The sequence below is a fragment of the Nitrosomonas sp. TNE100 genome, assembly GCF_055387135.1.
In genome coordinates, this window is sequence record NZ_AP040997.1 from 295,252 (window position 1) to 352,922 (window position 57,671).

The window sequence follows — 57,671 nt, forward strand, 5'->3', positions numbered from 1 at the left end:
AGCGCGGTGTAGATGCCGGTGATGAGCAAGGAGTGGTTGGTATTGCCCGGAGTCTGGATGTGTCTTTTGCAGATTCATCAATCCGGCTGGACGGAATAGATGTAAGTGATGAGATCCGCGCAGAAGCATGCGGAGAGTATGCTTCTAAAATCGCACAATATTCTGCGCTCAGAGTGGAGCTGCTGGAGCGTCAGCGAGGTTTCCGTAAACTACCGGGTCTGGTAGCTGACGGACGCGACATGGGATCAGTCATTTTTCCTGACGCCACTTTGAAAATTTATCTTACTGCCAATGAAGAAGAGCGCGCGCGTCGGCGCCATAAGCAGTTGATGGAGAAGGGAATAAATGCTAGTATCGCGAATCTTGTCCTGGCTCTTCGCGAGCGTGATGAGCGTGACAGCAAGCGTGTTGCATCGCCACTGCAACAGTGTGAAGATACACGTTTGCTGGATACAACTGGCCTCAATATAGATCAGGTTGTCGGCAAGGTATTGGGTATGTATGCTGACTCCGGTAGTAGGTAGTATTGAGTGACTTTGGAATTTAAGTTTTTCAGTTGTTATTTTTATTAACCAACCAACCTGTCCCCTTTTGTTTTTTAGAGGGGAATTGTTTACGATCGGGTATTTTTTAAATGACTATTGCAACCAGTGTAGCGGATTCTACAGAAAGCTTTGCCGAACTTTTCAATGAGAGCCTTTCGCATAAGGAAATGCGTGTGGGTGAAGTAATTACTGCTGAAATTATTCGTGTTGATTACAACTTTGTTGTGGTTAATGCAGGGCTTAAATCCGAGAGCTATATCCCGATTGAAGAATTCAAGAATGACAGGGGCGAGGTTGAGGCTCATGAGGGCGACTTTGTCAGTGTTGCTATTGAAGCGCTTGAAAATGGTTACGGTGAAAGCCGATTGTCGAGAGATAAGGCAAAGCGCCTGAATGCTTGGTATGAGCTGGAAGATGCCATGGAAAAAGGCACAATTGTTACCGGCATGGTTAACGGAAAAGTAAAAGGCGGGTTAACAGCCACAATCAATGGTATTCGTGCTTTTCTGCCAGGTTCCTTGGTGGATATCCGTCCGGTTAAAGACATGACACCTTATGAAAACAAGGAAATGGAATTCAAGGTGATCAAGCTTGATCGCAAGCGTAATAACGTGGTTGTATCCAGGCGTGCGGTGCTGGAAGAGACTCAAGGAGCAGACCGGGATGAGTTGCTGGCCAGTTTGCAGGAGGGGGCGGTTGTCCAAGGGATTGTCAAGAACATTACGGACTACGGTGCATTTGTCGATCTGGGTGGTATTGATGGATTGTTGCACATTACCGATCTTGCCTGGCGCCGTGTCAAACATCCAACTGAAGTTATCAATGTTGGTGATGAAGTTTCTGCCAAAATCCTGAAATTTGATCAGGAAAAAAATCGTGTGTCCCTGGGACTGAAGCAGCTCACGGAGGATCCGTGGATTGGCCTTTCCAGGCGCTATCCTCAAGGTACGCGCATGTTCGGCAAAGTTACCAATATGACTGATTATGGTGCCTTTGTTGAAATTGAACAGGGTATCGAAGGCTTGGTGCATGTCTCGGAAATGGACTGGACCAACAAGAATGTTTATCCGTCCAAAATTGTGCAGTTGGGTGACGAAGTCGAAGTCATGATTCTTGAGATTGATGAAGATCGTCGGCGTATTTCACTGGGCATGAAACAGTGTAAACCCAATCCTTGGGAAGAATTTTCACTGAGTCATGAAAAAGGCAACAAAGTTACTGGTCAAATTAAATCTATTACAGATTTCGGTTTATTCATCGGCTTGCCAGGGAATATTGATGGTTTAGTACATCTGTCCGATCTTTCCTGGATTCAGACAGGTGAAAAAGCAATCAGTGAATTTAGAAAAGGTGATGAGGTGGAAGCTGTAGTGTTGTCCATCGATGTAGAAAAAGAACGTATTTCTTTGGGTATCAAACAGTTGGAAGGTGATCCCTTTAATATTTATGTCGCTTCGCATGATAAAGGCAGCCTTGTCAAGGGTACCGTGAAATCTGTAGATGCCAAGGGTGCCGTTATTGCACTGACGGATGATGTAGAGGGTTATTTACGTGCTTCTGAATTTTCTCGTGACAAGATCGAAGATATTCGTACTCGTGTTAACGAAGGGGATGAGCTTGAGGCCGCGATTATTAATATTGATCGTAAGAGCCGAAGTATCAGTTTGTCAGTTAAAGCTAGGATCCAGGAGGAAGAAGATAAAGCGATCAGATCGCTGGCTCCATCTCCAGCCAGTGCGGGTACTACTAATCTGGGTGCATTACTTAAAGCCAAGATTGATAGTAAATCTTCAGAAGAATAAAAGCTGGTCATGACGAAATCCGAACTGATTTCCAAGCTGGCGGAACGCTTTCCTCAGCTGCTGGCAAAGGATGCAGAATTAGTCGTCAAGATTATTCTGGATGCGATGGCGAAAAGCCTTGCCAGAGGGGAACGTATCGAGATTCGTGGATTTGGCAGTTTCGATCTAAATTACAGGCCTTCACGTGTCGGGCGCAACCCTAAATCAGGTGAAAAGGTTCATGTGCCGGAGAAATATGTTCCTCACTTCAAGGCAGGTAAAAAAATGCGAGAACTGATTGATTCCAGCCATAAACAGCATAACCTGCTTGATCAGGCTACAGGCTAGAAATCCGTGTCTCTTGAAAATAACGTTGCACCAGAAGAAAGCGTGTCTCATTTCTTTCCGATTTTTTGTTGCGTAAATCTACAATATGCTCGGAAATCGTGAATTACTGATCACGCTTTCCTGCGTGATTACTTGGAATAGGCAGGTGTTCCGAGTATGTTGCAATCAGATAAATAAGTGAGAGAGCGGCTTAAGGTTGATTTTATGGGTATTTCCGGGAACACTAATCGGAGTTGCTACAGGGTCTTTATGACCTCGTGTCTCCCTTTGTTTTACTTTTCTGAGTTGAATCAGAAGAAATGCACATATTTATGACCCTTGTACGCCTGATTGTCTTTTTGTTTCTACTCAGTGTTGCTGTTAAGAATTCCGAGATGGTGACAATACACTATTATCTTGGAATGGAATGGGAAGTCCCTGTAGTAGTCGTGCTTTTCCTCTGTTTCGCAGCAGGTGCCCTATTCGGGTATTTATCCTGTCTCATTAAAAAAATCCGTAGGAAACCCTGATATTACTGGCTGTATGAATGATTCGCGTATTATCGTCGCACTGGATTTTTCTGACCAAGGCACGGCGTTGAATTTTGCAGCCACGCTGGATAGCAGACTTTGTCGGATTAAGGTTGGGAAAGAACTTTTTACCCTGGCAGGTCCACAGCTGATCGAGAAATTGATGCGACTGGGCTTTGATGTTTTTCTTGATTTGAAATTTCACGATATTCCGAACACTGTTGCGGCGGCCTGTAGTGTTGCGTCTAGTTTGGGTGTATGGATGATCAATGTACATGCGCTGGGAGGAAGCAAAATGTTGCTTGCTGCCCGGCAGGCGTTGGATGGAAAGAGAACCAGACTCATCGCTGTAACCTTGCTTACCAGTATGAATCATGATGACTTAAGTGAGCTAGGCATATCTGGCTCGCCGGAAATTATCGTGCAGCGACTGGCTCTGCTTGCACAGCGCTGTGGTTTGGATGGTGTGGTTTGCTCGGCGCTGGAAGCAGCCAGTCTGAGAGAGAAGGCAGGTAAGGATTTCTGGCTGATAACTCCCGGTATTCGATCATCAAATGATAATAGGGATGATCAGGCAAGGATTGCGACGCCGACTATGGCAATACGGAACGGGGCTAGCTACCTTGTTATAGGCAGGCCGATTACCCGGTCACCAGATCCGCTTAAAGCGCTTCAGCGATTTAATGACGAGATTGTTTCGGCTTTATAATTCAGTAATTTGTACTTCCGGCAGCTTTCTGGAAGATATTGAAAAAACCTTTCTAAGTGCCCAATCCTGACTGGCCAGAAGGCTGGTGATTAAAACGGTTGCTTTGACGCTCCTGCGAGAAATTTTTACCTGTACCCCAGCAGTAAAATTACGCTTGTTATTAATTTTATTTAAAGTAAGTACAGCCATACCTATTGCCCACAGACAGAAGCGGCGTATCCCTGTTTCATGCGATGGGATCAGGCGGGTGTAGATCATCGCGTTGTGCAGATGTGATTTTGCAATACCAATCAGGGTACCCAGTCCATCATGAAAACCTTGCGCGCAACGGCCTGGTTGTAAATTATCGAGATCAAACCCTTCTTCCAGAAAAATATCTCTTGGTAACCAGCATGCCCCTCGTTTTCTGTCTTCCCAGATATCTTTCAGAATATTGGTCATCTGTAATCCCTGACCAAAAGATACAGCCAGTTTCATCAGGGTCGATTTATGTTGATTGATTTCTGGGGAGTAATCACAGAATAATTCAGTCAGCATTTCACCAACCACACCGGCAACGTGGTAGCAATAAAGATCCATCTCGGCCAGGTTTTCAAGGCCTGCCAAAGATTCTTTTTCCTGATATGCGGCCATTCCTTGCCCCATGATACGAATACAGCGTTCCAGCGCCTGGCGCTGCACAGAATTGAAGCTGTGTGTCATTCGTATGACGGCAGGGGTATTCTTGATGAGATCATGCTCTGCTGGAATAGTGTGTTCTGAAAGTAGAGGGTACAGGGCTTGTGCAAAAATTTCAGCTTCGATGCTACCGCTGACGACCTCGGTGAACATTCCAGCCAGTTCGCGTGTTTGCTCCAATGTGAGGGCGCTATCATCCTCAACTGTATCGACAATGCGACATAACAGATAGGCATTTCCTATCACTGCACGCAATGCTGGCGGCAATTGAGGAATAGTGAGCGCGAAAGTGCGTGATACGCCTTGTAGAATGAATTCCTGGTAGCGCGCATCGTCGAGTGTGGTGATATCCGACATAATTGGAGTTATGTGCGGGTTTCAGGTTGGTATCTTTTCCAGAGCATATAGATCTTCTATTGTTTCACGTGCACGAATGAGATGTACTGAGCTGCCGTCCACCATGACTTCAACTGCACGTGGGCGGGTATTGTAATTTGAGCTCATACTCATACCATACGCGCCTGCAGACATAACGGCCAATAAATCATTACTTTCCAGAGTCAGGTTACGGTCATGGCCGAGAAAATCGCCTGTCTCGCAAACAGGTCCGACGATCTGGTAAATTTTTGTCTCTCCTGTACGCTTGGCGATTGGTAATATTGAATGATAGGCCTGATACAGAGCTGGCCTCAACATGTCGTTCATTGCAGCATCAACAATTGCGAAATTGCGGTGTGGTGCGTGTTTGAGATAATGCACTCGGGTCAGCAGTAGTCCGGCGTTCCCTACCATTGAACGTCCGGGCTCGATAAGCAATTGCTGCGGATAATTTTCTGTAGCCGCGCATAATGCCTTGACATACTCCTCTATCGTGGGAGGGATTTCCAGATCATAACGAACTCCTAGTCCTCCACCAAGATCCAGGTGCTCAATGGAAATACCTGTTGCTTGTAATCGTGCCAGCAAATCCAGCATTTTATGGGCTGCTTCAATGAATGGCGCAATTTCAGTCAATTGCGAGCCAATATGACAATCTAGCCCTGAGACACGGATGTAGGGGAGCTGTTGCGCTATTGCGTATATCCGTTCAGCCTCTGCAGCCGGGATACCAAACTTGTTTTCCTTCATTCCTGTGGAAATGTAAGGGTGAGTGTTAGCATCCACATCCGGGTTGACGCGCAGACTGACTGGCGCGATCTTTCCCATTTGTCCGGCAATTTCATTCAATGCGATCAGTTCCATTTCTGATTCAACATTGAAACAGAAAATATTGGCCGCCAGTGCTATACGAATTTCCTCAAATGTTTTGCCTACTCCAGAGAAAACCGTTTTTTGCAGATCGCCTCCTGCTTTCAATACTCGCTGCAATTCCCCGCCAGAGACGATATCAAAGCCGCTGCCCAAGCGGGCAAGCAGGTTCAATACAGCAAGATTTGAATTGGCTTTTACTGCGTAGCAGATCAGATGGTTTCTCTGACCGAAGGCGCGATCAAAGCTTTGGTAAGCCGTGCGGATTGCCGCACTTGAGTAAACATAGCAAGGGGTGCCAAACTCAGCTGCAATTGCTGTCAGTGGAATTTCTTCTGCAAAAAGCTGGTGGTTTCGATAATTAAATGAGCTGAAATGGCTCATGACTTTTCCTGCTTATTGTTTTTAACGGGTTGATCCTGTGGGAGATAAAGTGAACTTTTATAGCCACAGGCAGACAGGAGCAACTGTAATAAAAGAATCAGACCAAGTATGCGCATCATTGATTAGCCAAAGATACTGTATTCATTATTGACGAATGTCGGATAACCACTGTACCAGCTCATTCAACAAGTTGTCACTTACCTGAATAAAGGCTGTAACTGCACCCGCTGCATCCGCTGTTTGAGTTTCTTGCCTTCCCAGAAAGTGCTGGTGTGCAATTGGCAAGCGTGAGGTTGGTTCATACAGAGAAGCACGTAGTTGAACAACAACCTGGCTATTACCCGGTGTATTAAAAATCTGGGTGAACTCACCCAGATCAATTTTTAACAGATAGTTTACAGGCGTATCGTCTTTATGGTGTCTATCAATGTTTCCAGTCGCAAAATACTGCCTGAAGCGCTCGGTCAACAGTTCTGCTGGTGGTGCATTCCAGCGACTGTCAGCATAGGTATAGATGCGGGCAGGATCATGGTAGGCAAGCCGGTAATGGATTGATTGAGTATCCAGCCAGACGGGTGCGGCGATATCTATAATCTGAATAGTCGCTTGAGAGGACAGGGAAGATCCGAGTGTGATAGCAGATGGCGGGCCAAGATCGTAAACTGAGACGGAGGATGGTGCTTTGGGTGTCAAGGTACACCCTGTCAACAAAATAGCCAGAAGGGCAATAGAAACTTTCGTCATCATTTTATCGGCTGTGGTGGCGTGAATCCTGGTTCGCCAGGGCCAGGCAAGGCGGGTGGTTTGCCAAATACCAGGCTTTGTGGATGTGCTTCCAGCAAATTTAGTAATTGATTCAGTTTGCGCGTACTTTGCGTGACAGCCTGGCCAGTTTCATTCAGGCTATCCAGGGTGTGAGCCATCTCCAGCGATCCTTGGGTCAGGTTGTCTATTAATCCTTGCTGCTGATTCAGTTTTTGTAGTACCTGGCTGGTATTTTCCATGACCTGACGAGTTTGCCTGAATGTCGACGTGAATTCGCCAGTCAACTGCGGCAAAGCTTGCAAACCATTCTGGAGCTCTTCTGTCAATTTGTCATAATGCTGAACTGTCTGTTCCAAGTGGCTTAAAATCTTGCCAATATGCGCCTGATTTTTTTTATTAAGCAGATTGTTTATCTGCTTAATTACTGTGTTTGAATTCTTGAGGATTTCTTCCAGAGAGTCGGAAAGGGTTTTGATAAGTGAAGATCTCAGGAAAATATGTGCCTCGTTTTCCAGATAACCGGCTCCTGCTTCAGAGACATCATCATTCAGTTCGACGTAAGTCAATCCGGTGATACCCTGGCTGGCCAGCTGTGCGTAGATATTTTTGGGAAGCGTAACGTGACTGCTGACAGCGATACGGACGATGATGTTGCGTATATTTTCCTTATCAAAGTAAATTTCTTCGACTTTCCCAATATTTACTCCACGGTAACGAACGGATGCTTCCGGATTCAATCCGGATACAGAGCCACCAGCAGAAATCAGAAAATAATGATTGTGATTAATATTGTCACGACTAAGCCATTTGACCGCCATGACCGCCGCTACTCCCAGGAGGAGTACGAACAGACCGGCAGCAAATGCGTGTGCTCGGTTCTCCATCAGGTTCTCCTGTGATTAACTCAAATTACTTGGGCAACTCGCGGTTCTCGGCAAGAAGCTGTTCGGTCAGATGGGGGGTGATAATTTGCAGAAGCTGGGAGAAGATTTTGGGATTGCCTGCAACGATCTGCCCACTTTGCATGTAATGTCCGTTCCCTTCCAAATCACCAACCATACCTCCTGCTTCGAGAATAAGCAGACATCCGGCTGCAATGTCCCACGGCGCCAACCCGGTTTCCCAGAAGCCATCGTAACGTCCGGCGGCAACGTAAGCGAGATCCAGTGCCGCAGAGCCCGGGCGGCGAATGCCGGCTGTTTTGGGAATCATGTCTCTGAACATGGCCAGATAGGCATCCATATGTGTGAAATCTCTAAACGGGAATCCAGTGCCGATCAGGCATTCGCCTAACTGTGCTCGTTTGCCAACACGAATACGATGATCATTGAGAAAGGCACCGCTGCCGCGCGTGGCAGTAAATAATTCATCGCTTACCGGATCGTAGATGACAGCTTGTGACAAAATTCCACGGTGTAACAACGCGATCGAGACGCAGTATTTTGGAAATCCGTGCAGGAAATTGGTGGTGCCGTCCAATGGATCAATTATCCACTGATATTCCGATTTGTTTGCATTCCCGCTGGCACCGCTTTCTTCTGCTAGAATCGAATGATCAGGGTATGCATCCAGCAATATTTTGATAATGGCATCTTCAGCAGCTTTGTCCACTTCGCTGACAAAATCGCTGTGAGCTTTGCGCGAAACAGTCAGCCGATCCAAATCCATTGAGGCACGATTGATGATGTTGCCGGCCCGGCGAGCTGCCTTAACTGCGATGGTAAGCGTGGGATGCATGGTAAAAAATTTACTTTAGAAACAAATGACTGGAAAACCGCTATTCTAATATGAATCCTGCCTCGCCGCTCGATAATGTCCGGATTGTGTTGAGCCATACCAGCCATCCGGGCAATATCGGTGCAACGGCCCGTGCCATGAAAACCATGGGGCTGAACAAGCTTTACCTGATCAACCCGAAATCCTTTCCGGATAGTGAGGCGGATGCCCGCGCCTCCAATGCACGCGACATACTTGAAACGGCGCACGTCTGCAGTAACCTGGAGGAGGCGCTGGGGGATACTTTTCTGGCTGCTGCCCTGACTGCTCGCCGGCGTGATTTGCCGCACCCGACCTGTAATGCCAGGCAGGCAGCCATTGAGCTGATCCGGCATGCACAGCATCATCCGGTAGCGTTGCTGTTTGGCCGGGAAAGTGCCGGATTGACCGCAGCGGAAATCAGTCATTGCCAGGTAACGGTGCAGATTCCGGCTAACCCTGATTGTTCTTCGCTTAACCTGGCAGCTGCGGTACAAGTTATGGCTTATGAGCTGCGCATGGTACTTGAAGAAGATGCTGCTGCGCATTATTTTGCATCCCGATTGCCGGATGCCGCCAGCCTGCATGAAATTGAAGGATTACACTATCACCTGGAACGGGTCATGATCCACAGTGGATTTATGGATCCTGACCAACCCAAACACCTCATGCGCCGGATACGTCGTTTGTTTGCACGTACCCGGCTGGAAAAGGAAGAGGTGAATCTTTTGCGTGGTCTGCTGACTGCGGTCGATCCGCATAATTCATCCAAAAGCTGATTTTCTCCGGGCGCTCAGCCTATTCTGGCTGATGTTCCTAAAGCCACGCTGTTTCCTGGCTCTGTTTTTGGTGATTCGGTTGATTAATTCGGAGCAACGGTTGTTTTAAATGATTGACGTTCTGCCAGTTTATTAGCCAACCGAACGAGATTGGGGTAAGTATCACGCCATTTGATCTCGGCGAAACGAGCATCCAGATAACCGAATGCACAGCCGAGTGCGATGTCAGCCAAGGTCATGGATGCTCCTTCGCACCATGCTTGATCACCCAGATCCGATGAAGCTGCCTGCAGCCCCTGGTCAATTTTCTTTTGCTGACGTTCTATCCATTCCTGGCTTTGCTGTGATTCAGGGCGTTTCCGTTCAAGATAAATTGCCACGCAGGCGTCGATGATCCCGTCAGCAAGCACTTCCCAGCGCTTGACGCGCAGTCGTTCAGGTCCGGAAGCCGGAATCAGCCGGGTGGAACTGGCGCTGTCCTGGTCATCCAGATATTCAACAATCACACGTGAATCAAACAGGATAAAGCCGTCATCCATAATCAGAGCCGGTACCTTACCCAGCGGATTAACCTGGGCAACCTTGGTGTCAGGGCTGAACGGAGGATCATTGGTAAATTCATAGTCGATGCTTTTTTCAACAAGCATGATGCGTACCTTGCGTACATACGGGCTGGTCAGTGATCCAATAAGCTGCATTTCATTGTCCTTTTTGTTTTTGGAATATTGATTATGTCATTTTATCCCAGCCGGAGAGATGATGGCGAGCTGTGATAAAATGCGCGCTCCCGCACCGTGAATGACCGAATTCAAACAATCATTTAAGTATTAATTGATGGATATCCCGACACTTCTCTCACTTTCTCCATTAGATGGCCGATACCAGCAGAAGGTGGCAGCCTTGCGTCCCTTCTTCAGCGAATATGCATTAATCCGCCACCGGATTCATGTGGAAATTGAGTGGTTTAAAGCAGTAGCGAATATCCCGGTCTTGACCGGTGTTTCATCGCTGTCAGCTAGCGTAATTGCACAGTTGAATCAGCTTTCGGAGAATTTTTCCATTGCCGATGCAGAAGCTGTCAAAGCTATCGAAGCGCGCACCAATCATGATGTAAAGGCGGTAGAGTACTGGCTGAAGGAAAAACTGGCTGGAGATCAGGAAATTGTGGCGCTCTCCGAGTTTATTCATTTTGCCTGCACTTCAGAAGATATCAACAACCTGTCACACGGTCTGATGCTCAAACATAGTCGGGATCAGGTCATGCTCCCCGCGCTTGATGACATCATTAAACAACTCACAACGCTTGCCAGGGAATTGGCTGATGTTCCCATGCTTGCCCGTACGCATGGACAGGCAGCCACGCCGACTACCATGGGTAAGGAAATGGCCAATTTTGTCTACCGGTTGCGTCAGGGGCGTGAGTGTCTTGCCGCTATCACCATTTCCGGTAAAATCAATGGAGCGGTGGGTAATTACAATGCCCACATGATTGCCCTTCCAGAATTCGACTGGGAAACGTTTGCTCGTTCCTTTGTCGAGAAGCTCGGCATCACCTTTAATCCCTATACGATCCAAATCGAACCGCATGACACCATGGCCGAGCTGTTCGATGCCTACGCTCGCATCAATACGATCCTGCTTGATCTGAACCGTGACATCTGGGGCTACGTTTCACTGGGTTACTTTCGGCAGAAAACCAAAGCAGATGAGGTTGGCTCTTCCACCATGCCGCATAAGGTCAACCCAATTGATTTTGAAAATTCGGAAGGCAATCTGGGTATCGCCAATGCCTTGCTCAGGCATTTGAGTGAAAAATTACCGATCTCACGCTGGCAGCGTGATCTTACCGACTCGACCGTGCTGCGCAATATGGGGGTGGCGCTTGGTCATACGTTACTGGCCTATGACTCATGTCTTAAGGGGCTTGGAAAGCTGCAAGCAGATCCAATGCGTTTATCGGAGGATTTGCAGCATGCCTGGGAAGTTCTGGCCGAACCGATTCAAACCGTGATGCGTCGTTATGGAATAGTCAACCCGTATGAACAGCTCAAGGCTTTAACGCGCGGGAAAACGGGAATCGACCGCAGCACACTTCAACAGTTTATCGAACAACTTGATATTCCCGTGGCTGAAAGAGAACGCCTACTGCAGCTTACTCCTGCAAGTTACATTGGTCTGGCAGCGCACCTGGCAAAAAATATTAGCAACTGATCCCAGGAAGCTGATCTTCCCCGCCGCCAATCTTTACCCATTGAAACCGAGTACAGCTCCAATGATTTTTTTGTGATTTGGGGTTGAAAAGGGAAATATTGACCCCAATATCACCGGCACCGTTATAGGAGGAATCTATGCAAGAGCCACATAACCAGGAACCTATCGAAGAACAGAAACTGTCGGAAATGGAGGATACTCTGGAAAAACAGCATTCCGGTGCATCAACGGAAAATACAGAAAGAGCCGAGGAGGGTGTTGTTATTCCAGATCTTGAGCAACAGCTGAAAGAAGCAGAGATAAGAGCAGCCGAGCATCATGATGCCTGGTTGCGTGCCAAGGCAGAAACCGAGAATATCCGCAAACGCGCGCAAACAGATATTGCCAATGCACATAAGTATGCTATTGATAATTTTGCCACCCAGTTGCTGGCCGTGATGGATAGTCTGGATGCTGCGCTGGCTGTGGAAAATTCCACCATTGAGAGTTTGAAAGATGGTGTGGAGCTTACGCGCAAGCAGCTTGCAGCAGTCTTTGAAAAATTCAACATTCATACCATCAATCCACAAGGAGAAAAGTTCGACCCACACCAGCATGAAGCCATGTGCACAGTGGAATCGGATATACCTCCCAACACAGTTACACAAGTCATGCAAAAGGGGTATGTATTACATGAGCGGGTAATCCGGCCTGCCATGGTTGCTGTTTCCAAGGCAAAGAGCACTTGAGATTTTCAGGAAGACCCTTATTTCATGTTGGTAGGATAAATTTCAACTTTTAAAGGACATACTATGGCAAAAATAATTGGCATTGATCTTGGAACGACCAACTCATGCGTTGCCGTCATGGAAAACAACAAACCTAAGGTCATCGAGAATGCTGAAGGTACAAGAACGACTCCGTCGATTGTGGCTTATGCAGAAGACAATGAAGTTCTGGTGGGCGCATCGGCCAAACGTCAGGCGGTTACTAATCCGGAAAATACTCTGTTTGCCATCAAGCGACTGATTGGCCGCAAGTTCGATGAAGAAGTAGTGCAAAAGGATATCAGTGTTACACCATACAAGATTGTGCGCGCTGATAACAACGATGCGTGGATAGAAGTGCGCGGCAGGAAAATTGCTCCACCAGAGGTTTCTGCACAAGTGTTGATGAAGATGAAAAAAACAGCCGAGGATTATCTGGGTGAATCGGTTACGGAGGCGGTTATCACTGTTCCGGCATATTTCAATGATTCTCAGCGGCAGGCCACCAAGGATGCAGGGCGTATTGCGGGACTGGAAGTCAAGCGAATCATTAATGAGCCAACTGCAGCAGCGCTTGCATTCGGGATGGACAAGAAGGAAGGTGATCGCAAAATTGCGGTATATGATCTGGGAGGGGGTACGTTTGATATTTCAATCATTGAAATCGCAGAAATAGAAGGTGAACATCAGTTTGAAGTACTGGCGACCAATGGCGATACTTTTTTGGGAGGAGAGGACTTTGACTCCAGTGTGATCAGTTATCTGGTAGAAGAGTTCAGGAAAGAGAGTGGAATTGATCTGAAAAAAGACATGCTGGCACTGCAGCGGCTCAAGGATGCGGCAGAAAAAGCTAAGATCGAGTTGTCTTCCAGTCAGCAGACGGAAGTAAATCTGCCATACATTACAGCAGATGCTTCGGGTCCCAAACATCTGGCAGTCAAGATTACACGAGCCAAACTGGAAAGTCTGGTTGAAGAGCTGATCGAACGCACCGCAGGTCCTTGCCGGACTGCGCTTAAAGATGCGGGGTTGTCTGTGTCTGACATTGATGACGTGATTCTGGTTGGCGGTCAGACTCGCATGCCGAAAGTTCAGGATAAGGTTAAGGAAATTTTTGGAAAAGAGCCGCGTAAGGACGTCAATCCTGACGAGGCGGTTGCAATTGGCGCCGCGATTCAAGGCGGAGTATTGCAGGGAGACGTCAAGGATGTGCTGCTGTTGGATGTTACGCCGCTATCATTAGGAATCGAGACACTGGGTGGTGTCATGACCAAGCTGATCCAGAAAAACACCACTATTCCGACCAAGGCCCAGCAAATATTTTCAACAGCGGAGGATAGCCAGACAGCGGTTACCATCCATGTGCTTCAGGGTGAACGGGAAATGGCATCTGGCAATAAAAGTCTGGGTCAGTTTAACCTGACTGATATTCCGCCGGCACAGCGCGGAATGCCGCAGATTGAGGTGACTTTTGATATTGATGCCAATGGAATCTTGCATGTCTCGGCCAAAGATAAGGCAACTGGCAAAGAGAACAAGATCAAGATCCAGGCAAGCTCCGGGTTATCCGAGGATGAAATCCAGAAAATGGTAAAAGACGCCGAGACACATGCGGAAGAGGACAAGAAGGCGTTGGAGCTGGTTAACAGCCGTAATCAGTGTGACGCCATGATTCATTCAGTTAAAAAATCATTGACTGAATATGGCGACAAGCTGGAGGCGGATGAAAAATCCAAAATTGAGGCAGCCTTGAAAGATGCCGAGGAAGCGCTCAAGTCTGGGGACAAAGAGGCAATTGATGCGAAAACACAGGTATTGACCGAAGCCTCACACAAGCTGGCCGAAAAAATGTATGCCCAGGAACAGGCACAAGCCGGTCAGCAGGCAGGTCCGGGTGCCGGATCAGCCTCTGCTGGTCAATCCGGAGAAAAGCCGGTTGAAGGCGAGGTTGTTGATGCTGAGTTCGAGGAAGTCAAGGATAAAAAATGATTTTCCGCAGGGCTGATGCAAAGTTCACATAGCAGTAACTCGTACTGAAAATATACGCAGAGAAAAGAGGAAATGACTATTTTCTCTGACCTCTGCGTTTTATATCCCTTATTACAATGGACCTTTTATCAAATTGCTGGAGTAATCGGCACAACGATGTCTGGATGATTTCTACCAGCAGGAATTTTTTATGAGTCAACGTGATTATTATGAAGTACTCGGTGTCGGCCGGGATGCGGATGAGAGCGAGCTGAAGAAGGTATATCGGAAGCTGGCAATGAAATACCATCCTGACCGGAATGCGGGTGATGCGAAGGCGGAAGAACGATTCAAGGAAATCAAGGAAGCCTATGAGGTGCTGTCTGATTCCAACAAACGTGCTGCTTACGATCAGTTTGGTCATGCCGGCCTGAATGGCGGAGTGGGCGGAGCGGGAGCGCAGGGATTCAGTGACGCTTTCAGTGATATTTTCAGTGATCTGTTTGGCATGCGCGGAGGTGGACGCTCTAGTGTCCATCGTGGCGCTGATCTGCGCTATAACCTGGAGATTACACTGGAACAGGCGGCGCGTGGTACAGAAACCAAAATACGTATTCCCAGGCAGGAAGCCTGTGATACCTGCCATGGCAGCGGTGCAAAACCGGGGACATCTCCCAAAACCTGCCCAACTTGTAACGGACATGGCCAGGTTCGTATGCAACAGGGTTTTTTTTCGATTCAGCAAACCTGCTCACATTGTCATGGCAGCGGCAAGATTGTTTCCGATCCTTGCACGGATTGCCAGGGAGCAGGGCGAGTCAAGCGTCATAAAACCCTGTCTGTCAGAATTCCGGCTGGTGTAGATGAGGGCGACAGTATACGCTTGACTGGGGAAGGAGAGGCTGGTGCAAGCGGCGGGTTGGCAGGTGATCTGTATGTGGTCATTCATCTGGCCAGCCACCCTGTTTTTCAGAGAGAGGGAAACCACTTGCATTGCGAGATACCAATCAGTTTTACCGTGGCGGCATTGGGGGGGGAAATCGAAGTGCCCACGCTTGATGGTCATGCTCGCATCAAGGTACCAACTGGAACCCAGACCGGTAAGATTTTCCGTTTGCGCAGCAAGGGAATTACCGGTGTACGTAATCAGTCAACAGGCGATCTGCTGTGCCATGTTGCAGTGGAAACACCAGTTAATCTGACTCCGCGCCAGAAGGAATTGCTCGAAGAATTCGAGTCTATCAGCCAGAAAGATGGCTCATTGCATCATCCACGTGCAAAATCCTGGATGGAGAAAGCACGCGAGTTCTTCACTGAGTGAAGCCAACTTAACGATAATCAGCGGTGGATATTTCCGTAAACCTTAATCTGCCGCTGATTACCAAGTTACCTGAAGGGCGTCTCTGAAAATCCAGTAGCTATTCTGTCTTTTTCGCTTGATCGATGGCTGCCTTTTCTGTGCTTTCTGGTTGCAAATGTACATCCATCTGCGGGAATGCAATTTCGATTCCTTCTTCTGAGAAATGTTGGTTGATTAACACATGCAGCTCATGCATCAATTTCATTCTGTCTGACAATTGTCCGGCAAATACCCACAATTCAAAGTTCAGAGAACTAGCACCAAATCCCAAGAGTAATGCGGCCGGTTCTGGATCGCGTAATACCAACGGATGATCATGTGCAATTTTCAGTAACAGTGCACGCGCCTTATCACAATCCGAGCGGTAGGCAATCCCTACCGGAATTATTATGCGCGTAGTCGGATCACTCAACGTCCAGTTAGTGAACTGTTGCGTGATGAATATCTTGTTGGGCACGATGACTTCTTTGCGATCACCGTCGATCAAGGTTGTTGCACGAATGTGAATCTTGCTGACAGTACCGCTGATATTGTTTAATGTAATCACATCTCCGATTCTGATGGGGCGTTCAAACAACAGAATCAGACCGGAAACAAAATTGGCAAATACTTCCTGCAGGCCGAAGCCCAATCCGACGCTCAGTGCAGCGACCAGCCACTGAATGTTTGACCACTGCATCCCCAGTTTCTGAAGAGTTACCATCAACCCAATGATCACGATTGTGTATCGGAGCAAGGTGGTCATGGCATATCCCGTACCACGGTCGAGCGATAAATGTCGCAACACCAACAGTTCAAGTGTGCCGGGCAGGTTATGCGCAGCAATCATGACAAGGCTCAGAATAACGATTGCAGCCAGTAATGTTTTTAATGTAATGGGTTGTAGAATAACTTCACTATCGATTTCCACCGATGTACGCCAGATCGTGATCTTCTCCAAAAAACTGAGTGCGGGCAGTACATCGATCCAGATAAAGCCAAGTCCGGTAATCAGCAATGCCCAAATGCTGATTTTCAGCACAGTGGCGGACTGCTTGCTGATCGTTTTGACATCAATGTAGTTGTCATCGAGTATATCCGCTTCACTTTTGCCTGATGCTGAACGTTGGGCCTGTATCTCCTCCCGTTTCTCGATTGCACGTTCGAATGCGATTCTGCGCTGGATGATTAACAGGCTGCGAAAACTTACAAAAAAGGTCAACGTGCAGAATATGATCCAGCTGATCGACTGGAATATGAGCAGGTATTGATAAATGGCAGCAAAATAGTAACCAATGGCTGCCATGATGATCATGCCGATTTGTAACACGAACAGGAGCGTCATCCAGAATCTGGGGTTGAGCATCAGATAGAATGATTCACCCTGATAAAGCGCCTTGCCGGAACGTGTGACGGCTATCCATCCCGAAGCAAACACTGCGAGTACCAGGCACAGCAGGATGAAAGTCAGCCGGCCAAAGCCATTGCGGACGAGATCATCGTCTAGCGCGTCGGTGAAGGCGATGATGATGCACAATAACGCTATGACAGGTGCAAAGCGTCTGGTATCCCGGTGCATTTTATCGACCAATTTTTCGGAACATCTGAATTGACCGATCAGTAAGCCTTCCGGGTGAAACAGCAACAATATGAACGACCAGATAAAAGCGGCAATTGCTGCTACATGTAGGCTTACCGAGAATGCATGGCCGATTTCTGTATTGGTACCATGATGCAGAATCACCGATGACAACTGGAAAGGCAGGTAAGCCAACCCCGATATCAGCAATGTAGCCAATAGCATCCCTACGGGATATAACAGCCTGTCTTGATTGACCTTTCCCCGCAAACTGTTTCCGATACGTGCCCAGGAAAGGTAAACAGGCCAGTATGTGTACCGGAAGATGGTAATTATCAGCGCAAATATCGCATAAACGATCAGGATATTTTTCCATGTTGCATTGATTACTTTCTCGGTTGCTGCCTGTGTTTTACTTGAGGTTAACCAAGTGATGGCATCCTGAATATCCTGTACGACATCTAGAGAAATGGGTTCTGCACTGCGTGTCACCAGCAGGTTCTCTTTCAGTAACAGCTTGTGCTGACCAATTTTCTCGATAAGCTGTTGTTGAATGGTAAGAAGGAGTTGCAGTTCCTTGATATAACCGTGCAGTACCTGGGAAAACTGGTCGATTATCTGCTCGCGGGATTGTTTCAGTTCATGAAACGCATCAGTGAGCTGCTGGTAAGCAGGGGTGTTGTCTGCCGGTATTTCTTCCCCGTTCATAATCTGCTTGAAATAGCCATGCTCGTTCAGCATTTGCAATTTTTCCTGCTCGAGCTGGAATAGCTCCAACCTGGCACTGTTCAAGTCTTTTTCGGTTTGTGTGATAGCCGGCTCGACCATGATTTCCTTGAATTGCTTTCTGACTTCCGTTCCGAGAGCAGTATCCTCCACCTTGAGTTCGAGCCGTTGTTGTAGTGCCGCATAACTTCGTGTGATGAGAGTAAGACGCTTTTCACTACCAGTTTTCTGGTTGATCAACCGGGTTGAAAGTTCGGCGTAGCTGCTGAGCTTTTTGGCCAGTGACTGATTATCCAAGGCATATTTCTCTAGTCCCGGATACTGCCACGTTTTTTCGACCAGCAATTGCTGGGATTTTTCGACCACTTGTTCAGTTTCAGCACGCTTTTTCCGATTGATTTCTTCAGCGAGTAACTCGGTTTTCTGCTCTAACGCCTGAATTTTGGGCTGCAGGGAGAGTTTTTCCTGAAGCGTGGTGATTTCTATGGCATTGGGCAATACCAGCGCTTCCAATTCCAGCATGCGCGTTTTGTCAGTCAGCGCCTGTAATTGTGCTTCACGATAGTTTTCCAGCGCAGTAAGTATCTTTTTGTCTGTTGTTTTGTGGGTTTCAGAAGAATCTTCTGTCAGTTCTGCCCGTAAAGTGTTGATGGATGCCAGCTCTTCCCGTATGGTGACTGCACGTTGTCGCAGTTTGGAGATCTCAGCCATCAGCTTCTGTTGCTGGTTTTGCAGATCGGATAAGTCAGCCTGTGCTGCAATATGGCGTTGCTCTAGTTCTTCCGGCGGCAATTTGGCCAGCTTGTCCGGCGTGGTGATAGCGATTCCTGGCGGTACCTGGCTCTTTTTTAGATTCTCCAGCTGTTTTGGATACTGTTCCAGTTGCCGGGAATAATTGGCAGTCTTTTTCAGATATTCCTGATGATCAAGCAATACCTGTTGATGGTTATTATAAATTTCGTGCAACCGCTTCTTTTGTGGCGTTTCCTCACCATTGCCCGATACGCTGAGTTTTGCTTGAATCGCCTGGAGTTCTTCATCCAGCTCGCTGGCATGGACGTATCCAATACCTGTCATGATCAGTAATAAGAAAACCGTAATGTGAAGCAATCTGTTCATGTATTAATCGTAATGAAGGAAATCTGTCGAACCGATTTTTATCGGCCGCTGAGGTCTGTGCTGGTTCTTTATCAGCCAGGATGAATGACTTATGCTACCAGTTTTTTTCTGGCGTGGAATTCCGGATATCTCATAACGACAGTTATCAGTCCGGGAAAATATCAAGCTGGCCCAGAGAGTCGCAGGATAATTTTCCAGGCTCCTGAATACGCGCTTCCTGCGAAATGATGCCTGATAGATAGCTTTCAGCAGGAATTAATTGATAAGCCTTCCGGGTAGGTTTCCGCCGCTTCCCCGCGTATTGATATGAAGCTGCATGCCGATCAGTACAACACTTGTCACCACGACAGGAGCAATGAAGAGGCGTTTAATGTTGATAGATAAGTTTTCCCAGATTGTGATCATTCTTTCCCTCCTTATCCTCGGATTTACGTGGTTGCCAAGAAATCAAAAAAACATGAATTTATTTGGAGCTGCGTAAAATATCGGCAGCGGCCAGCTTGCCGACATGTGCAATCTCGCCATTACCGGTAACCATGGCCGCTACAATTGTCCCGTCGATCAACAAATTCAGCTTTTCCGTGACCATTTCAGGATCACGTGCACCGCTTTCTGCCACTATTGCTACGAGTCTGGCAGTAATTTTTTCTCTGTGATCGTTGGCGATTTCCTGTATCCAGTTGTTACATTTTTCATGCTCGGCGACGGCGTTGATAAATACACAGCCGTAAAAAATTTCACTATCGAACCAGTCCTGCATTAAATCGAACAAGGCCAGAACGCGCTCATCTGGTGGACAGGTCATTTGCGGGAGATCGCAGTCGAACCAGTGGAACCATATACTGGCCTCCGCCTCAAATACGGCCTTGAGCAGATTCTCCTTCGATCCATAGTGGGTATAGAGGCTACGCCGGGATACACCGGATTCTTCGATAATCCTGGCAATCCCCGTTGCGTGAATACCCACCTGGCAGAACAGACGTCGTGCTGTCTGCAGGATTCTTTCCTCGACAGAGATTTTTTTGGGCATTGTTTTTAGATTAACCAGTGCTTTATCAGGTAGCAGGGAAAGGCGGAAAAATTCCTGTTAATTTTCCTGCCTTGTACCGAGTTGTTGACTGAGTTTTCGGGCAATTTTGTCGGCCTCCAGCCGGATTTCATTTAACTGGCCGCTGAGTGGATTGACCTGCCCGATAAAATACAGGCGTGGTGCATCCGGAAACTCCTGATCACCTGCAATTTTGGCTCGGCCTTTTTCATCAGTAATGCCAGGTATTTGAATGAGCTCAGGGAAGCCGGTGCGGAATCCGGTCCCTGCAACGATGATATCCGGCTGCAGAGTCGTAGTACCCGGATTGGTATTTTGTGCTGCTGGAATGGCGCTTAGAACTTCTACTGTTCCACCCGATATTTTCTGAATCGGCCCGACAATTTTGATACGACCGGCACGGATATCGTCCACGAAAGGCCGATAAAGAATTGGTACGACATTATTGATGGCGTACTGCTTTAACGTTGACATGGTGGGAGAGGGAAGCCCGTATGCGGACAGATCACCAATCATGGTGCGCCGCAAGAAACTCAGCACGCTATCCGCCAGTGAATTCGGCAGTTGCCTTAACACTATTCCAAGCCCGACAAAAGGAATACCCAAAATACTCTTGGGCAGAAGTTGTGGCGGTGTTCTGACGGACATAATGACTGAACTGGCGTATTCGGCCAGCCGACTGGCAATTTCGGCGGATGAATTGCCGCTACCAACCACCAGCACATGCTTGTCTGCATATTCCTGTGCATTTTTGAATTGCGAGGAATGAATGATTTTTCCGGCAAAAGTATTCTTGCCTTCCCATTCAGGAATAACCGGAATGCGATTGGTACCTGTTGCAATAACTACGGCGCGGGATTCAAATTGCTGGTTATCGATACTGGTAATCTGCCAGATATCGCGTTCATGGCCGTAGCGGATTTTTTCAATCTCGATGCTGGTCTGTACCGTAAAACCACCACGTTCAGGCATGTTCTCAAGCAGTGCTACCACTTCATCACGTGAAGGCCAGCCACCGGCTGACAGGGGAAATTTGTTACCCGGCAATGCAGAACAGAAACGGCCCGTATTCAGGCGTAGCCCGTCGTAATGATTCCGCCAGACATCGCCGACAGCAGGCGTGCGTTCCAGCACCAGCGGGGTGAAGCCTGCTTTGGTCAGTTCATGTGCGGCTGACAGACCGGCCGGACCGGCGCCTACTATGGCTACATCATGGATATCACTGGTATTCATCTGTTCTCTCCTTTCGGTTTCAATCAGAACTGCCTCGTAGATACATGATTCGTGGCATGCTTTACTTCGGCTGGTGATGAATTTCGATATTGACCGGTACCGGGCGCATGATGGTATCGGGTATCGGCGCAGTTTGTTTCAGCTTCTCTAGTAGTGCGAGTACTTTTTCTTGTGGTGTATCGGTTTGAATTTCCACGACTACGTTGATGTCCTCAAATCCCGGGTTGCCTGCCTCAACTGCATAAGCCACGCCAAAATTGATGCGCCCCGAAACATGTAATCGCAATGACTCCACGTTGATACGGGCAGCAGATAATCCACCGATATAAGAGGCAGCCAGGCAGTGACCGACAGCAGTCAGCAACAGATCCTGCGGAGAGATGCCCGTGCCTTCGCCACCGTAACGCAGAGGTTCATCGCCGATAATCGTCTGGCCATCGGTAACATTTGCAGTGGTATGGTAGCCGCTATCCCAGACAACCGTTGCCTGGTATTTGGGTTTGGCCATATCACCGCTGCGATCTTCACTGATCTGTTTTTGTATGACAAAAGATTGTTCAATATTGATTCCATTGACAATATTTTTAGTATCCGGGGCACTCATTGTTAACCTCCTGATATGAGCTATTGCTATAAGTAGACCATTCATTCTCTTTCGAGCCGATAATATACCGGGAAGAATGAAATGGCAAGGTTGGGGTGATCTACTTACTCTGTCATTGTGAAAATCTATGGGATTGAAGCAATCCAGTAATGAGCAAGTTGCGAACCCTAACAGGGGAAGCTTATGAAGAAAGAGAGATCAAGCAATGTCCACTACCAAAGTCAGACAATCTTTGAACGGCATAGATGTTACGCGGCTGGTAGCATTATTGGCACCATTAAAAAATCCAGAACCGACCTCCTGCCGCTTTCGTGCAACCAGTATAGTACCCAGCTCAGCGGAGGGCGCTCACGGACAGCGATTTAAGGTTTCTGGGGAGCCAAGCGAGAAGATACTTCCCGTATCCAGCCTTTGGTGATGAACCATCGGCATTATTGGGTACCAATCACGGGCCTAATGCGGTAGAAGCAGTGTTACACAGTTTGGCCTCGGGTCTGGCTGCGCGCGTTGCTTATAATGCTGCAGCGCGTGGTATATTGATTCAAAACTTTAAGTTTGATCTGGAGGGAGCTTGATATACAGACATTTCTCGGTCTTTCTGATGAAATCAGGCCTGGTTATAGCTAAATTCAGGTGATTTATCGGATAAGAACCTGTTCTAAGTTGTTTTACGGATGTTCCAACTCTGCTGAGAGAGACATTAACGTGTACTGAAGACACGCAAAAATACCCTTTAGTTCAGGCTCTTGCTCACCACCTCGTAAACATCCTTGCTTAATTCACGTTGCGACAGTGATTCCAGCGCTTTTCGCATTAATATGGCGTGCTCGTCAATAAACTGATTCCAATGTGTTAATGGTGTCAACAAGCGAGCAGCTATTTGCGGGTTGCGATGATCAATGTCGGCGATCTGGTCAGCTAGGAATTGGTAGGCTTTACCGGAGCGATCATGAAAACTGGCAAAGTTTTGATTGGCAAAAGCAGCGATCACGGCACGCAATTTATTCGGGTTGCGGGCATCAAACGCCGCATGGTTTAAGAGCTCGTGTACTGCCTGCAATACATTACCCCAAGGCCGTGTGACCTGTACCTGGAACCACATATTGACGACCAGTGTTTCGTGCTGCCATTGCTGGTAAAAAGCCTGCAGCGCTTCCTGTGCGGTTGATCCGGCGTGTTCAGCATGCACCAGTGCTCGCAAGGCAGCAAATTGATCGGTCATGTTGTTTGCCTGGGCAAATTGCTGCTGCGCTAGATTGCGGTAGCGCGCATCATTAATATGCAGCAAATAAGCCAGTGCACGGTTACGTAAACTGCGCGCTGCCATCGCTGGTGCGGATAATCCTTGTACCTTGTCCTGCAAAGTCTGATAACAACCCAGCAGTTCTGGCTGTAACTGTATGGCAAGCTGTTGCTGTAATTGCTTTCTGGCCTGGCTGATCGCTGTCGGGTTGGCTTTATCGTACAGGCTGGCCAGATACTGTTCGCTGGGTAAGTCCAGCATGCAGGCCAATAAAGCCACATCCATGGATGCATGGTCAGCCAGCAATTGTTTGAGTGTATCCACCAGCATAATTTGTTCTGCATGGTTATCCTTGCCGTCGATAGCGTTGCACAACACTATGCGCATCAGGCTTTGCATGGCATCCCAGCGACAAAAGCCATCGCTATCCAGCAGAATCAATTGCTGCAATTGTGCTAACTGATAAGCATAGAAAATCTTCACTGGTGCTGAAAAGCCACGTAATAAAGATGGTACCGGATTCTCAGCCACCTGCTCAAAGATGATGGTTTGCTGATCCTGACAAATATCCAGTACGGTTTCTGTGCCTTTGTTCTGTCCATCAATCACCAAAGCAAGCACACCCTTGCTACCATAAAGCGCGATTTTGAGGGGAATGTGCAGCGCTTGCTTTTCTGTTTGTCCGGGCGTTGCGGGCGTATGCTGGCGGACGGTCAGGCTGTATTGCTGGCGAGCAGCATCGTAGCTGTCGCTGATATACAGTTGCGGGGTGCCGGCTTGTGAATACCACAGACAAAACTGGCGCAAATCCTTGCCGGATACTGCTTCCATACACTGGACAAAATCATCGCAGGTGACTGCCTGGCCATCGAAGCGGCTGAAATACAAATCAGTAGCACGACGATACTGTTCTGGCCCCAGAATATTGGCCAGCATGCGCACTACTTCAGCACCTTTCTCATAAATTGTTACGGTATAGAAATTGGATATTTCTATATAGGAATCCGGCCGTACCGGGTGTGCCATCGGGCCGGCATCTTCAACAAACTGCACGCTGCGTATCACATTGGCATCTTCGATGCGCTTGACTGCACGGCTGTTCATGTCCGCTGAAAATTCAGAATCACGATAAACGGTTAAGCCTTCTTTCAGGCTTAACTGAAACCAGTCGCGGCAAGTGATCCGGTTGCCGGACCAGTTATGAAAATATTCGTGACCAATTACTCTTTCCACACGCTGGAATGCCGCATCGGTGGTGCTGGCCGGGTGAGCCAATACGCAGGAAGTGTTGAATATATTCAGCCCCTTATTTTCCATTGCCCCCATATTAAAATCATCTACGGCGACAATCATAAAACGATCCAGATCATATTCCCGGCCATAGGTTTGCTCATCCCAGCGCATGGCTTTTTTTAATGACCGCATGGCAAAGTGGCATTTATCGCTGTCTTTTGCTTCAGTATAGATTTGCAGCAAAACCTGACGGCCTGACTGGGTAGAAAAGTGATCTTCCAGGCAGACTAAATTACCTGCAACCAGCGCAAACAGATAGCTGGGTTTCTTGAAAGGATCGTGCCAGTGTACGATGCGCTTGCCAGCGTACACTGTATCAGACAGGCAGTTGCCGTTGGAAAGCATAGTCGAAAAAGCACCTTCCTCAGCAATGATGACTGTTTCAAATTCGCTCATAACATCCGGGCGATCCAGATAGTAGGTAATCTTGCGGAAACCCTCGGCTTCGCATTGTGTGCAATACATGCCGCTAGAGCGATACAGCCCTTCCAATGCGGTGTTTTTCTCGGGATAGATACGTGTTTTGCACTGCAGGATAAAGTGCTCAGGCACGTTGTGAACGGTCATGTTTTGCGGGGTGATCTGATAATCCCCGGCACCAAGTGGGTGTTCATCAACTGCCAGAGAAAGTAATTCCAGTTGCTCGCCGTGTAGAATCAGGTGATCGGCGTGAGTGCTGTGCGGGTTGCGGACAATGGTCAGCTGACTATTGACATCGGTATAGCCTTCATGCAATTTGAAGGTCAGATGGGTTTTTTCAATTAGAAATTCAGGTGCGCGGTAATCAGCAAGGTAGGTAACAGTGGTGGTAGACATGATCAGCCATGAGAAAAATAGTTCTAAACAGGTATTAACCCACTTCAGCCTTCTGATTTCAAGTTACGCAGATTAATCCGGCACAAACTTCAGGACATTGCCGTTGATGCAGTAGCGTTTATGACTGGGGGGAGGGCCGTCATTGAATACATGGCCGAGATGAATGCCAGAGCTGGCACTGCGCACTTCAATCCGCTGCATATAGCCGGAGTTATCTTTGTGATAGGTGACAGATCCTTCAGCCGGTTCAAAGAAACTGGGCCAGCCGGTTCCGCTGTTAAATTTGGTCTGGCTACGAAACAGCGTGACACCAGTGATCGGATCAACAAACCTGCCCGGACGTTTCTCGTCCAGATTGGAGCCGGTGAAAGCGTGCTCGGTCCCCTGCTCGAAAGCAATTTTCTGTTGTTCCGGTGTCAATAATTGAAACCCGAGCCACTGCCAGAATTTTTCCTTTTCTCCGTTGTAACCAGTATAACGCGCCACCTCCTTGCCTTTGCTGAACAACACCATTGTGGGAGACGCAAATAAGGGTTTGTCCAGTACCCAATCGGTAGGTGGGCTGGCATTCATTGTCACGTTCATGGGAACGTCTGCCTGCCAGTGGTCAAGGATATCCTGTTTGAATTGTACGCAAAATTCGCAGTTTTCTGATTCAAACACCACCAGTTGCCGATCAAAGTTTAAATCCTTGCTGTCAAGCGGCTGTACGGAAGGGGCGGCTGAAGTTGCGGTTGTATCTTTTGTATGATCTGCAGCAGGGTATTTCACATCTATGCCGCCCAAGCCACAGTAGCCATCCGGATTTTTCTTCAAATAATTTTGATGGTATTCTTCCGCGGTGATGTAGTTTTTGAGGGGCAGGATTTCAGTCGTAATCTGGCCATGTCCAGCTGCTGTCAGCGCTTGCTGGTAGGTATCACGTGTGGCCAGCGCGAGGGTTTTTTGATCCTCATCGTGATAGTAGATAGCACTACGATAATTACTGCCGATGTCATTCCCTTGGCGATTACCTTGAGTGGGATTATGACTTTCCCAGAATTTTGCCAGCACGCTTTCCAATGATACTTGTTCAGGATCAAACGTCACTTTAACTACTTCGGCATGATTGCGTCCGGCAGCTCTGCCAATACGCAACGCGCGTTCAAAATTCAGAATATCCTCATAACCTACACCGGCGCGGTCACCACCTGCATAGCCGCTTTCCACATCAACCACCCCGGGCAGCTCTCCCATGCGCTTCTCGGCACCCCAGAAACAACCCATGCCCAGAACAATATAATTTGATTTTGAATCAGTAGTTTGATTTGAGCTTACAGAGCTGGGTATCACGATTTTCTCCATTGCAAAGACAGTTATAACCATTGTTATTATCAAGATAATTAATGCAGCAATAATTGTTTTCATTTTTAGTGTGCTTTAACAAATATATTTTTCAGACATCCTGGAGTATCGCAAGTTCTCGTTTTATCAGGTTGTCATGATAAGTTCATACTTGCCAAAGCGTCATTTCTGTTGCCGTGAAGTGACGGAAATATTTGATATGCCTGTGATTCCAGAGCCATTTCTTATATTATCGAGCCGGTCAATTTTGATAGTTCTATGGATGTGGCATAGCAGGTGACGATTTGCCAGGGTAATTTGCTCAATTGAGTAATCAACAATAATGCGTGTTCTTTATATCTCATGCAGTCAAAGTGATGTTGATAGCGTACAACGTGCATTAGTGCAGGAGGCAGCCGGGATTAAGTTGGCTACGGTGACGAATGTACAGGATGCGCTGGCGCTCTTGCCCGCTGGTCCGGAACGAACTGCTGATTTCGATGTACTGCTGGTCGATTATTGTTTGCCGGGGATGGATGGTCTTGAATTTATCAGGTTGTTGCGCAAAGAGCGCAAACTGGACATTCCTGTTGTGCTGATGACCGGCCAGGACACCGATGCGGCAACTGCACTGGCACAATGTCCGGAGGTGGAAGGTTATCTGATCAAGCATAAAAACAATCTCTCCGGGATTCTTGCAACATTAGAGAAGGCGCAGTGGCTGGCCGAGTTGACGCGTGAGCGAGTCAATACAAAACGGGCAAATTTGCGCCTCTCCCATTTGCTGGCAGCTAGCCCGGTGATTCTGTACAACCTGCATTTTACAGAGGATTTGCCGCGACTTGTCTGGGTTAGTGAGAACGTTGAACAGGTACTTGGCTATACCCCGGAAGAAGCATGTATTCCTGACTGGTGGATTTCACATTTACACCCGGATGACCGGGATCAGGCAGTGGCGCGCCAGTCAATTCTGATATCCGAGGGGCAACTGGTGCATGATTACCGTTTTTATCATCGAGACGGGCGGATCGTCTGGTTGCTGGATCAATTGCAGCTAATTCGGGATGCCGGTGACCGACCATATGAAGTTGTCGGTACCTGTCTGGATATCAGTGAACGAAAACGAACTGAACTGATCCGGCAAGCGCAGCAGTCAGCATTGGATCTGATTGTTACCAACCAGTCGCTTCCAGTAATTTTGAGTGATATCGCGAAGCATCTCGAAGCGATCAATCCCGACATGCTGGTTTCCATTTTGTTGCTGGATAAGCAAACAAAGCGCCTGAAGCTGGGAGCCGCACCCAGTTTGCCGGATGATTACAATGCGGCAGTCAACGGCCAGGAGATTGGTGAAGGGGTAGGCTCCTGTGGTACGGCTGCCTTCCGGGGTGAAACGGTCATCGTGTCTGATATTGATCATCATCCGCACTGGCAGCATTTTCTGGATTTGACACGCAAGGCCAATCTTCATGCTTGCTGGTCCCTGCCGTTCAAGGATGAGCACAATGATGTGCTGGGTATTTTTGCCATCTATCATCATATCGCGTGCGAACCATCGCCAAAGGATCTGGAACTGATCCGGGAATTTGCGTCCTTTACGGCGCTGGCCGTGCAAAAGGTTCGGGCAACAGAAGCTTTGCGACTTTCTGCCACGGTATTTGCATCCATCCGTGAAGGGGTCGTGATTACAGATCTGGAGCCACGTATCGTTGCAGTCAATCGGGCATACATGAGGATAACTGGCTACAGTGAGGAACAGGTGCTGGGCAAGAATCCCAAGATTATCAAATCAGGTCTCCACGACAAGACGTTTTACCAGGCAATGTGGGCTACCTTGAAGGCAACAGGGCACTGGAGTGGAGAGGTCTGGAATCGTCGCAAAAATGGTGAGATCTATCCACAATGGCTGACGATCAATGCGGTATGTATCGATTCATCCTGTTGTGATGAAAGCAATTCCTGTAATTATGTTGGTGTATTTACCGATATTTCTCAAATAAAACAATCTGAAGCACAACTGGCACAACTGGCGCATTACGATCCGTTGACTGGTTTGCCCAACCGGCTGTTGGCACAGTCACAGCTGCATCAAGCCATAGAGCGGGCGCAACGACATGGCCGGCTGGTTGGTGTGCTCTATATCGATCTTGATCGTTTCAAAAATGTTAACGATAGTCTGGGCCATCCAGTCGGAGATGAGCTGCTGATCAAACTGGCCGAGCGCATGAAGAAGCGGGTACGTGAAGAAGATACACTGGCACGCCTGGGCGGGGATGAATTTTTGCTGGTGCTGGAAGATGTCCGTGATCTGGGTGATCCAGCATTTGTTGCGCAAAGCCTGATCAATCTGCTTACTTCTCCGTTTGTGCTGCCTAGCGGGCATGAGATTTTTATTAATGCCAGTATCGGCATCAGTCTGTTCCCAGAGGATGCGAGCAATGCGACTGAGTTGATTCAGCATTCTGATATGGCTATGTATCAGGCAAAAAAAGAGGGCCGCAATACCTATCGCTATCATACGGAAGCTTTGAGCGTTGCGGCGAATGAGCGGCTGATTATGGAAAATCGTTTGCGTTACGCCCTCTCAGCTGAGGAGCTTATCTTGCATTATCAGCCGTTAGTAGATGCGCGTACCGGTTATGTGGTTGGGGTAGAAGCATTGGTGCGCTGGCAGCCGCCAGGAAAAGCCATGGTGCCACCAGGAAAATTTATACCCATTGCAGAAGAAACGGGCCTGATCGTGCCGCTGGGAGAATGGGTGTTACGCACCGCCTGCAAGCAGGCTCGTGCCTGGATTGATGCTGGTTTGTCCCCACTTGTTATGGCGGTTAACTTGTCGGTACGGCAATTCCAGTCAGAAAATCTGGTCGGCATGGTGCAGCGGATACTGGAAGAAACGCAGCTTCCGGCTGATTACCTGGAACTTGAATTGACCGAGAGCATGTTCATGGAGCATGTGGAACAGTCGATTGAAACGTTGAACAAATTGAAGACGCTTGGAGTTCACCTGGCGATTGATGATTTTGGTACGGGTTATTCATCATTGATTTATCTGAAGCGCTTTCCCATCGACAAGCTGAAAATTGATCAACGTTTTGTGCGTGATCTGGCGGATGATCACAATGATCGCGAAATTGCTGCAACGATTATCGCCATGGCGCGTGGGCTAAAGCTGGGTGTCCTGGCAGAAGGTATTGAATCAGAGGAGCAACTGGCTTTCCTGCGTCAGCAGGACTGTGATTATTATCAAGGATATCTGTTTCACCGGCCGGTACCGGCAATAGAACTAGAAGCCTGGTTGCGTGAGCATTCGGTGCCCAATAGATAGGCGTTACCGTAAATCTGGTTTTTCCGATATCCTCCATACTTTCTGCGATGAAAACAGATGAAGGATACGGAATCCTGATTCCTCAATGGAATGGAGGTGCGCCACAAGTGCCGCTGCACATCAAGTTCACCAGAGGGTATTTCTTGTCATTGGCCACCAGCCGGTTAACCCAGTCTTTCAAGTAAATATCGCCAGCACTTTTTTCAGTGTAGAAAACACCCGGGGCAAATGCATCCAGTAATCCAACGTGATAGGTTCCTGCGCTGATATAGTACTTCGAGTTGTTGTTGATCAGCGCATTGGCATTCAATGTGGCCAGCATTCTTAAATGCCACTCAACAGCGGTTATAGGTCCCACATCCGGCCACTGATTGGGATCATTAATTCCCTGATCTGTTTTTCTCATGATGTTGAGAAATAGCGTTTGAGCGCTATCCCAGGCAGTCGTGATATATGCAAACTTGCTTTTTGTGAAATGGCGCTCGATGCCAGTTGCCAGATTGGTGAAAAAATTAAGGGAATTATAGTTGCTAATCTGGCTGATGCCTGGTACCCAGGTTGCGAGCGTGTGTTCAGTACCCCATGGGCCATCAGGTTTGAAAACTGTGCCTAGAAAATTATTGGTAAGGACTCCTGTCCCTGCGTCGGAGAGGAGTGATATTTTCGTGTTACCCGGATAAATGCTATGTATCCGGGGAAAATTCATTAAGGCAGCATAAGCGCCTGCACTGGACCCTGATACCAGCACTTGCTTGGTATTCGATCGATCCGGTCTTTGTTTCAACCATTCACGCACGGCCATGAAGTTGTCAAAACCGCGGTGATGCACTATCACAGGACTTCCTCCACCAATAATCCCTAAAGGATCGATGTAAAATTCATCTTTGGAGCCGATATGTATATCACCTGTACAATAAGGAATAAAAACCATGTTCCAGTCTTTTAATGGATTATCTGCGCGCGTGTAATCCATTATCCCGCCCGCTCCTTCAGGGCTGTTTTCAGCCGCAAGTGAAGGATTATAGGCAGGCCGGGTTGTTGGGGTGACCGGGGTAGTCAGCGAAGTCAGACAGGTTGCACCATTCCAGCAGGCACCCCCACCATTAAAATAAATGAGCGTTTGCGGTTTGGTGCCTTTCCGGTAGTAAAAATGAAACTGCTCCTGTGGATCAGTTGGATCACTGAATGCACAACCAGGTTGAATATCTTTATAGTTACCGTCATCATCCAGAATGGTTTGTGCGGACACTTTCACTTCTTCCCACCCTGCCGCATACACTCCCGGAAAAAAGAAAAGCAGTAATACAGAAATTAAGGTAATTCGATTGTATTTCAACATCTTACCCTCCCTACTTTATTTAAGGTGAACTTGTTATTTATATTCTTCTTCACGACCATCACCTGTATGGCTGCTAGTATTCATAGTAATACAAAGTCATAAATTCCGGAAAGATATGATAGATCATGAGCCTATTATTCTTCATCCCTGATTGGTATACAGAGAGAGTTCCAATCACGGATCATTCTCACAAGCATATGGAAAATTGTGCAAGGCTAGCGTATCCGCAATAACGAATATGGATTTATTCTGGAGTTCCTTTAAGATTGCCTGCATGTTATCCGGCCAACAGCCGACACTCCAGTTTATTTTGAAAGAGGAAAATGTAATGAAGCGAGAAACACTTGCTATTCATGGTGGTTTTGCCGGTGATCCACAGACGCATTCGGTCGCTGTTCCTATTTATCAGACTACCAGCTACTATTTTGACGATACCCAGCATGGGGCAGATCTGTTTGATCTCAAGGTGCAAGGGAATATCTACACGCGCATCATGAACCCGACTACTGCTGTGCTGGAAGAAAGAGTGGCATTACTGGAAGGGGGAGTGGGGGCGCTGGCGCTGGCTTCCGGCATGGCTGCTATTACGGCCTGTGTACAGACGCTGGCCAGGGCGGGCGATAACATCATCTCCACTAGTCAGGTTTATGGTGGAACCTATAATTTCTTTTGTCATACACTGCCCAATCAGGGAATTGAAGTGCGCATGGTGGATGGTCGTAATCCGGCTGCTTTTGCGGATGCGATCGATGACAAGACCAGGATGGTTTTTTGTGAATCGATTGGCAACCCGGCCGGTAATGTGGTGGACATTGCTGCATTGGCTGAAGCGGCACACACGGCGGGTGTGCCGCTGGTCGTGGATAACACTGTGGCTTCCCCGGTATTGTGCCGTCCTTTTGAGCATGGCGCCGATATTGTTGTCCATGCGCTGACTAAATACATGGGTGGCCACGGTACCAGCATTGGCGGAATCATTGTGGATTCCGGCAAATTTCCCTGGAAAGACAGTCCGCGTTTTCCACAATTCAACAAGCCTGATCCCAGCTATCACGGCGTGGTATATGTGGATGCATTTGGCCCGGCTGCGTTTATTGGTCGTGCGCGCGTTGTTCCGTTGCGCAACATGGGTGCGGCTATTTCTCCCTTTAATTCCTTCCTGATTCTGCAAGGAATTGAAACGCTACCACTGAGAATGGAGCGCCACTGTTTCAATGCTTTGGAGATTGCACGCTACTTGAAAGCACACCCAAAAGTTGGCTGGGTTAATTTTGCCGGTCTTGAAGACAGCCGTGACTATGTTTTGGCACAAAAATACATGGATGGCGGTATTCCATCATCAATTCTAAGCTTTGGTATTAAAGGTGGGCGTGATGCCTGTGCTCGCTTTATGGACAAGCTCGGGTTGATTAAACGACTGGTAAATATCGGAGACGCCAAAACGCTGGCCTGCCACCCGGCTACCACGACTCACCGCCAACTTAATGATGAAGAGCTGGCCAAAGCTGGTGTCAGTATCGATTTGGTACGTTTGTGCGTCGGCATTGAGCATATTGATGATCTGATTGCCGATATAGACCAGGCCTTTCAGGAAGTGTGAGTATTTGTTTTTGTTGTATTACGTTGCTCGTCTGAAAGTGCGCTACGCAAGGTTTTGCTGGTGTCATCGGCTGGTGGGGTTCTGGCCGGTTTTATACGTGGGGCAGTAAACCCCGCTAATACAATGTAGAGCGCAAACAGGAAGGCAATACTCCAGGTTGATGCAGCTACTGTCAGTAATATTTCCCGGTAGCTGCTAAAATCTGCCACCATACGTGTGATCGCGGCGATTGACATGAATCCGGTCATGACCACGATAAACGTGATGCGTGAAGGATATTGTTTGATGTGCAGCAGCGTGACACGCACGATAACGTTTGTTGCCAGCGTACCCAGTGCGCCGACGGTAATGGCGTGCACGGCGGTGCTGAAATGGCTGCCGCCATTCAGTTTTGTCCACCCCAGCAGGATCAGGCCCAGTGCCAACCAGCCGTAGCCCAGCCCGAGACAGAGCAGATCCGGGCGTGCCCGACAGTGCCATAATTGCCAGCGGAACAGGCGGATGCCTGCCAGCATTCCGCTGCTGATCAGCAGAACACCGGAAAGTGACGCTGCAATAGGGGCCAGAATGTATGCAGCGGCAATGGTAAGAATCAACCCGGCTTCGATATTGGGCTGCACTCTCGCAGTCAGCTCCATGCCTTGGCGATAGAATTCCCCCGCAGCAGCGGGTGCCAGCATACGGCCGCCGATAAATAACATCAGCAACGCGAACAATTGTAGGCTTTCATTGATTAAATAACGATGCAGCAGATATGCATCAAGCCGCCCAGCCAGCAGGATTACGGTTGTGAGGGCGCAGATTAAACCGAGCAAAGGAACAAGTGAGCGGTTACGCCATTTTTTAGCAGCCCACAGGCGGGGAAGCAACTGTCGAGCGAGCAGGATAGCAAACAGCGCGTTGAATGCCAAAGTTGGCCAGGCGAAGGGAGCAATCAGGTCAGCAACTCTTGCCAGCAGCCAGAAGCCCAGAAACCAGACCAGCCGCCGGGCGGGCATGGGACCCAATAAGTAGCCGGCAATCAGTGCCGGAGCCAGGCCGAACAACATTTCAAACGCATGCCCTGCTGGCGTGACTAGTATGACCGGTCCGTAACCATACCTGGCCAGTATGGTTAGCGGGATGATTAATATCGCATGCAGGCACGCTGCCGTAAAAAACCACTGATGAGCGTATGCCTTGGTTTCTCCTGGGAAAAACCGTGAGAATAGATTTCCTGATTGTGCACTATTCATTTTTATATTGGCTGGCTGCTGCAAGCCGGTTTGCAGAAAATAGAATACGGCAAAAGGAAGAGGTGCCTGTGTTGTGGAGAGGTGATGGATTGGCTGTGTTTCAGTCGTTATGTGTTCGCGCTTGAGTGATTCGGCTGCCGGGAGGCACACTGCGTGTCAGCCAGACATTGCCACCAATGGTGGAGCCTTTGCCGATAGTAATACGCCCCAGAATAGTCGCTCCCGCATAAATGACAACATCATCTTCAACAATAGGGTGGCGGTCGATTCCCTTTACCAGCGAACCGTGTTCATCTACCTGAAAACTTTTTGCACCGAGAGTCACCGCCTGGTACAAGCGCACGTTGTTGCCAATGACCGTGGTTTCACCAATAACGACGCCGGTGCCATGGTCAATAAAGAAGCTTCCGCCGATTTGTGCACCCGGATGGATTTCTATGCCAGTTTGTGAATGAGCGATTTCAGAAATCATACGTGCGATCAGTGGGGTTCCCAACTGATATAGTTCATGCGCCAGCCGATGCCAGGTAATGGCGGCAACGCCGGGATAGCATACCAGCACTTCATCGATCCCGCGGGCAGCCGGATCACCTTCATAGGCAGCGAGCACATCATCATCGAGCAGTCGACGGATTACGGGCAGCCGTTTGGCGAACGTTTGGGTGATTTCCGTTGCTTGTGCGTAAGTTTCCTGATCGAGTTCTTCGGTTCCTGAATTGAAGTGCAGTTCGTGCTGAATCTGGATCAGCAAGGCGCGTAACGTTGAATTCAGGATATGGCCAACATAATGATCAACGCCTTCCACCGCCAGATCGGATGGGCCGAGGCGGTTAGGGAATAATGCTGTTCGCAGACCTTCAATAATTCCGGCCAACACTTTGCGGGAAGGCAGCCGGGGCGGTCTGAGATGTCCTTGTCGGTTGATCAGTGCAGTGGTGCGTACATCCCGTAATTCAGCTACCACGTCGTTGATCTGCAAGTGTGTGCTTTTCAACAGTAAATCACCTGCCCCATTGATATCTGTCACAATACCTCTCCGTTTCTTATTGTGGACACTTCTAAAAATTGGCTCTTCAGGCGATCGTGGCGTTGTATGCCTTGCCGCCTTGCCTGTTTATTGGGTATGTTTCGTTGTTGCGCTCTGTGTGCTTTTATCTTGTACTACCGGATTTTTAGGGGTGTCCTTATGATCAAAGGACATCCCTGAATTAATAGCCGAGAATTGATACCCGGAATAAACCTGCTAGTAATATCTGGATGAACCTGACCCGTTGGCAGCAGAGCTGGAGAAACAGGAGGTCTATTGTACCTGCCCGCATTACTTTTTCTACCATGAGATTTCTGGCTTTTTTATGAGCCTGTGTTTCAATGGGGTTACATGTTTTAATGATCTTGTCATCATTATGTGTCAGGAGGAAAGCAACTGATGGATCAATATCTATTATATGGCGACATTGGTGGAACCAAGACCTTGTTGCGCTCTGTTGTGATCAAGAATGAGGAAGTTGAGCTTCATTATGAGCATCGTTACGATAGTCGTCAGTACGGTGATTTTGACAGTATTCTGGAAGATTTCTTAAAGCAATCTGACTGTCAGCCGGTTGCTGTCTGTTTGGCAGTCGCCGGGCCGATTGTTGATCAACAGGTGCACCTGACCAATTTGCCCTGGACAATCAATGCCTCCGCCCTTGCGGAAAAATTTTCAATTTCTGCTGTGAAAATTGTCAATGATTTTGAGGGGATGGCAGCTTCTATCGAAGTACTGCCGCAGGATGATCTGGTTATGCTGCAAGCCGGGGAACCTTCTTCTTCTGCGATGCGTGTTGTACTGGGGGCGGGTACCGGGATGGGAGTTGCTTGGTTGATCAAGCGTGGACGATACTACGAACCGCTTGCCACCGAAGCAGGTCATGTTGATTTTGCACCGACCAGCGCCATTCAGATTGAATTGCTCAGATATCTGATGACAAAGTATCAGAGGGTTTCAATTGAACGATTGCTTTCTGGTCAGGGATTGACTCACATTTTTAATTTTTTGCAAGCTGATGCGGCGGCTGGCGCTCACTTGAAAAGTATTGAACTGGATGCTGATGATGGCGCAACCGTTACTCGGCTGGCTTTCGAGCACCAATACCCGATTGCTCTAAAAGCGCTTGATCTGTTTGCCGAGATTTATGGTGCTTATGCAGGCAATCTGGCGCTGACAGGGTTATGCCGGGGTGGCGTCTATATTGCAGGCGGCATCGCGCCGCGCATTATCCAAATTTTGCAACAACCCGGTTTTATCCAGGCATTCTGCAACAAAGGGCGATACAGTGAACTGGTGCGCGAGATTCCGGTTTATGTGGTGATGAATCCGAAAGCTGGTTTGCTGGGTGCCGGGTTGCTCGCACAGCGCATGCTGCATCAGTCAACGATATCTCTTGCGGAATAACTGGGATCGGCTGAATGAGTAGTTATGAAAGCCTGATCGCAACACTGGCCTTGACCATGGGGAGTTCCTGGGCAAGCGGGATAAATCTGTATGCTGCGTTGCTGATACTCGGCCTGGGCGGCGTCACTGGCAATATTGCTTTGCCGTATGAACTGGCAGTACTGGAAAATCCCTTTATTATCGGGGCGGCAGGTACCATGTATCTTGTTCAATTTTTTGCTGACAAGATACCGGGTGTGGATAGCATTTCAGATGCTCTGCATACCTTCGTGCGTATCCCGGCGGGTGCCATGCTGGCAGCAGGGGCAGTGGGGGATGTTTCTCCCGCCTTGGAAATTGCAGCGGGCATACTCGGTGGCGGTGCAGCGACAACCAGCCATGCTGCCAAAACCGGCACACGTCTGATGATCAACACCTCGCCCGAACCCGTATCTAACTGGACTGCCTCGATCAGTGAAGATTTAATAGTGATTGGTGGGCTGTGGACAGCCCTAAATCATCCGATATTGTTTCTGATCTTGTTTATTATATTTGTTGGCTTGGCAATCTGGTTGTTGCCAAAACTATGGAAGCTGATCAGGGCATTGCTGATAAAAACAGCCCGATTTCTGAGGATCATATCTCCTCCTGTAGTGGCTGATGATGATACTCCGGGGGGATAAAAAGTCTTTTTAGGCTTTTGGAGATTGATTGATCAGTTGATCAGTTACCTATATCTACTATCTCACTGCGGAAAATGAAGTACACCGCACCAAGGATGCACAGCCCCGCCCAGAGATAATCAAGCTTTAGCGGTTCTTCCATATAGAGCAAGCTGAAAGGCACGAATACAGACAGGGTGATGACTTCCTGCAGGATTTTGAGCTGCCCGAGGGATAAAACACTGAACCCGATGCGGTTTGCCGGTACCTGTAACATATATTCGAAGAAGGCGATTCCCCAGCTGATAAGGGCTGCCACCAGCCATGGTTTACTGCTTAAATCCTTTAGATGCGCATACCAGGCAAATGTCATGAAGACGTTGCTGATAGAGAGCAATACGACTGTAAGCCAAATTTCGCGCATGATGAAATTCGGTGTCTAACTAATCCGTTTCGAACAATTCTACCGGTCTGGATTGCATCAGCTGTACAAACGGTATGGCTGGATCAGGGGATGCAATGAGCTGATCAACCAGTTGTCTTTTTTCTTTCCCTGTAATGACCAGTACGATGCGGCTACTGTTGATAAGTGCCTGCAAGCTCAGGCTGATACGCGGGGAAGGTGCAGCGGGAGGTGTAGCAGCCTGGCACAGATTAGCTGAATTCATATCTAGCGTCATGCCAGGAAACAGAGAGGCAATATGGCCGTCTGCCCCCAGGCCAAGGATGATCAGACTGAATGGCAAGGGTAACCCGGCCAGGCGCATATCGAGGTCAGCAATTGCCTCATCAGGGTGAGCGTGTTTGGTTTTGAGAGGGATAAAATGAGGCTGTTGCTGCATGTGTTGCAGGAAATGCTCACGCACTAGCCGTTCGTTGGATTGCTCGCTGGTTGGTTCTACCCAGCGTTCATCGCTTAGCGTTACAAAGACGTGTTGCCAGGGGAGGTTTATTTGTGCCAGTCGAGGAAGGTAAACAGTGGGTGTTCTTCCACCAGGTACCACCAGACTGGCTTGGCCGTGCTGTGTGATTGCATTACGCAATGTGACGGCAACTGATTCTGCCAATGCTTCAGATAACGAGGGAAGATCGTTGAAAACGTGACGTTCGATCAAGTGGTTAGTGGACATAGGTCAGGAATAATTTCAACTGATTTAGGAAAAGGATTGTCATCGCCTGGGCGGACGCGACCAAGAAATATAACGCCGTTCTGCTGGGCACTTTCATAATCCACCAGTGCATCGCCGACCATCAGCACGCGCTCAGGATCAAGCGGGTGGGCTGACAAAATATCTGCCACCAGCGCTTCCTTGAGTCGGGGAGAGCCGTGTACCCTGGTGAAGTAGCGTGACAGGTTGCGCCGTTCAACAATTGTGCGCAGTTCATTTTCCGGCGTACCGGAAGCAACGAATAATGGAATCTGGTTTACCATTTTATCCAGTAGTGTTTCCGCTCCGGCTACCGCTTGACAGGCAATGACTGCATTCATGACCAGTTCGGAAAATCGCCGATCCAGTTCCTGCTCTTCTTCCTTGGTAAGGGGAGGGTTATTTAGCAGATTTTGCTGGAAATAATGAAATTTGAGATAGCGTGACATACCGCCGTTGGTGCGGTGATAATCTACTGCGGCCTGTGCGATCGTTTCACCATGATGGCGATACAGTTCAGCAAAGGCCTGTGCCTTGATATCCCCGGATTCCACGATGACACCATCGAAATCAAAGATAATGGCTTGCCAGTAGTCAGTCGGGCGGCTTGTTATGTTCATGCCTGATTATACTGCGGAAGAAGGGGTTGCATCTTCTTCCTGGCCATGATTGATCTGCTGGTGAATTTCCTGGATACAGTCGAGCAATCCCTGCCCAAGATCAACATGCTCATTGAGTACCAGTTTGCGGCCAACACGGGGCTGAAATGCATACGGCGTAATCTGGTAATGATGCCCTGGTTTGTCCTGATCCAAATGCAGAGCGACATCCCACGGCATCATTTCCGAGATCATGGTCATAACGTCGCGGATGCGCATTTTTTCCTGGCCGGTCAGAATCAGGTGGCGGTTGGCAAATTCCGAAGCAAGTACTTGTACGCTCATGCGGGCGGCGTCTTCGACATGAATGTATTCCCGGATGGATTCCCCACTGCCGTGATAGGTGATGGAATGTTGTTGTACGGCCTCGTGCAGCATGCGATAGATACCGTTGCGTTTGTCCGAACGTCGGCCATAGAGCGATCCATAGCGCAGAATGGTGTATTCCAGTCCGTAGCGTTCATGATAGGTTTCAGTGAAACGTTCGGCTGCCTGTTTGCTGGCGCGATAGAACGAGCCGGATTCAGAGTAAACGTAAATGCTGCTGGCAAAGATAAAACGGCGTACACCCGCCAGTCGGGCTGATTCGAGTGCATGCATGTTACCGATGACATTGATGCTGGCTGTGGCCAGAGGCTTATCATTGGCCTCATCAATATCAGCGATGGCGGCAAAATTATAGACAACCGCAGCACCCTGAACGGCGTTGGATACCTGGTTGATATCCATCAGATCACCAATGATCATTTCCTGATCAGGCCGCCGGAACGGGGAAAGATGGCGATCGAACAGACGCACCTGATAGCCTGCATTGGACAGGGCATCGGCAACGTGGCTGCCCAGAAAGCCGCCTGCACCCAGTACAACTGCAATTTGCCCCGGCTGTATTGCTTCACTCATTGATCAAACCTGCCTCGACCATTCCCCGCCACAAATTTTCAGCCGCTTCGATTTCCATGCGCTGCCGTGTTTCTCGCGCAAGTGATCCGATATGAGAAGTCAGTATCGCCCGTTTGCATTCGCGCAGAGGTCCTTGGTAGGGCTCCTGTTCGAAGCTGTCTAGTGCAGCCGCTTCAATGTGCCCTGAATTGAGCGCTGTGCATAAAGCGGTTTCATCGACCAATCCGCCACGGGCGGCGTTGATAAAGATTGTTCCGGGTTGCATATGCGCAATGGCTTCGGCATTAATTAAATGGCGAACATCCGGAGAGTAGGGCAAGTGGAGTGTCACAATATCAGCCTGTTCGAGCAAAGTATTCAATGAAACGAGTTCGATGCCGCCGGGTGCTTGCTGCAGATGAGGGTCATGTGCGATGACCTTTGCCTCGAATGCCTGACATAGTTTAGCAACCCGTCGGCCAATATGTCCCAGGCCAACAATGCCCACTGTGCGTGCAGCCAGCAGCCGTCCCTGTGTGCGTGGCCATTCACCTTTGCGTACGGAACGATCAGTGTGATTGATCTGGCGCAGGCAATCAAGCATCAGCCCTAGTGTCAGTTCTGCAACAGCCTGAGCGGGCGCTTCAGGGGTATTGGAAACCTTGATGTTTCTTTGCTGGGCAGCTTTCAGATCAACACTATCCATGCCAGTGCCGCAACGTGCAATGACACGCAAAGCACTGGCGCTTGTCAACACATGTTCTGTCAGCGGCTCAACTCCCGCCAGCAGGGCGACGGTATCCGTGCTGAGTAAATCAATAATTTCATCTTCGGCGAGCTTGCGCCGGTAAGGATTGCCGGTGACGGTGAAGCCTTGTGCCTGCAGTCGCTGTATGGCGGGGTTGTGATCAAAATCGAAAGAGGAAGTGGAAACGACGATCTTGCTCATGAAGATGTTCTGATCATGTTCAGATGGGTGCGGCAAAGGGAATCAAGCATGCGGATATCAAGGCTGTATCCCAGAAATGAAAATCCCTGTTTGATCCGTTGTTGCAGCGCAGCTGTGTCGGGTTCAACGACATGGATGCCACCTGCTTTGTGATGGTGGATACCAGCTTGCAATACTTGCTGAATGGCTGCCTGTACATCAGGATGATCCAGCTCACCCGGTTGCCCCATTGATCCAGATAGATCATAAGGGCCGATGATGTAAGCATCAATGCCGGGAGTGGACAGAATGGCATCGATGTTTTCAATAGCGCGGATATGCTCAATCATCACGATGACAACCGCATTGTCACGCAACCATTGCCGGTATGCCTGAAAACTTGTGCCATAGCCCTGAGCACGCGCTAACCCTACACCACGGGTTCCTTCAGGCGGATAATAAACAGCATCGATTGCAGCGCGAGCATCTTCTGCAGATTTGATCATCGGCACCATGATTCCGGTTGCACCGGCATCCATGACGCGTTTGATCTGATCGGGATGGTTGGAGGTCAATCGTACGATTGCCGGACATTGTTGGCTATCTAGCACTTGAATAAGTGCTTGTACTTCGCTCAGCTCCAGTACGCTGTGTTCGGTATCCAGTACCAGCCAGTCAAAACCGGCTTTGGCCATGATCTCAGCAATTGAGGGGTGTCCGAGCGTGATCCATGAGCCAATGGTCAGTTCATGATGGGTGAGACGGGCTTTCAGTGACATAAGCGCTCCAGTTAGATTCTTTGATATTTGCCCAGTAGCGGATCATTAGCCATCAGCTGCGCAACACGGGCCAGATCTGCCTCGGTATCAACTGCCTGCGTATCGTATTCAGTTTCCACCATCCTGACGCGGCGGCCGTGTTCCAGCAGGCGCAGCATATCAATTGATTCGAGGCATTCCAGTGGGGTGGGCGATAACTGGCTGTATTCGAGCAGACAGGTGCGTGTAAAAGGAATGATACAGACCTGCTTGTAAGTGGCAGTTGCTCCAAAGCCACCAGGAGCCAATGTCGGAATCGGCTGACGGGTCATATATAACGCATTTCCCTGCTGATCCGTAACCACTTTGATGGTGTTGGGGCTGCGAAAATCGGCTTCATCGTCGATTCGCTTCGTCAGATTGACGCATTCCAGTTTGGAATCATTGTGGAAAGGTGCGATGGCGGTGTCGATCATGGAAGGATGTGTCATCGGTTCATCTCCCTGCACCATGACGATCAGATCAGCATCGGTGTGTGCGGCTGCTTCCGCGATGCGGTCACTGGCTCGTTCGTGGCTGTCTGCAGTCATGATGACGGGCGCTCCGAAAGCGGTTGCTGCCTGTCGGATTGCTTCGTCACAAGTGGCAATATAAGTTGCGCTTAGCGATTTGCTCATGGCAACACGCTGGTAAACATGCTCCAGCATGGTGCAGTCCAGCAGCTGTGCTAACGGTTTTCCGGGAAAACGCGAAGAATCCATGCGTGCCGGAATGATGGCGATTGTTTTCATAGTTATGGGAAAAGTGACTGGCTAAAAATATGCAGATATGATGGGGCGAATAAAATATTTTTGCAGTGTGTGTTGCGGCTGGTTTGCTGGATTCATAGGTATTATGCGCTGTGTATAATGCCACTTTGCAGTCAACCTTAATCCTTCCTTGTCAATATTTTGCATAATAACACAGGTTTATTTGACAGCTCTTTCGGCTATCGCTTGGCTGAATAGGCTGTTGAACAGTGCAACCATTATGGCAAAAGGCCATCTGGGTTCTGTTGTCCTGCGACTGCTGCTGATACATACCGGAGACAAAGGATGATAGATATTAGGAAATTTGTAATACCTGCTGACAAAACAATAGATGTCGTTATTCCGGTTTATAACGCTCCCGATTGGACACGGCGCTGTATTGATTCCATTGTCGCGCATCTTAATCAGTCCATTAGACGCATTATCGTTCAGGATGATGCGTCTGGCCACGAAACGAGGGAGATGCTGGATAACCTGCCGTATGATTGTGTTGACGTTCACCATGCGGAGAAAAACCAGGGCTTTGGTCTTTCAGTAAATACAGCAGTCAGTCGATCTGACGCTTACTATGTATTTATTCTTAACTCAGACACCGAAGTCAGCCAGGATTTTCTGCCATTGTTATGTGCAACATTCGCCGCTGATCCTGAATTAGCAGCCATTGTTCCTGCCGGTAACAGTTACGCCCAATATAATCTTGGGCGCTATATGCTGCGGGAAGCAGGCTATATACCCAATTACTATCTTCGTGGACACGCCATACTAATCCGCCGTGATGTTTTTCAGGAAATCGGGGGCTTCGATCCAGCATTTGGGCGAGGTTATTATGAAGATATTGATCTTGGCCGCCGGCTTGATCTTCACGGATGGCGTTTCGGTATACACCCTGGTGTCTGTATTTATCATAAGAGAAGGGGTTCGTTTGGTAATGGACGATCACAGAAGCAACTTTCACGACGTAACCGTGCCTTTTATCTTTCACGTTACCCTGATGCACGACAAAATATCCTGCTGTTTTCGACTAATGGATCACTTGTAAATTTTCCTTCGTCTGTTCTGGTTACAATTGAAAATGTATTTCGTAAAGGAGGTTATGTACATTGGCTTACCTCGGCGCGATCACCCACGTTGCTATGTCTGCAAATGTATAGTCAGCCGTTGCGCTTATCCGCGGTAATCTGGACAACGTTTAGAAACTGGTGGCGTGCGGACAGACGTATCTCGGCTATCTGGATGATGGATGATATCCCGTTTTTATTACGCACCTTGCTAATCGTCTGGGGTCGTGTGTTCAGGCTGGAAGTAAAAGAGCTATCATTTGATGAATCTCCTTTTTCTTTTGAGGGAGCAATATTAAAGAAGTAACTGTAATATCGTCAGAATAGGGAAGCACTGTCATTGTAAATGCTCGTCAACCTGTTGATTTGAAAGGATCTATTTTGAGTAGTGGGATTGTATTGAGTTGGCGTGAGTTGCTGGTGCGGTTTGTATTGGTATTTTTTTGTCTTGCACTTTGGCCCAGTGGGTTGGTGTATTGGGGAATAGGTTTGCTGGTTGTTGCCTGGCTGGTGGATGGAGGATTATCCAGATTTCCTGATCTGTTAAAAGAGCCTTTAATACAAGGTGTTCTTGTTTTTTGTGGGGTATGGGGAGTTGGCTTGCTCTGGAGTGATTTTTCTGTATCCCTTACAGGGAAATGGGAAAAATATTTTATTCTGCTGATAATTATCCCATTCTTTTCATTGTTAAATAAAGAGCGTTTACCTTGGGTGACGGGGGCGCTGATTAGTAGTTATCTGGGAGTGGTTGTGCTGGGTGGCTATCAGTATGCAGTACTTGGTGAGCAAGGAATTTCTTTGTTTGGTATGTCTTATTTGAATTTCTCATCCACACTAGGAATCGGCGTTATTTTGGCTGTTTATGGTGGATGGGTTACTTTGTCCAGAATGCGCTGGTTTTTATCGGCTTTGTTATGGATAACCGCTTTGTTGTTGCTATTTCTTCAGTTTCGTGAGAATGCAAGAGGTATATTGCTCTCAACCGTAATGATACTCTTGTTAATGTTTTGTCTGCGTTATCAAGTAAAAGGTAAAGTGTTAGCGAGTTGCCTAGCTTCAATTATTGTAGTAACTGTATTGTTCGCCGCGAGCAGTGATGTTTTTCATGAAAGACTGGAAGCAATCGGCTCAGATCTTCAGTTATTTCAACAAGGGAATTATCAAACCAGTGTAGGTTATCGGCTGGCAATCTGGGATATTGGTTTGCATGGTCTTGTTGACGCTCCTGTCATAGGGCATGGTTCTGGTATGGCGAAGCATTATCTCCAAAATAGTTTTATGTCCTATAAAGAAGGGATTTACCAGGATTTGCCTGAGTTTCATGAAGCAAAACATTTCCATAATGAACTAATTGAAATTGGCGTACATCTGGGATTGCTTGGTATATTGGCTTTTATATTCTTATTATGGTGCTGGTTCAAAACATTCAAGCAACATCAGATGGCTTTGTTGGGTGGTGCAATTGTGTGTTTCACTTTTTTGTCCGGCCTGACTGATACTTTCTTACTATACAGCAGAATTCCACCATTTTTACTCGCAGTGACGGCCATAGCTGTTTGCTGGCAGAGGGATGAAGGAAGCCTTGATCTAATCGATCGAAAGAGTCCGCAAATCAAGGGTGGAATTCGTAAACGTTCCAGTATGGCTCGATAATGCCAATCCTGCAGCCACCGGTTGTTGATAATCCAGATGGATTGATCCCTGTTAATCCGATGATTGAACATTATATGTACACTCTGACAGAGCAGTTTGATCATCCCATCCTCGATGAAATGGAAGCATTTGCCCGAATGAGAAATTTTCCAATTGTAGGCAGGCTCGTTGGGATCTCGCTGGAAATCCTCGCAAAAATGATAGGTGCACATAGAGTTTTTGAGTTTGGCAGCGGGTACGGGTATTCCGCCTATTGGTTTGGCAAGGCAGTTGGACCTGATGGCCAAATTGTCTGTACAGACAGCAATCCGGTTAATCAGGAAAGGGCAGAGCAATATCTCTCTGCCATTGGAATATGGGAGCGGGTGAAGTTTTGCACGGGCTATGCTCAGGATATATTTGCACAGACTGATGGGATGTTCGATATTTGCTACAACGATGCGGATAAAGGAGGATATCCGGATATCTGGCGCATGGCCAAAGAACGTATCCGCCCTGGTGGGTTGTATATTGCCGACAACGTATTATGGCGTGGGCGAGTGGCCGTGGATGGCTCTGCAGATATTAAACCAGGCTGGACTGAAGCAATCAGAGAGCATAATCAGCTAATTTGTAAGGATCCGGAGTTTGATGCCTTTATCAATCCAACGCGTGATGGCGTTATCGTGGCGCGCAGAAAAATGGCATAATACAGCTTTGAATTATTTGTCTTTCTATTATTAATCAGTAAGGAGAACTTTTATGCAGATCCATGTGTACGATACCTATGTCAAATCCAAGCGCGGACACACTATGCATTTTGATGTGTTTACTGATGTAAGGGATGATAAGAAAGCGATTGAATTTGCCAAGGAATGGCTTGCTTCGATTGGAGAAGAGGGTGCGACGGTAACCAGTGAGGAATGTCGTTTTTGCCACAGCCAGAAAGCACCTGATGAGGTGATTGAAGCGATCAAGCAGAAAGGATATTACATTTATAAAATGGAAGGGTGTGATTAGCAGATTATCGGCAAGTCGAAGTATTGCGATAATTATGGAGCTTTATACGATGAGATGGATATTCGCAAAAATACTGATACTGTCAGCTGTTTTTTTTATGACGAGTATTACAGCGCATGCGGCTGAACCAAAATCAATCGGAGAATTTGGTGATTGGATCGCCTATGTGTACATGGAGGAAAGTAACAAGGTTTGTTATATGGTCAGCACACCCAGTAAGGAGGAAGGTAACTACACCAAGCGCGGGAGTGTTTATGCGCTGATCACCCATCGTCCCGCTGAGAAGAGCAAAAATGTGTTCAGTTTCGTTGCAGGTTACTCATTTAAACCAAACAGCGAGGTGACAGTCAGTATCGGCGGCCAGCGTTTCAAATTGTTTACTCAGAATGAAACTGCCTGGGCATCTGATTCAGCAACAGATAACAAACTGATGTCAGCGATACGCGGGGGCAATCAGATGGTGGTTAACGGGGTTTCTGCGCAGGGGACGGCAACAACTGATACTTTCGGTTTAAAAGGATCAAGTGCAGCTTATGCTGCCATTTCCAGGGAATGCGGAATTAAATGAGGCGAGGCGGTTATGGGCGATAGAATAACTATTTATCAAAAACCCACCTGCAGTAAATGCCATGAAGCATTAACTATTCTTAAGGAAAGTGGTAATGAATTCGACAGTATTAATTACTACGATACCCGACTGACCATCGACATGTTGCGCGAGATTGTTCGTAAGTTGGGTATTCCAGCAAGAGGTTTGCTGCGTGCGGATGAGCCACTTGCTATGGGTTCGGAATCAGCGAATGATGAGGAATTATTACAACTGATGGCGGCCAATCCTGATCTGATTCAGCGCCCAATTGTGATTCGCGGGGATAGTGCGGTACTGGGGCGACCCCCTGAAAAGATAAAAAAGTTACTAGATGGCTGAAAGTTCTATTTTCAGAGTGCAGGTAATTCTAATTGCCTGCACTCTGAAGTCTGGTGGTTAATCTGCAGCAACACTTCTTTGTTGAATTCTGCGTGCAGGTAACTTCTCTCGGATTCTTGCAGCTTTGCCGGTTCTATCTCTCAGGTAATAGAGCTTTGCTCGACGTACTGCACCGCGCCGTTTGACTTCCATGCTTGCAATGAGAGGAGAGTAAGTTTGGAACGTGCGTTCTACTGCTTCCCCGCTGGATATTTTTCTCACAATAAATGAGGAATTGAGTCCACGGTTGCGTTTGGCGATAACGACCCCTTCAAAGGCCTGGGTACGTTTACGATCACCTTCTACGACATTTACGTTGACCACGAGTGTATCGCCCGGCGAAAAATCGGGAATTATTTTCCCCAGCCTTTCTATTTCTTCACGTTCCAGTTGTTCGATCAAGTTCATTTCGTTGCTCCTGTTCTTTTATTGTATCTGTCGCCTGGTTGGTAATCGTCAAACATTGTAATTGCTTAAACTCCGCCAGTAATTCCTTTTCCTTGCCAGGGAGGCCTTCTGGATATTTTTTTGCTAACAAATCAGGCCTTTTTAGCCAAGTTCTACCAATTGCCTGTTGCTGGCGCCAACGCTCTATTTTTGCGTGGTCACCGGACAACAGCACTTCGGGTACTGGTTTTTCTTTATAGATATCGGGCCGGGTATAGTGTGGATATTCCAGTAAATGATCAACGTGGGAATCTTGGCTGGCTGATTGTGTATCACCCAATGCGCCAGGTAATTGCCTGATCACCGCATCAATTAAGACCATGGCCGCCAGCTCTCCACCAGAAATTACGTAATCCCCGATTGAAATTTCTTCGTCTACCTGATCTTCTATTAATCTTTCATCAATTCCTTCGTAACGACCACAAAGCAATATGACTCCATCTAGTTTGGAAATCTGCAGAATTTTTTCATGATCCAATCGCTTGCCCTGAGGGGAAAGGTAAATGACGCTGGTTCTGCTGGTTCCATTCTTGGTCTGCCGAATTTTTGCATCTGTGATGGCCAGATCCAGCGGTTCAGCCATCATGACCATGCCAGGACCTCCACCATAAGGTGCATCATCTACCGTCCGATAACGGTTTGTGGCATAGTCGCGAGGGTTCCAGGTATGCAGATGATATAAGTTATTTTTTTTTGCTCTGCCTGTGACTCCGTGTTGTGTGACGGCATCAAACATGTCGGGCAACAACGTAATGACGTCAAATTCAAACGGCATCATACAAAATTCAATAATCCAGCTCCCAATCCACCATGATTTGTCGTGATCTCAGATCTACTTGCCTGACAACCTGATCTACAAAAGGAATCAATTCTTCTTTGCCGCCGGGGAGCTGAATGCGCAATACGTCATTTGCCCCTGTTTCAAATAAGCCGGCCACAGTCCCGATAAATTCACCTTCCGTGTTAACAACACTGATTCCAATCAAATCTGACCAGTAGTAGCCCTCTTTGCCATCTTCTGATAGTTGAGGCAGTTGACTGCGTGGTACGGCAATCAGCCACCCCTTCAGTCCAGAGGCATTCGTCCGGTCGCTATATTCTTCCAACGTAATAATCAGCAAGCTGTCGTGAACAGAGAAAGAGGTCGGATGTACTATTTGCCAGCTTTTCTCATCATTGCTGAGCCACCACGCAGGATATTCCATCAATCCATCAATATGCTCGGTGAAGGGAGTAACCTTGATCTGGCCTCTAATCCCGTGTGGACCAATAACCCTACCCAATACAACCATTGACTCCTCGTTTATGAGAAGCCCGGCTTCACTCTGATGGCTAGGCGGGTTTTTGCTGTCTGCCAAACTGTTTAACGAGCCTGGAGACGGTACTAGATAGCTGTGCTCCTTGGGATTGCCAGTGGTTCAGGCGATCCATCTGAATACGCAAACTTTCTTCGCCACCCGTAGCCCGAGGGTTGTAGAATCCCACGCGTTCTATAAATTTTCCGTCCCGATGGCGACGGGAATCGGCCACTACCATATTGTAAAAAGGACGCTTCTTAGCACCACCTCGTGCCAGTCTTACTACTACCATGTTGCCCCTTGTGTAAAGTGGTTATTTGTTAACTAAAACCTGTAATTCTATGGCAATTTTCATATACTTAGCAAGTAATAAATTAAATTGCAATCCGGTGGCTATGTATTTAAAAGGGATCGGCCAAATTAAGGTAATCGGTGATATTAATATAATCATTCAAGTAAAAGTGTATCGTGAACAATACAATGATTTGATTCTAATAAGGTAGCTGTAAAAGTCATGAAAAATTCAGATCAGAGTTATTACTTGATTAAAGAGCTGCTTGCAGAGGCCAATCGTTGCGTGGCATGTGGATTGTGTTTGCCGCATTGTCCTACTTATCACTTGACGCATTCCGAGGCGGATTCTCCGCGAGGACGTATTGCACTGATGAGTGGGGTTGCTAATAAGCATATTCCATTGAATGAGAGATTTGTTCAGCATATGGATCGCTGTCTTACTTGTCGTGCCTGCGAGAGTGTGTGTCCAAGTAACGTCGCCTATGGTCGCTTGATTAATAATGCGCGTGCCATGATTCGCGAAAACTCATCCTTTGTTCAAAAAGAAAATCAAAGTGGAAAGAGTTGGTTGAGGGATTTGCTGGAACGAGAGCTGGTTGCGAAATCTGCTCGATTTGACATATTGCGGCCAGCGTTGCGTCTATTGGTCAGGAATGGTTTGCTGTCGTTGTTGTTACGGTTGAATGTACTGAAAAGAAATGCCCTGGCTCAGTCTCTGCTATTTCTGACAACACGCAATCTACCGGGGCAAATATGGCGTGGCTCATACCCGGCCAAGGGTTTTCTGCGCGGCGAGGTGGCGTTGTTTCTGGGTTGTGTTGCAAGGCTGGTTGATACCGAAACACTGCTTTCAACCATATCCATATTGAACCAGCTGGGTTATACAGTGCATGTGCCAAGTGCACAAACGTGTTGTGGAGCGCTTTATCAACATAGTGGTCAGGTTGATGCGGCAATGTCGCTGGCTCAACAAAATCTCCGTGCTTTTGAGGGGTTGAATATTCAGGCAATTATCAGTACTGCTTCCGGTTGTGGTGTTCAATTGGCAGAGTATTCGTCACGATTAGAAGATGCCGGGTTTTCTGTGCCGGTAATGGATATTAGTCAATTCCTCGATGCGCAGGTATGGGATGAAATCAGTTTTGTGCCCTTGTCGCGAAAAATAGCGGTGCATGAGCCTTGTACGTTGCGCAATACACTGCGTGCTTCAGGCTATCTGTATTCTGTGCTGCAACATATTCCGGGAATTGAAGTAGTGGAACTTCCTGGTAACGATCGGTGTTGCGGCGCGGCCGGTACCTATTTTCTTGATCAGCCAGAATTTGCAGGAGCTTTGCTTGATGAAAAATTACAAATTTTTGAACAGACCGGGGCTGATTGCCTGGTGACGGCGAATATCGGTTGTGCCTTGCATATTGCTAACGGGTTGGTGAGAAAGGGGAGAAATATAGAGGTTTTGCATCCGGTAACGTTGCTTGCACGGCAAATGCGTATAAAATGAAAAGTAGATTGTTCTGGCTCAAGACGGGAAAAAGAGATTAATGGAGGAATTTTTATGTTGAATGTTGATAAATTGATTATTAGTTTTGATAACGCTCTGCGTACATTACTGGCTCCTGCAGCTACTTTGCGTCCGATTCCGGGGAAGGATCTGCCTGAGAATGAGTTGAGTAAGATTGAAAAACGTGAATCTGCAGCACTGATGCGAATTAATCATGTAGGTGAGGTCTGTGCCCAGGCGCTTTATCAGGGGCAGGCGTTGACGGCACGCAATGAGCAGGTACGTCAAGCACTGGATCAGGCTGCGCGTGAGGAAACGGAACATCTTGCTTGGACAGAGCGCCGAATTGCGGAGCTGGGCGGGCATAAAAGTTTTCTGAATCCGTTGTGGTATGGAGGATCCTTTGCGCTGGGATTGGTGGCAGGTGCGCTTGGAGATAAATGGAATCTTGGTTTTCTGGCTGAAACAGAGCGTCAGGTTGAAGCGCATCTGGCAGACCATTTGCAGCGATTGCCTCATCAGGATGTTCGCAGCCGGGCCATCGTGTCGCAGATGAAGGTCGATGAAGCATGCCATGCTACCATGGCGGTTTCGTATGGAGGTGGACCATTGCCTGTGCCGGTTAAGGCCGTCATGAAATTCAGCTCCGGAATCATGACACGTACCGCATACTGGGTATAAGTGCGGTAAATTTTTATAGATGTCGCAATCGTAATGCAAACCATCAACCTGACCGATCATTTTCTGATTGCTATGCCGAGATTGGAGGACTCGTTCTTTGCCAAAACGTTAACCTATATTTGCGAGCATAACGAACAGGGTGCTTTGGGCATGGTTGTGAATCGACCGACTGATTTATCGGTGGGAAAACTGCTGATGCAATTAGGTATATCCCCCCAGGACCCCGCTCTTTCCAATTTGCCGGTATTGTTGGGGGGGCCGGTGCAAGTCGATAATGGATTTGTATTGCACGAACCGGTTGGAGCATGGAGGTTTACGTTGTCTTCCAATGTGGTGACTGGTCTGACCGCTTCTATTGATATTTTGCAAGCGGTTGCTGATTGTCAGGGGCCAGAGAAAATCCTGGTTGCGCTCGGTTATTCAGGCTGGGCGGCTGGGCAACTCGAACAGGAGCTGGCGCAGAATGCCTGGCTGACTGTACCCGCTCAATCCCGGATATTGTTTGAACTCTCTTTTGAAGAGCGACTACCTGCTGCCATGAAATTGCTGGGGATTGATTTTTTCAATTTGTCCAATGAAGTTGGCCATGCCTGATTCTGCCGAAGAAACTATATCTGACATGGCAAGCGTTATTTTATCCGGCACTGTGCTTGCTTTCGATTTTGGTGTGCGACGTATAGGGGTGGCTATTGGCGAATATGAATTGCGATTAGCTCATCCTTTGATGACAATTGATCAGGCGATGACTAAGCCCCGTTTTGAAAAGATTGCCGAATTAATCGAGACATGGCAACCGGTTTTGCTGGTGGTGGGGTTATCGGTTCATGCCGATGGTGCTGAACATGAGATAACCCGATTATGTCAACGTTTTGCGAGGCGACTGGAAGGACGATTCGGAATTCCGGTGGCGATGGAAGACGAGCGTTATACGACAGCGATTGCTCGTTTAACGTTGGAAGAAGTAGGCATTACAGGCAGAAAACAGCGGCCAATGCTTGATCAGATTGCAGCACAACATATCCTTCAAACTTTCTTTGATTCATCTCATGCAGCTTCCTGATGCCGAACAGCTACTGACACTGCTTATCGAAAAAATCCGATTGGATGTCACTGATAAAACGACTATTGTGGGTATTCATACCGGGGGGGCTTGGCTGGCTAGGCGTATTCATCAGGCATTGAAGATCACGCAGCCGGTAGGGGTGCTGGATATTTCTTTTTACCGTGATGATTACAGTAAAATCGGCCTTCATCCACAGGTCAGGCCTTCCCAGCTCCCTTTTGAAGCTGAAAATAGTCACATCATTCTGGTGGATGATGTGCTCTATACAGGTAGAACCATCCGTGCTGCGATAAATGAATTGTTTGATTACGGTCGACCGGCCAGTATCCATCTGGCTGTTCTGGTGGATCGTGGCGGACGGGAGTTGCCGATTGCTGCACGGTATACAGGAGCCGTACTGACTTTGCCGGAAAGCAGCATGCTTGAACTGAGACAGGCGGATGATGGAAAACTGAGCCTGGATTTGCGTAGCATAGTAACTGAGTAATGTATATTCTGGGAGCCTACCAGCAGATTACCTCCCTTGTACTTTCATCAATATTGCCGGTCTGCTTTAAATCGCGGATTATGCTGTTGTTATCCAGATGACTCGGACTGTTTTGTGCGAACAGATTTTATTTGTTGATATTTAAAACAAATATGTATTGTTGTAATTCTTTCGGAATTCCTGCGTAATGAGTATACATCCGCAGTTGAATAAAAATGGGGAGCTGCAGCATCTGCTTACGACAGAGGGGTTACCTGCTGCGATTTTGCACCATATCCTTGATACAGCGGAGTCATTCACCGGCGTGACAGAGCGGGATATCAAGAAAATTCCCCTGCTGCGAGGTAAATCAGTATTCAACCTGTTTTTTGAGCCGAGTACCCGCACTCGCACAACTTTCGAAATTGCGGCAAAACGCCTTTCAGCGGATGTAATCAATCTTAGTATGGCAGTTTCATCCCAGACCAAAGGGGAAACTTTACTGGATACGGTGAACAACCTGTCTGCTATGCATGCGGATATGTTTGTGGTGCGCCACAACCAGAGTGGTGCAGCGCATCTGATCGCTCGTCATGTCGGCCCGGAAATTCATGTTATTAATGCCGGTGATGGATGGCATGCGCACCCTACGCAGGCATTGCTTGATATGTTTACCATCCGTCGTTACAAACAGGATTTTCATACACTGCGTGTGGCAATTATTGGAGATATTCTGCATTCCCGAGTAGCGCGTTCACAGATTCACGCACTGACAACACTGGGGGTACCGGAAATTCGTGTTATTGCACCCAAGACGTTGTTGCCGGCACGGGTTGAGCGGCTTGGTGTGCATGTTTACCACAACATGACACAAGGCTTGAAAGATGTAGATGTGCTGATGATGCTGCGATTGCAGCATGAACGTATGGAATCTGCGCATTTACCCAGCACCGAAGAATATTTCAAGTATTACGGACTAACACCGGGAAAACTTTTGTTGGCCAGATCTGATGCGATTGTGATGCACCCTGGTCCGATGAATCGCGGTGTGGAAATTGATTCGGAGGTGGCTGACGGCTCTCAATCGGTCATTCTACCCCAGGTAGGTTTTGGTATTGCTGTTCGCATGGCAGTCATGTCGATTCTCGCTGGAAATTAACGCTCGTATCCTCTTATGCATATTTGTATCCGAAATGGCCGTCTGATTGACCCTGACAGCGGTATGGATCGTATTGGCGATCTTTATCTGGCTGAAGGCAAGATTATGTCAATCGATTCCCGGCCTGAACATTTTCATGATGATCGGGAGATTGATGCAAGCGGATTGGTTGTATGCCCCGGTTTGGTTGATTTATCCGCACGTTTGCGTGAACCTGGGCTTGAGTATATGGCCACCCTGGAGTCGGAGCTGGAAGCCGCAGTAGCGGGAGGAGTAACCAGCCTCGCGTGCCCCCCGGATACAGATCCACCATTGGATGAACCGGGTCTGGTGGAGATGCTGAAGCATCGTGCGCGTAATCTTGATCGGGCACGAGTCTACCCGGTAGGAGCGCTGACTCAAGGACTTAAAGGTGAACGATTAACGGAAATGGTTGAGTTGCATGATGCCGGGTGTGTTGCTTTTAGCCAGGCAGATGCACCGATTGCCAACCTGCATGTATTGATGCGAGCCATGCAGTATGCTGCCACTTTCGGTTTCAAAGTCTGGTTGCGCCCTCAGGATATGTATCTGGCCAATCATGGTGTTGCCCATGATGGGGAGGTTGCCACTCGTTTAGGATTGCCAGCAATACCTGTATGTGCGGAGACAATTGCGCTCACGGATATTTTGTCCCTGATGAAAGAAACTGGTGCCAGCGCACATCTATGCCGTATTTCCAGTGCCGAGGGCGTAGCGCTGGTACGTGCAGCCAAGCAGCAAGGTTTGCCGCTAACTTGTGATGTTTCCATCCACCATGTACATCTGGTTGATATGGATATTGGCTTTTTTGATGCGAACTGTCATCTTATGCCACCACTCAGAGGTCTGGCGGACAGGGATGCATTACGCGCAGGGCTGATGGATGGGGCGATTGATACGATCTGCTCGGATCATGCACCCGTGGATGATGATGCCAAGCTGCTACCCTTTGCCCAGGCCGAAACTGGCGCAACCGGATTGGAGCTGTTGCTGCCGCTTACGCTGAAATGGGCAATGGAAAGCAGATTATCATTACCAGAAGCGCTGGCAAGAATTACATCGTATCCGGCTCGTATACTGGGAATTGATGCCGGGCGATTGGTGGCAGGTGCTCCAGCTGATTTATGTATTTTTGATCCTGATGCGTACTGGGTTGTCAGTAATGCTGAGTTGAAAAGTCAGGGCAAGAATACACCTTTTCTTGGAATGGAGCTATGTGGTCGCACCCGGTTTACGTTGATTAGCGGGCATGTTGTGTATGGCTAGTAGCACATATGCCTGAAGCCTATAGATTTCATCCAGATCATATTGAAATCAGGATGATTCGATAACTAACAAAATACCCTGAGACCGCACATTAATAATAAACCCTTTGAATATATAACTGATATGAAGAACCCGTTACTTGATTTTTCCACGTTGCCACATTATGAGGAAATCCGAAATGAACATATTGCGCCAGCCATAGATGAGCTATTGCGTGATTGCCGTGCAGTGATGAATGCAGTCAAAAATACATCGGAAGTCCCGAATTGGCAGGATTTTGTGCAACCAATGGTGGATGTGAATGAACGTCTGTCGCGTGCATGGGGGCAGGTGACACATTTGAATGCAGTCATGAATAATCCGGAGTTGCGTGAAATCTATAATGCCAATCTGCCGCGTGTTACGCAGTACTATGCTGAGTTATCACAAGACCCAGTATTATTTGAGAAATTTAAGCAATTGCGAACAGATTCGGCGTTCAATAATTTGAGTCAGGCACGCAGGAAAATTGTAGAAAACCAATTGCGAGATTTTCGGTTGGGGGGGGCTGAATTATCACCTGAAGATAAAGCACGGTTTATGCAAATTCAAGAAGAGCTGTCAGCATTGAGTGCAAAATTCAGTGATAACCTGCTTGATGCAACCAATGCATTTTTCTTGTTGATAGAAAACCGGAGTGAGCTGGCCGGGATTCCGGAAGATATATTGCAGGCAGCCAGTGAAGCAGCAGCTAAAGATACCTTAATTACTGTGCCGAGCTGGAAATTTACGCTACATGCTCCATCCTATCTGCCGGTTATGCAGTACGCAGATAACCGTAGTTTGCGCGAACAGATGTACCGGGCATATACAACGCGAGCCAGTGAGCTTGAAGTCAGTCCAGATCAGACTGTGAAGCGTGACAACATGCCTTTGATCGAACAGATCCTGCGTTTGCGTCAGGAAGAAGCCAAATTGCTAGGTTATGATTGCTATGCGCAGGTATCTCTTGCCCCCAAGATGGCAGAAACACCGCAGCAGGTGCTGGATTTTTTGAATGAACTGGCTGCTAAAGCGAGACCCTATGCGGAAAGAGATCTGGTGGAACTACGTCAGTTTGCAGCTGATAAACTAAAGCTGACCCAACTTGAGGCGTGGGATATTGCCTATGTTAGTGAAAAGCTGCGGATCGAGCGTTATGCTTTTTCTGATCAGGAAGTCAAGCAATATTTTCCAGAAAACAAGGTGTTATCCGGTATGTTCGGGTTGGTGGAAACGCTGTACGGGATACATATCAGTGAAGCAGAGCAGGCGCGTAATGTTCAGCGTTGGCACCAGGATGTAAGGTTTTTCGATATTACTGACGGTGAAGGCGATGTGTTGGGACAATTCTATCTGGATCTTTATGCTCGTCCTGGCAAGCGTGGAGGAGCGTGGATGGATGATGCCGTAACGCGGCGACGAATTGAGGTGCCAGAAATCGGCCGTTCTGAAATCCAGGTGCCAGTTGCTTACCTCACCTGTAATTTTTCTGCGCCGGTGACGATCAATGGCCATTTGCGCCCTGCGTTGTTTACGCATGATGAGGTCATTACACTGTTTCACGAGTTTGGTCATGGATTGCACCACTTGCTGACGCAGATGGATGAACTGGGGGTTTCCGGTATTAACGGCGTCGAGTGGGATGCGGTCGAACTGCCAAGCCAGTTCATGGAGAACTTTTGCTGGGAATGGGAGGTGTTGCGCGATATGGCTGCGCATGTGGAAACTGGAGATCCGTTACCACGCACATTATTCGACAAGATGCTCGCAGCCAAGAATTTTCAGAGTGGTCTTCAAACTTTACGTCAGATCGAATTTGCCTTGTTTGACATGCATCTGCACACTGATTTTGATCCACTGGGCAGCGAGACCGTGTTGCAGCGTCTGGATAAAATCCGTCAGCAGATAGCGGTTATTATTCCACCAGCTTTCCACCGGTTTCCGAGCAGCTTTGGACATATATTTGCTGGGGGTTATGCAGCTGGTTATTACAGCTATAAATGGGCAGAAGTATTGTCTGCCGATGCTTATAGCCTGTTTGAGGAAAATGGTGTTGGCCAAGTGGTTAATGCGAAGACTGGCGAGCGTTTCTGGCATGAAGTTCTTGCTGTAGGCGGTAGCCGTCCTGCGCTTGAGTCATTTGTTGCGTTTCGCGGACGCGAGCCAAAAATTGATGCGCTATTGCGCCATCATGGGATGGTGGTTTGAGTAATTTTTGTATCTTTGGCGTGTTCAATATTGTTGTCAAATAACCTAGTGAGAAGCCTTGC

At 48.0% G+C, this 57,671-nt stretch carries 56 protein-coding genes (1 of these 56 running past the window's edge); 28 read left to right on the top strand and 28 right to left on the bottom strand.

The features are described from left to right. From cmk to pyrF, 5 genes are all read left to right on the top strand, one after another. Window positions 1-524, top strand: the 3' portion of a protein-coding gene (cmk, locus tag ACZ5EJ_RS01490) for a (d)CMP kinase (protein ID WP_074456080.1). The gene continues 148 nt to the left of window position 1, outside the view; the window shows 524 of its 672 coding nt (coding positions 149-672); the start codon falls outside the window, past its left edge; it ends in the stop codon at window positions 522-524. A 110-nt stretch (window positions 525-634) separates the two neighbouring features. Beyond that, window positions 635-2,347, top strand: coding sequence for a 30S ribosomal protein S1 (gene rpsA, locus ACZ5EJ_RS01495; RefSeq protein ID WP_011633520.1), 1,713 nt, complete (start codon window positions 635-637; stop codon window positions 2,345-2,347). Between the two features lie 9 nt (window positions 2,348-2,356). Further along, complete coding sequence (locus ACZ5EJ_RS01500; RefSeq protein ID WP_011633521.1) at window positions 2,357-2,674, top strand: integration host factor subunit beta; 318 nt, start codon at window positions 2,357-2,359, stop codon at window positions 2,672-2,674. Between the two features lie 374 nt (window positions 2,675-3,048). Beyond that, the gene (locus tag ACZ5EJ_RS01505; RefSeq protein ID WP_218142389.1) at window positions 3,049-3,183 is read left to right on the top strand and encodes a LapA family protein; all 135 of its coding nucleotides are present in this window, start codon (window positions 3,049-3,051) and stop codon (window positions 3,181-3,183) included. A gap of 13 nt (window positions 3,184-3,196) precedes the next feature. After that, window positions 3,197-3,892, top strand: coding sequence for an orotidine-5'-phosphate decarboxylase (gene pyrF / locus ACZ5EJ_RS01510; protein ID WP_011633522.1), 696 nt, complete (start codon window positions 3,197-3,199; stop codon window positions 3,890-3,892). Here pyrF and ACZ5EJ_RS01515 read toward each other — a convergent pair. From ACZ5EJ_RS01515 to ACZ5EJ_RS01540, 6 genes are read right to left on the bottom strand one after another with little or no spacing between them, the layout of a single operon-like run. Continuing rightward, complete coding sequence (locus ACZ5EJ_RS01515; protein ID WP_011633523.1) at window positions 3,887-4,927, bottom strand: phytoene/squalene synthase family protein; 1,041 nt, start codon at window positions 4,925-4,927, stop codon at window positions 3,887-3,889. The two genes, pyrF and ACZ5EJ_RS01515, sit on opposite strands and share 6 nt — an antisense overlap. 21 nt (window positions 4,928-4,948) lie before the next feature. Continuing rightward, complete coding sequence (lysA, locus tag ACZ5EJ_RS01520; protein ID WP_011633524.1) at window positions 4,949-6,202, bottom strand: diaminopimelate decarboxylase; 1,254 nt, start codon at window positions 6,200-6,202, stop codon at window positions 4,949-4,951. Further along, complete coding sequence (lptM, locus tag ACZ5EJ_RS01525; RefSeq protein WP_369596168.1) at window positions 6,199-6,321, bottom strand: LPS translocon maturation chaperone LptM; 123 nt, start codon at window positions 6,319-6,321, stop codon at window positions 6,199-6,201. The genes lysA and lptM overlap by 4 nt, the downstream gene beginning before the upstream one ends. A 25-nt stretch (window positions 6,322-6,346) precedes the next feature. Continuing rightward, complete coding sequence (locus ACZ5EJ_RS01530; RefSeq protein WP_011633525.1) at window positions 6,347-6,949, bottom strand: ABC-type transport auxiliary lipoprotein family protein; 603 nt, start codon at window positions 6,947-6,949, stop codon at window positions 6,347-6,349. Then, the gene (locus tag ACZ5EJ_RS01535) at window positions 6,946-7,851 is read right to left on the bottom strand and encodes an MlaD family protein (protein WP_011633526.1); all 906 of its coding nucleotides are present in this window, start codon (window positions 7,849-7,851) and stop codon (window positions 6,946-6,948) included. Before ACZ5EJ_RS01535 ends, ACZ5EJ_RS01530 begins: the two co-directional genes overlap by 4 nt. A 25-nt stretch (window positions 7,852-7,876) precedes the next feature. Continuing rightward, on the bottom strand, window positions 7,877-8,704 hold the full coding sequence (locus ACZ5EJ_RS01540) for an inositol monophosphatase family protein (RefSeq protein WP_011633527.1): 828 nt from the start codon (window positions 8,702-8,704) through the stop codon (window positions 7,877-7,879). 50 nt (window positions 8,705-8,754) lie between these two features. Here ACZ5EJ_RS01540 and ACZ5EJ_RS01545 point away from each other — a divergent pair, with 50 nt between their 5' ends. Next, window positions 8,755-9,501, top strand: a complete 747-nt coding sequence (locus tag ACZ5EJ_RS01545; RefSeq protein ID WP_011633528.1) for an RNA methyltransferase — start codon at window positions 8,755-8,757, stop codon at window positions 9,499-9,501. Between the two features lie 83 nt (window positions 9,502-9,584). Here the strand turns inward: ACZ5EJ_RS01545 and ACZ5EJ_RS01550 are convergent, their stop codons facing one another. Further along, entirely contained in the window at window positions 9,585-10,199 is a 615-nt protein-coding gene (locus ACZ5EJ_RS01550) for a glutathione S-transferase (RefSeq protein ID WP_011633529.1), read from the bottom strand. A 136-nt stretch (window positions 10,200-10,335) separates the two neighbouring features. Between ACZ5EJ_RS01550 and purB the strand changes: the two genes are divergently transcribed. The 4 genes from purB (at window position 10,336) to dnaJ (ending at window position 15,747) form a co-directional block, all read left to right on the top strand. Further along, window positions 10,336-11,712, top strand: a complete 1,377-nt coding sequence (gene purB, locus ACZ5EJ_RS01555; protein ID WP_011633530.1) for an adenylosuccinate lyase — start codon at window positions 10,336-10,338, stop codon at window positions 11,710-11,712. 137 nt (window positions 11,713-11,849) lie between these two features. Then, window positions 11,850-12,440, top strand: a complete 591-nt coding sequence (gene grpE, locus ACZ5EJ_RS01560; protein ID WP_011633531.1) for a nucleotide exchange factor GrpE — start codon at window positions 11,850-11,852, stop codon at window positions 12,438-12,440. Between the two features lie 63 nt (window positions 12,441-12,503). Beyond that, entirely contained in the window at window positions 12,504-14,447 is a 1,944-nt protein-coding gene (gene dnaK, locus ACZ5EJ_RS01565) for a molecular chaperone DnaK (protein WP_011633532.1), read from the top strand. A gap of 190 nt (window positions 14,448-14,637) precedes the next feature. Further along, window positions 14,638-15,747, top strand: a complete 1,110-nt coding sequence (gene dnaJ / locus ACZ5EJ_RS01570; RefSeq protein ID WP_011633533.1) for a molecular chaperone DnaJ — start codon at window positions 14,638-14,640, stop codon at window positions 15,745-15,747. Window positions 15,748-15,844: 97 nt separating this feature from the next. Here dnaJ and ACZ5EJ_RS01575 read toward each other — a convergent pair whose 3' ends face one another. The 7 genes from ACZ5EJ_RS01575 to msrA form a co-directional block, all read right to left on the bottom strand. Further along, entirely contained in the window at window positions 15,845-19,189 is a 3,345-nt protein-coding gene (locus tag ACZ5EJ_RS01575) for a mechanosensitive ion channel domain-containing protein (RefSeq protein WP_464557303.1), read from the bottom strand. A gap of 255 nt (window positions 19,190-19,444) precedes the next feature. Next, window positions 19,445-19,594, bottom strand: coding sequence for a hypothetical protein (locus ACZ5EJ_RS01580; protein ID WP_166484987.1), 150 nt, complete (start codon window positions 19,592-19,594; stop codon window positions 19,445-19,447). 58 nt (window positions 19,595-19,652) lie between these two features. Continuing rightward, complete coding sequence (locus ACZ5EJ_RS01585) at window positions 19,653-20,219, bottom strand: TetR/AcrR family transcriptional regulator (protein ID WP_464557305.1); 567 nt, start codon at window positions 20,217-20,219, stop codon at window positions 19,653-19,655. A gap of 57 nt (window positions 20,220-20,276) precedes the next feature. After that, the gene (locus ACZ5EJ_RS01590; RefSeq protein WP_011633536.1) at window positions 20,277-21,470 is read right to left on the bottom strand and encodes a flavin-containing monooxygenase; all 1,194 of its coding nucleotides are present in this window, start codon (window positions 21,468-21,470) and stop codon (window positions 20,277-20,279) included. A gap of 61 nt (window positions 21,471-21,531) precedes the next feature. After that, complete coding sequence (locus ACZ5EJ_RS01595; protein WP_464557307.1) at window positions 21,532-22,074, bottom strand: OsmC family protein; 543 nt, start codon at window positions 22,072-22,074, stop codon at window positions 21,532-21,534. A 733-nt stretch (window positions 22,075-22,807) separates the two neighbouring features. Next, window positions 22,808-25,426: an aminopeptidase N gene (pepN, locus tag ACZ5EJ_RS01600; protein WP_464557309.1), complete on the bottom strand. Its 2,619-nt coding sequence runs from the start codon at window positions 25,424-25,426 to the stop codon at window positions 22,808-22,810. A 72-nt stretch (window positions 25,427-25,498) separates the two neighbouring features. Next, window positions 25,499-26,758, bottom strand: a complete 1,260-nt coding sequence (gene msrA / locus ACZ5EJ_RS01605; protein ID WP_464557311.1) for a peptide-methionine (S)-S-oxide reductase MsrA — start codon at window positions 26,756-26,758, stop codon at window positions 25,499-25,501. Between the two features lie 334 nt (window positions 26,759-27,092). Between msrA and ACZ5EJ_RS01610 the strand changes: the two genes are divergently transcribed. Beyond that, window positions 27,093-30,077 (top strand): EAL domain-containing protein, encoded by a 2,985-nt coding sequence (locus ACZ5EJ_RS01610; RefSeq protein WP_464557313.1) that lies wholly within the window; start codon window positions 27,093-27,095, stop codon window positions 30,075-30,077. Window positions 30,078-30,159: 82 nt separating this feature from the next. Here ACZ5EJ_RS01610 and ACZ5EJ_RS01615 read toward each other — a convergent pair whose 3' ends face one another. Next, the gene (locus ACZ5EJ_RS01615; RefSeq protein ID WP_464557315.1) at window positions 30,160-31,416 is read right to left on the bottom strand and encodes a pectin acetylesterase-family hydrolase; all 1,257 of its coding nucleotides are present in this window, start codon (window positions 31,414-31,416) and stop codon (window positions 30,160-30,162) included. Between the two features lie 328 nt (window positions 31,417-31,744). Between ACZ5EJ_RS01615 and ACZ5EJ_RS01620 the strand changes: the two genes are divergently transcribed. Beyond that, window positions 31,745-33,016 (top strand): O-acetylhomoserine aminocarboxypropyltransferase/cysteine synthase family protein, encoded by a 1,272-nt coding sequence (locus ACZ5EJ_RS01620; protein WP_074455435.1) that lies wholly within the window; start codon window positions 31,745-31,747, stop codon window positions 33,014-33,016. Here the strand turns inward: ACZ5EJ_RS01620 and ACZ5EJ_RS01625 are convergent. After that, a complete protein-coding gene (locus ACZ5EJ_RS01625; protein WP_256201536.1) occupies window positions 33,004-34,401 on the bottom strand; it encodes an NnrS family protein in 1,398 nt (465 codons plus the stop codon). The two genes, ACZ5EJ_RS01620 and ACZ5EJ_RS01625, sit on opposite strands and share 13 nt — an antisense overlap. Further along, window positions 34,352-35,278, bottom strand: a complete 927-nt coding sequence (gene epsC / locus ACZ5EJ_RS01630) for a serine O-acetyltransferase EpsC (protein ID WP_074455357.1) — start codon at window positions 35,276-35,278, stop codon at window positions 34,352-34,354. Before epsC ends, ACZ5EJ_RS01625 begins: the two co-directional genes overlap by 50 nt. Before the next feature lie 399 nt (window positions 35,279-35,677). Between epsC and glk the strand changes: the two genes are divergently transcribed. Together glk and ACZ5EJ_RS01640 are read left to right on the top strand one after the other, a co-directional pair. After that, on the top strand, window positions 35,678-36,685 hold the full coding sequence (glk, locus tag ACZ5EJ_RS01635; protein WP_074455358.1) for a glucokinase: 1,008 nt from the start codon (window positions 35,678-35,680) through the stop codon (window positions 36,683-36,685). Window positions 36,686-36,699: 14 nt separating this feature from the next. Next, on the top strand, window positions 36,700-37,347 hold the full coding sequence (locus ACZ5EJ_RS01640) for a DUF4126 domain-containing protein (protein WP_011633547.1): 648 nt from the start codon (window positions 36,700-36,702) through the stop codon (window positions 37,345-37,347). 40 nt (window positions 37,348-37,387) lie between these two features. Here ACZ5EJ_RS01640 and ACZ5EJ_RS01645 read toward each other — a convergent pair whose 3' ends face one another. Genes ACZ5EJ_RS01645 through ACZ5EJ_RS01675 form a run of 7 tightly spaced genes read right to left on the bottom strand, consistent with a single transcriptional unit; the run spans window position 37,388 to window position 42,489 of the window. Further along, complete coding sequence (locus ACZ5EJ_RS01645; RefSeq protein WP_011633548.1) at window positions 37,388-37,750, bottom strand: DMT family protein; 363 nt, start codon at window positions 37,748-37,750, stop codon at window positions 37,388-37,390. 19 nt (window positions 37,751-37,769) lie between these two features. After that, window positions 37,770-38,456, bottom strand: a complete 687-nt coding sequence (gene pgl, locus ACZ5EJ_RS01650; protein WP_074455359.1) for a 6-phosphogluconolactonase — start codon at window positions 38,454-38,456, stop codon at window positions 37,770-37,772. Beyond that, window positions 38,438-39,094 (bottom strand): HAD family hydrolase, encoded by a 657-nt coding sequence (locus tag ACZ5EJ_RS01655; protein WP_464557319.1) that lies wholly within the window; start codon window positions 39,092-39,094, stop codon window positions 38,438-38,440. The genes pgl and ACZ5EJ_RS01655 overlap by 19 nt, the downstream gene beginning before the upstream one ends. 6 nt (window positions 39,095-39,100) lie before the next feature. Continuing rightward, on the bottom strand, window positions 39,101-40,033 hold the full coding sequence (locus tag ACZ5EJ_RS01660) for an NAD-dependent epimerase/dehydratase family protein (protein ID WP_011633551.1): 933 nt from the start codon (window positions 40,031-40,033) through the stop codon (window positions 39,101-39,103). Beyond that, window positions 40,026-40,961, bottom strand: coding sequence for a phosphoglycerate dehydrogenase (locus tag ACZ5EJ_RS01665; RefSeq protein ID WP_011633552.1), 936 nt, complete (start codon window positions 40,959-40,961; stop codon window positions 40,026-40,028). Before ACZ5EJ_RS01665 ends, ACZ5EJ_RS01660 begins: the two co-directional genes overlap by 8 nt. Next, window positions 40,958-41,719 (bottom strand): HpcH/HpaI aldolase family protein, encoded by a 762-nt coding sequence (locus ACZ5EJ_RS01670; RefSeq protein WP_011633553.1) that lies wholly within the window; start codon window positions 41,717-41,719, stop codon window positions 40,958-40,960. The genes ACZ5EJ_RS01665 and ACZ5EJ_RS01670 overlap by 4 nt, the downstream gene beginning before the upstream one ends. An 11-nt stretch (window positions 41,720-41,730) precedes the next feature. Next, the gene (locus ACZ5EJ_RS01675) at window positions 41,731-42,489 is read right to left on the bottom strand and encodes a 3-deoxy-manno-octulosonate cytidylyltransferase (RefSeq protein WP_464557322.1); all 759 of its coding nucleotides are present in this window, start codon (window positions 42,487-42,489) and stop codon (window positions 41,731-41,733) included. Window positions 42,490-42,792: 303 nt separating this feature from the next. Here ACZ5EJ_RS01675 and ACZ5EJ_RS01680 point away from each other — a divergent pair, with 303 nt between their 5' ends. From ACZ5EJ_RS01680 to ACZ5EJ_RS01705, 6 genes are all read left to right on the top strand, one after another. Then, entirely contained in the window at window positions 42,793-43,872 is a 1,080-nt protein-coding gene (locus ACZ5EJ_RS01680) for a glycosyltransferase family 2 protein (RefSeq protein ID WP_074455364.1), read from the top strand. A gap of 182 nt (window positions 43,873-44,054) precedes the next feature. Continuing rightward, window positions 44,055-45,218: an O-antigen ligase family protein gene (locus ACZ5EJ_RS01685; protein ID WP_464557325.1), complete on the top strand. Its 1,164-nt coding sequence runs from the start codon at window positions 44,055-44,057 to the stop codon at window positions 45,216-45,218. Beyond that, on the top strand, window positions 45,218-45,907 hold the full coding sequence (locus tag ACZ5EJ_RS01690) for an O-methyltransferase (RefSeq protein ID WP_074455365.1): 690 nt from the start codon (window positions 45,218-45,220) through the stop codon (window positions 45,905-45,907). Before ACZ5EJ_RS01685 ends, ACZ5EJ_RS01690 begins: the two co-directional genes overlap by 1 nt. A gap of 52 nt (window positions 45,908-45,959) precedes the next feature. Further along, entirely contained in the window at window positions 45,960-46,217 is a 258-nt protein-coding gene (locus ACZ5EJ_RS01695; RefSeq protein WP_074455366.1) for a DUF2024 family protein, read from the top strand. 97 nt (window positions 46,218-46,314) lie between these two features. Further along, on the top strand, window positions 46,315-46,785 hold the full coding sequence (locus ACZ5EJ_RS01700; protein ID WP_256328214.1) for an invasion associated locus B family protein: 471 nt from the start codon (window positions 46,315-46,317) through the stop codon (window positions 46,783-46,785). 12 nt (window positions 46,786-46,797) lie between these two features. Then, complete coding sequence (locus ACZ5EJ_RS01705) at window positions 46,798-47,145, top strand: arsenate reductase family protein (RefSeq protein ID WP_074455368.1); 348 nt, start codon at window positions 46,798-46,800, stop codon at window positions 47,143-47,145. 57 nt (window positions 47,146-47,202) lie between these two features. On the opposite strand, the gene rplS is transcribed toward ACZ5EJ_RS01705, so the two are convergent. Genes rplS through rpsP form a run of 4 tightly spaced genes read right to left on the bottom strand, consistent with a single transcriptional unit; the run spans window position 47,203 to window position 49,221 of the window. Then, a complete protein-coding gene (gene rplS, locus ACZ5EJ_RS01710; protein ID WP_011633561.1) occupies window positions 47,203-47,592 on the bottom strand; it encodes a 50S ribosomal protein L19 in 390 nt (129 codons plus the stop codon). Further along, on the bottom strand, window positions 47,564-48,406 hold the full coding sequence (trmD, locus tag ACZ5EJ_RS01715) for a tRNA (guanosine(37)-N1)-methyltransferase TrmD (RefSeq protein ID WP_074455438.1): 843 nt from the start codon (window positions 48,404-48,406) through the stop codon (window positions 47,564-47,566). Before trmD ends, rplS begins: the two co-directional genes overlap by 29 nt. A 10-nt stretch (window positions 48,407-48,416) precedes the next feature. Continuing rightward, window positions 48,417-48,923 carry a ribosome maturation factor RimM gene (gene rimM, locus ACZ5EJ_RS01720; RefSeq protein ID WP_074455369.1) on the bottom strand — a complete coding sequence of 169 codons (507 nt, stop codon included), beginning with the start codon at window positions 48,921-48,923 and terminating at the stop codon, window positions 48,417-48,419. A 40-nt stretch (window positions 48,924-48,963) separates the two neighbouring features. After that, complete coding sequence (gene rpsP / locus ACZ5EJ_RS01725; protein ID WP_011633564.1) at window positions 48,964-49,221, bottom strand: 30S ribosomal protein S16; 258 nt, start codon at window positions 49,219-49,221, stop codon at window positions 48,964-48,966. A gap of 222 nt (window positions 49,222-49,443) precedes the next feature. On the opposite strand from rpsP, the gene ACZ5EJ_RS01730 reads away from it, so the two are divergent. From ACZ5EJ_RS01730 to ACZ5EJ_RS01765, 8 genes are all read left to right on the top strand, one after another. Next, entirely contained in the window at window positions 49,444-50,724 is a 1,281-nt protein-coding gene (locus tag ACZ5EJ_RS01730) for a (Fe-S)-binding protein (protein WP_074455370.1), read from the top strand. A 54-nt stretch (window positions 50,725-50,778) separates the two neighbouring features. Then, window positions 50,779-51,405, top strand: a complete 627-nt coding sequence (gene coq7 / locus ACZ5EJ_RS01735; RefSeq protein ID WP_074455371.1) for a 2-polyprenyl-3-methyl-6-methoxy-1,4-benzoquinone monooxygenase — start codon at window positions 50,779-50,781, stop codon at window positions 51,403-51,405. 33 nt (window positions 51,406-51,438) lie between these two features. Continuing rightward, window positions 51,439-51,999: a YqgE/AlgH family protein gene (locus ACZ5EJ_RS01740; protein ID WP_074455372.1), complete on the top strand. Its 561-nt coding sequence runs from the start codon at window positions 51,439-51,441 to the stop codon at window positions 51,997-51,999. Further along, window positions 51,992-52,465: a Holliday junction resolvase RuvX gene (ruvX, locus tag ACZ5EJ_RS01745; RefSeq protein WP_074455373.1), complete on the top strand. Its 474-nt coding sequence runs from the start codon at window positions 51,992-51,994 to the stop codon at window positions 52,463-52,465. Before ACZ5EJ_RS01740 ends, ruvX begins: the two co-directional genes overlap by 8 nt. Then, the gene (gene pyrR / locus ACZ5EJ_RS01750) at window positions 52,452-52,955 is read left to right on the top strand and encodes a bifunctional pyr operon transcriptional regulator/uracil phosphoribosyltransferase PyrR (RefSeq protein ID WP_074455374.1); all 504 of its coding nucleotides are present in this window, start codon (window positions 52,452-52,454) and stop codon (window positions 52,953-52,955) included. The genes ruvX and pyrR overlap by 14 nt, the downstream gene beginning before the upstream one ends. Window positions 52,956-53,142: 187 nt before the next feature. Further along, complete coding sequence (locus ACZ5EJ_RS01755) at window positions 53,143-54,093, top strand: aspartate carbamoyltransferase catalytic subunit (RefSeq protein WP_074455375.1); 951 nt, start codon at window positions 53,143-53,145, stop codon at window positions 54,091-54,093. Between the two features lie 15 nt (window positions 54,094-54,108). Next, window positions 54,109-55,380, top strand: coding sequence for a dihydroorotase (locus ACZ5EJ_RS01760; RefSeq protein ID WP_074455376.1), 1,272 nt, complete (start codon window positions 54,109-54,111; stop codon window positions 55,378-55,380). A gap of 123 nt (window positions 55,381-55,503) precedes the next feature. Beyond that, window positions 55,504-57,609 carry a M3 family metallopeptidase gene (locus tag ACZ5EJ_RS01765; protein WP_074455377.1) on the top strand — a complete coding sequence of 702 codons (2,106 nt, stop codon included), beginning with the start codon at window positions 55,504-55,506 and terminating at the stop codon, window positions 57,607-57,609. The last annotated feature ends 62 nt before the right edge of the window (window positions 57,610-57,671 follow it).

Bases quoted from the DNA above. Each gene is read 5' to 3' on its own strand.
- rimM (WP_074455369.1), bottom strand. From the start codon at position 48,923: ATGGTTGTATTGGGTAGGGTTATTGGTCCACACGGGATTAGAGGCCAG.
- rpsA (WP_011633520.1), top strand. From the start codon at position 635: ATGACTATTGCAACCAGTGTAGCGGATTCTACAGAAAGCTTTGCCGAA.
- ACZ5EJ_RS01550 (WP_011633529.1), bottom strand. From the start codon at position 10,199: ATGCAGCTTATTGGATCACTGACCAGCCCGTATGTACGCAAGGTACGC.
- pyrF (WP_011633522.1), top strand. From the start codon at position 3,197: ATGAATGATTCGCGTATTATCGTCGCACTGGATTTTTCTGACCAAGGC.
- ACZ5EJ_RS01545 (WP_011633528.1), top strand. From the start codon at position 8,755: ATGAATCCTGCCTCGCCGCTCGATAATGTCCGGATTGTGTTGAGCCAT.
- dnaJ (WP_011633533.1), top strand. From the start codon at position 14,638: ATGAGTCAACGTGATTATTATGAAGTACTCGGTGTCGGCCGGGATGCG.
- ACZ5EJ_RS01740 (WP_074455372.1), top strand. From the start codon at position 51,439: ATGCAAACCATCAACCTGACCGATCATTTTCTGATTGCTATGCCGAGA.
- ruvX (WP_074455373.1), top strand. From the start codon at position 51,992: ATGCCTGATTCTGCCGAAGAAACTATATCTGACATGGCAAGCGTTATT.
- ACZ5EJ_RS01665 (WP_011633552.1), bottom strand. From the start codon at position 40,961: ATGAGCAAGATCGTCGTTTCCACTTCCTCTTTCGATTTTGATCACAAC.
- ACZ5EJ_RS01645 (WP_011633548.1), bottom strand. From the start codon at position 37,750: ATGCGCGAAATTTGGCTTACAGTCGTATTGCTCTCTATCAGCAACGTC.
- ACZ5EJ_RS01755 (WP_074455375.1), top strand. From the start codon at position 53,143: ATGAGTATACATCCGCAGTTGAATAAAAATGGGGAGCTGCAGCATCTG.
- pgl (WP_074455359.1), bottom strand. From the start codon at position 38,456: ATGTCCACTAACCACTTGATCGAACGTCACGTTTTCAACGATCTTCCC.
- pepN (WP_464557309.1), bottom strand. From the start codon at position 25,426: ATGTCTACCACCACTGTTACCTACCTTGCTGATTACCGCGCACCTGAA.
- ACZ5EJ_RS01655 (WP_464557319.1), bottom strand. From the start codon at position 39,094: ATGAACATAACAAGCCGCCCGACTGACTACTGGCAAGCCATTATCTTT.
- ACZ5EJ_RS01515 (WP_011633523.1), bottom strand. From the start codon at position 4,927: ATGTCGGATATCACCACACTCGACGATGCGCGCTACCAGGAATTCATT.
- ACZ5EJ_RS01585 (WP_464557305.1), bottom strand. From the start codon at position 20,219: ATGCCCAAAAAAATCTCTGTCGAGGAAAGAATCCTGCAGACAGCACGA.
- ACZ5EJ_RS01760 (WP_074455376.1), top strand. From the start codon at position 54,109: ATGCATATTTGTATCCGAAATGGCCGTCTGATTGACCCTGACAGCGGT.
- ACZ5EJ_RS01730 (WP_074455370.1), top strand. From the start codon at position 49,444: ATGAAAAATTCAGATCAGAGTTATTACTTGATTAAAGAGCTGCTTGCA.
- ACZ5EJ_RS01765 (WP_074455377.1), top strand. From the start codon at position 55,504: ATGAAGAACCCGTTACTTGATTTTTCCACGTTGCCACATTATGAGGAA.
- trmD (WP_074455438.1), bottom strand. From the start codon at position 48,406: ATGCCGTTTGAATTTGACGTCATTACGTTGTTGCCCGACATGTTTGAT.
- ACZ5EJ_RS01670 (WP_011633553.1), bottom strand. From the start codon at position 41,719: ATGTCACTGAAAGCCCGTCTCACCCATCATGAACTGACCATTGGCTCA.
- ACZ5EJ_RS01505 (WP_218142389.1), top strand. From the start codon at position 3,049: ATGGTGACAATACACTATTATCTTGGAATGGAATGGGAAGTCCCTGTA.
- ACZ5EJ_RS01530 (WP_011633525.1), bottom strand. From the start codon at position 6,949: ATGATGACGAAAGTTTCTATTGCCCTTCTGGCTATTTTGTTGACAGGG.
- lysA (WP_011633524.1), bottom strand. From the start codon at position 6,202: ATGAGCCATTTCAGCTCATTTAATTATCGAAACCACCAGCTTTTTGCA.
- ACZ5EJ_RS01660 (WP_011633551.1), bottom strand. From the start codon at position 40,033: ATGAGTGAAGCAATACAGCCGGGGCAAATTGCAGTTGTACTGGGTGCA.
- lptM (WP_369596168.1), bottom strand. From the start codon at position 6,321: ATGATGCGCATACTTGGTCTGATTCTTTTATTACAGTTGCTCCTGTCT.
- ACZ5EJ_RS01680 (WP_074455364.1), top strand. From the start codon at position 42,793: ATGATAGATATTAGGAAATTTGTAATACCTGCTGACAAAACAATAGAT.
- ACZ5EJ_RS01575 (WP_464557303.1), bottom strand. From the start codon at position 19,189: ATGAACAGATTGCTTCACATTACGGTTTTCTTATTACTGATCATGACA.
- ACZ5EJ_RS01620 (WP_074455435.1), top strand. From the start codon at position 31,745: ATGAAGCGAGAAACACTTGCTATTCATGGTGGTTTTGCCGGTGATCCA.
- ACZ5EJ_RS01590 (WP_011633536.1), bottom strand. From the start codon at position 21,470: ATGAATACCAGTGATATCCATGATGTAGCCATAGTAGGCGCCGGTCCG.
- ACZ5EJ_RS01615 (WP_464557315.1), bottom strand. From the start codon at position 31,416: ATGTTGAAATACAATCGAATTACCTTAATTTCTGTATTACTGCTTTTC.
- pyrR (WP_074455374.1), top strand. From the start codon at position 52,452: ATGCAGCTTCCTGATGCCGAACAGCTACTGACACTGCTTATCGAAAAA.
- dnaK (WP_011633532.1), top strand. From the start codon at position 12,504: ATGGCAAAAATAATTGGCATTGATCTTGGAACGACCAACTCATGCGTT.
- rplS (WP_011633561.1), bottom strand. From the start codon at position 47,592: ATGAACTTGATCGAACAACTGGAACGTGAAGAAATAGAAAGGCTGGGG.
- ACZ5EJ_RS01540 (WP_011633527.1), bottom strand. From the start codon at position 8,704: ATGCATCCCACGCTTACCATCGCAGTTAAGGCAGCTCGCCGGGCCGGC.
- grpE (WP_011633531.1), top strand. From the start codon at position 11,850: ATGCAAGAGCCACATAACCAGGAACCTATCGAAGAACAGAAACTGTCG.
- ACZ5EJ_RS01535 (WP_011633526.1), bottom strand. From the start codon at position 7,851: ATGGAGAACCGAGCACACGCATTTGCTGCCGGTCTGTTCGTACTCCTC.
- ACZ5EJ_RS01700 (WP_256328214.1), top strand. From the start codon at position 46,315: ATGACGAGTATTACAGCGCATGCGGCTGAACCAAAATCAATCGGAGAA.
- ACZ5EJ_RS01705 (WP_074455368.1), top strand. From the start codon at position 46,798: ATGGGCGATAGAATAACTATTTATCAAAAACCCACCTGCAGTAAATGC.
- ACZ5EJ_RS01695 (WP_074455366.1), top strand. From the start codon at position 45,960: ATGCAGATCCATGTGTACGATACCTATGTCAAATCCAAGCGCGGACAC.
- ACZ5EJ_RS01640 (WP_011633547.1), top strand. From the start codon at position 36,700: ATGAGTAGTTATGAAAGCCTGATCGCAACACTGGCCTTGACCATGGGG.
- ACZ5EJ_RS01690 (WP_074455365.1), top strand. From the start codon at position 45,218: ATGCCAATCCTGCAGCCACCGGTTGTTGATAATCCAGATGGATTGATC.
- glk (WP_074455358.1), top strand. From the start codon at position 35,678: ATGGATCAATATCTATTATATGGCGACATTGGTGGAACCAAGACCTTG.
- purB (WP_011633530.1), top strand. From the start codon at position 10,336: ATGGATATCCCGACACTTCTCTCACTTTCTCCATTAGATGGCCGATAC.
- coq7 (WP_074455371.1), top strand. From the start codon at position 50,779: ATGTTGAATGTTGATAAATTGATTATTAGTTTTGATAACGCTCTGCGT.
- ACZ5EJ_RS01595 (WP_464557307.1), bottom strand. From the start codon at position 22,074: ATGAGTGCCCCGGATACTAAAAATATTGTCAATGGAATCAATATTGAA.
- rpsP (WP_011633564.1), bottom strand. From the start codon at position 49,221: ATGGTAGTAGTAAGACTGGCACGAGGTGGTGCTAAGAAGCGTCCTTTT.
- ACZ5EJ_RS01610 (WP_464557313.1), top strand. From the start codon at position 27,093: ATGCGTGTTCTTTATATCTCATGCAGTCAAAGTGATGTTGATAGCGTA.
- ACZ5EJ_RS01500 (WP_011633521.1), top strand. From the start codon at position 2,357: ATGACGAAATCCGAACTGATTTCCAAGCTGGCGGAACGCTTTCCTCAG.
- ACZ5EJ_RS01580 (WP_166484987.1), bottom strand. From the start codon at position 19,594: ATGATCACAATCTGGGAAAACTTATCTATCAACATTAAACGCCTCTTC.
- ACZ5EJ_RS01675 (WP_464557322.1), bottom strand. From the start codon at position 42,489: ATGAAAACAATCGCCATCATTCCGGCACGCATGGATTCTTCGCGTTTT.